The sequence below is a fragment of the Micromonospora jinlongensis genome, assembly GCF_013410645.1.
GTDB classification, from domain to species: Bacteria; Actinomycetota; Actinomycetes; order Mycobacteriales; family Micromonosporaceae; genus Micromonospora; species Micromonospora zamorensis.
In genome coordinates this window covers 1,654,304-1,711,776 of sequence record NZ_JACCHK010000001.1, presented here as the reverse complement: position 1 = coordinate 1,711,776, position 57,473 = coordinate 1,654,304, and the positions used below count along the sequence as shown (strand labels likewise).

At 71.6% G+C, this 57,473-nt stretch carries 50 protein-coding genes (2 of these 50 running past the window's edge); 25 read left to right on the top strand and 25 right to left on the bottom strand.

What is annotated here, in order from left to right:
* Positions 1–424, top strand: partial view of an ABC transporter ATP-binding protein gene (locus HNR22_RS07265; protein WP_179779680.1) — the end only. Its footprint begins 1,427 nt before the window's first position; only the last 424 of its 1,851 coding nucleotides appear in the window; the start codon falls outside the window, past its left edge; it ends in the stop codon at positions 422–424.
* A gap of 193 nt (positions 425–617) precedes the next feature.
* Positions 618–1,196, top strand: a complete 579-nt coding sequence (locus tag HNR22_RS07260; protein ID WP_343059717.1) for a sigma-70 family RNA polymerase sigma factor — start codon at positions 618–620, stop codon at positions 1,194–1,196.
* A gap of 83 nt (positions 1,197–1,279) precedes the next feature.
* Here HNR22_RS07260 and HNR22_RS07255 read toward each other — a convergent pair whose 3' ends face one another.
* Entirely contained in the window at positions 1,280–6,742 is a 5,463-nt protein-coding gene (locus HNR22_RS07255; protein ID WP_179779678.1) for an ATP-binding protein, read from the bottom strand.
* Positions 6,743–7,061: 319 nt separating this feature from the next.
* Between HNR22_RS07255 and HNR22_RS07250 the strand changes: the two genes are divergently transcribed.
* Complete coding sequence (locus HNR22_RS07250; protein ID WP_179779677.1) at positions 7,062–8,159, top strand: DNA glycosylase AlkZ-like family protein; 1,098 nt, start codon at positions 7,062–7,064, stop codon at positions 8,157–8,159.
* Between the two features lie 217 nt (positions 8,160–8,376).
* Positions 8,377–9,105: a cellulose binding domain-containing protein gene (locus HNR22_RS07245; RefSeq protein ID WP_179779676.1), complete on the top strand. Its 729-nt coding sequence runs from the start codon at positions 8,377–8,379 to the stop codon at positions 9,103–9,105.
* A 55-nt stretch (positions 9,106–9,160) separates the two neighbouring features.
* Here the strand turns inward: HNR22_RS07245 and HNR22_RS07240 are convergent, their stop codons facing one another.
* A complete protein-coding gene (locus HNR22_RS07240) occupies positions 9,161–9,958 on the bottom strand; it encodes an SAM-dependent methyltransferase (RefSeq protein ID WP_179779675.1) in 798 nt (265 codons plus the stop codon).
* Between the two features lie 202 nt (positions 9,959–10,160).
* Between HNR22_RS07240 and HNR22_RS07235 the strand changes: the two genes are divergently transcribed.
* Positions 10,161–10,865 carry a hypothetical protein gene (locus HNR22_RS07235; protein WP_179779674.1) on the top strand — a complete coding sequence of 235 codons (705 nt, stop codon included), beginning with the start codon at positions 10,161–10,163 and terminating at the stop codon, positions 10,863–10,865.
* Here the strand turns inward: HNR22_RS07235 and HNR22_RS07230 are convergent.
* The gene (locus HNR22_RS07230; protein ID WP_179779673.1) at positions 10,862–12,217 is read right to left on the bottom strand and encodes a protein kinase domain-containing protein; all 1,356 of its coding nucleotides are present in this window, start codon (positions 12,215–12,217) and stop codon (positions 10,862–10,864) included. The genes HNR22_RS07235 and HNR22_RS07230 overlap by 4 nt on opposite strands.
* A gap of 59 nt (positions 12,218–12,276) precedes the next feature.
* Between HNR22_RS07230 and HNR22_RS07225 the strand changes: the two genes are divergently transcribed.
* Positions 12,277–12,822, top strand: coding sequence for an RNA polymerase sigma factor (locus tag HNR22_RS07225; protein ID WP_343059716.1), 546 nt, complete (start codon positions 12,277–12,279; stop codon positions 12,820–12,822).
* Positions 12,823–12,979: 157 nt separating this feature from the next.
* A complete protein-coding gene (locus tag HNR22_RS07220; protein WP_179779671.1) occupies positions 12,980–15,052 on the top strand; it encodes a PQQ-dependent sugar dehydrogenase in 2,073 nt (690 codons plus the stop codon).
* Between the two features lie 75 nt (positions 15,053–15,127).
* Here HNR22_RS07220 and helR read toward each other — a convergent pair whose 3' ends face one another.
* The 4 genes from helR to HNR22_RS07200 form a co-directional block, all read right to left on the bottom strand.
* A complete protein-coding gene (gene helR / locus HNR22_RS07215; protein ID WP_343059715.1) occupies positions 15,128–17,257 on the bottom strand; it encodes an RNA polymerase recycling motor ATPase HelR in 2,130 nt (709 codons plus the stop codon).
* A 153-nt stretch (positions 17,258–17,410) separates the two neighbouring features.
* The gene (locus tag HNR22_RS07210) at positions 17,411–17,791 is read right to left on the bottom strand and encodes a YccF domain-containing protein (RefSeq protein ID WP_179783446.1); all 381 of its coding nucleotides are present in this window, start codon (positions 17,789–17,791) and stop codon (positions 17,411–17,413) included.
* A gap of 73 nt (positions 17,792–17,864) precedes the next feature.
* Complete coding sequence (locus tag HNR22_RS07205) at positions 17,865–18,461, bottom strand: STAS domain-containing protein (RefSeq protein WP_179779669.1); 597 nt, start codon at positions 18,459–18,461, stop codon at positions 17,865–17,867.
* Complete coding sequence (locus HNR22_RS07200; protein WP_179779668.1) at positions 18,458–18,826, bottom strand: STAS domain-containing protein; 369 nt, start codon at positions 18,824–18,826, stop codon at positions 18,458–18,460. Before HNR22_RS07200 ends, HNR22_RS07205 begins: the two co-directional genes overlap by 4 nt.
* A 151-nt stretch (positions 18,827–18,977) precedes the next feature.
* Here HNR22_RS07200 and HNR22_RS07195 point away from each other — a divergent pair, with 151 nt between their 5' ends.
* The 4 genes from HNR22_RS07195 to HNR22_RS07180 all read left to right on the top strand — a co-directional run bounded on the left by HNR22_RS07195 (position 18,978) and on the right by HNR22_RS07180 (position 22,299).
* Complete coding sequence (locus HNR22_RS07195) at positions 18,978–19,667, top strand: response regulator transcription factor (RefSeq protein WP_179779667.1); 690 nt, start codon at positions 18,978–18,980, stop codon at positions 19,665–19,667.
* A complete protein-coding gene (locus HNR22_RS07190) occupies positions 19,664–21,019 on the top strand; it encodes a sensor histidine kinase (protein WP_179779666.1) in 1,356 nt (451 codons plus the stop codon). Before HNR22_RS07195 ends, HNR22_RS07190 begins: the two co-directional genes overlap by 4 nt.
* On the top strand, positions 21,016–21,579 hold the full coding sequence (locus HNR22_RS07185) for a GerMN domain-containing protein (RefSeq protein WP_179779665.1): 564 nt from the start codon (positions 21,016–21,018) through the stop codon (positions 21,577–21,579). The genes HNR22_RS07190 and HNR22_RS07185 overlap by 4 nt, the downstream gene beginning before the upstream one ends.
* A gap of 123 nt (positions 21,580–21,702) precedes the next feature.
* Positions 21,703–22,299 carry a hypothetical protein gene (locus tag HNR22_RS07180; protein ID WP_179779664.1) on the top strand — a complete coding sequence of 199 codons (597 nt, stop codon included), beginning with the start codon at positions 21,703–21,705 and terminating at the stop codon, positions 22,297–22,299.
* A gap of 57 nt (positions 22,300–22,356) precedes the next feature.
* On the opposite strand, the gene HNR22_RS07175 is transcribed toward HNR22_RS07180, so the two are convergent.
* The 7 genes from HNR22_RS07175 to HNR22_RS07145 all read right to left on the bottom strand — a co-directional run bounded on the left by HNR22_RS07175 (position 22,357) and on the right by HNR22_RS07145 (position 31,794).
* The gene (locus tag HNR22_RS07175) at positions 22,357–24,273 is read right to left on the bottom strand and encodes a glycerophosphodiester phosphodiesterase (protein ID WP_179779663.1); all 1,917 of its coding nucleotides are present in this window, start codon (positions 24,271–24,273) and stop codon (positions 22,357–22,359) included.
* A gap of 100 nt (positions 24,274–24,373) precedes the next feature.
* Positions 24,374–25,114 (bottom strand): cellulose binding domain-containing protein, encoded by a 741-nt coding sequence (locus tag HNR22_RS07170; protein WP_179779662.1) that lies wholly within the window; start codon positions 25,112–25,114, stop codon positions 24,374–24,376.
* Between the two features lie 74 nt (positions 25,115–25,188).
* Positions 25,189–25,569 (bottom strand): DUF742 domain-containing protein, encoded by a 381-nt coding sequence (locus HNR22_RS07165; protein WP_179779661.1) that lies wholly within the window; start codon positions 25,567–25,569, stop codon positions 25,189–25,191.
* Positions 25,547–25,996, bottom strand: a complete 450-nt coding sequence (locus HNR22_RS07160; RefSeq protein ID WP_179779660.1) for a roadblock/LC7 domain-containing protein — start codon at positions 25,994–25,996, stop codon at positions 25,547–25,549. The genes HNR22_RS07165 and HNR22_RS07160 overlap by 23 nt, the downstream gene beginning before the upstream one ends.
* The gene (locus HNR22_RS07155; RefSeq protein WP_179779659.1) at positions 25,993–27,915 is read right to left on the bottom strand and encodes a nitrate- and nitrite sensing domain-containing protein; all 1,923 of its coding nucleotides are present in this window, start codon (positions 27,913–27,915) and stop codon (positions 25,993–25,995) included. Before HNR22_RS07155 ends, HNR22_RS07160 begins: the two co-directional genes overlap by 4 nt.
* A gap of 43 nt (positions 27,916–27,958) precedes the next feature.
* Complete coding sequence (locus tag HNR22_RS07150; RefSeq protein ID WP_218906223.1) at positions 27,959–30,523, bottom strand: helix-turn-helix transcriptional regulator; 2,565 nt, start codon at positions 30,521–30,523, stop codon at positions 27,959–27,961.
* 5 nt (positions 30,524–30,528) lie between these two features.
* Positions 30,529–31,794, bottom strand: a complete 1,266-nt coding sequence (locus HNR22_RS07145; protein WP_179779658.1) for an Hsp70 family protein — start codon at positions 31,792–31,794, stop codon at positions 30,529–30,531.
* Between the two features lie 298 nt (positions 31,795–32,092).
* Here HNR22_RS07145 and HNR22_RS07140 point away from each other — a divergent pair, with 298 nt between their 5' ends.
* The 3 genes from HNR22_RS07140 (at position 32,093) to HNR22_RS07130 (ending at position 36,406) form a co-directional block, all read left to right on the top strand.
* Positions 32,093–32,977 carry an IniB N-terminal domain-containing protein gene (locus HNR22_RS07140; RefSeq protein WP_179779657.1) on the top strand — a complete coding sequence of 295 codons (885 nt, stop codon included), beginning with the start codon at positions 32,093–32,095 and terminating at the stop codon, positions 32,975–32,977.
* Positions 32,978–33,092: 115 nt separating this feature from the next.
* Positions 33,093–34,949 carry a dynamin family protein gene (locus HNR22_RS07135; RefSeq protein WP_179783444.1) on the top strand — a complete coding sequence of 619 codons (1,857 nt, stop codon included), beginning with the start codon at positions 33,093–33,095 and terminating at the stop codon, positions 34,947–34,949.
* Positions 34,946–36,406, top strand: coding sequence for a P-loop NTPase family protein (locus HNR22_RS07130; RefSeq protein ID WP_179779656.1), 1,461 nt, complete (start codon positions 34,946–34,948; stop codon positions 36,404–36,406). Before HNR22_RS07135 ends, HNR22_RS07130 begins: the two co-directional genes overlap by 4 nt.
* A gap of 49 nt (positions 36,407–36,455) precedes the next feature.
* Here HNR22_RS07130 and HNR22_RS07125 read toward each other — a convergent pair whose 3' ends face one another.
* A complete protein-coding gene (locus HNR22_RS07125) occupies positions 36,456–36,746 on the bottom strand; it encodes a DUF1540 domain-containing protein (protein ID WP_088991595.1) in 291 nt (96 codons plus the stop codon).
* A 346-nt stretch (positions 36,747–37,092) separates the two neighbouring features.
* On the opposite strand from HNR22_RS07125, the gene HNR22_RS07120 reads away from it, so the two are divergent.
* From HNR22_RS07120 to HNR22_RS07110, 3 genes are all read left to right on the top strand, one after another.
* The gene (locus tag HNR22_RS07120) at positions 37,093–41,025 is read left to right on the top strand and encodes a ThuA domain-containing protein (protein ID WP_179779655.1); all 3,933 of its coding nucleotides are present in this window, start codon (positions 37,093–37,095) and stop codon (positions 41,023–41,025) included.
* 106 nt (positions 41,026–41,131) lie between these two features.
* Positions 41,132–41,479 (top strand): PadR family transcriptional regulator, encoded by a 348-nt coding sequence (locus tag HNR22_RS07115; protein ID WP_091399577.1) that lies wholly within the window; start codon positions 41,132–41,134, stop codon positions 41,477–41,479.
* A complete protein-coding gene (locus HNR22_RS07110; RefSeq protein ID WP_179779654.1) occupies positions 41,476–42,552 on the top strand; it encodes a hypothetical protein in 1,077 nt (358 codons plus the stop codon). The genes HNR22_RS07115 and HNR22_RS07110 overlap by 4 nt, the downstream gene beginning before the upstream one ends.
* A 13-nt stretch (positions 42,553–42,565) precedes the next feature.
* Here the strand turns inward: HNR22_RS07110 and HNR22_RS07105 are convergent, their stop codons facing one another.
* Positions 42,566–42,922 carry an antibiotic biosynthesis monooxygenase gene (locus tag HNR22_RS07105; protein ID WP_179779653.1) on the bottom strand — a complete coding sequence of 119 codons (357 nt, stop codon included), beginning with the start codon at positions 42,920–42,922 and terminating at the stop codon, positions 42,566–42,568.
* A gap of 55 nt (positions 42,923–42,977) precedes the next feature.
* Here HNR22_RS07105 and HNR22_RS07100 point away from each other — a divergent pair, with 55 nt between their 5' ends.
* Positions 42,978–43,430: a MarR family winged helix-turn-helix transcriptional regulator gene (locus tag HNR22_RS07100; protein WP_179779652.1), complete on the top strand. Its 453-nt coding sequence runs from the start codon at positions 42,978–42,980 to the stop codon at positions 43,428–43,430.
* A gap of 37 nt (positions 43,431–43,467) precedes the next feature.
* On the opposite strand, the gene HNR22_RS07095 is transcribed toward HNR22_RS07100, so the two are convergent.
* On the bottom strand, positions 43,468–43,956 hold the full coding sequence (locus HNR22_RS07095) for a septum formation initiator (RefSeq protein WP_179779651.1): 489 nt from the start codon (positions 43,954–43,956) through the stop codon (positions 43,468–43,470).
* Positions 43,957–44,058: 102 nt separating this feature from the next.
* Here HNR22_RS07095 and HNR22_RS07090 point away from each other — a divergent pair, with 102 nt between their 5' ends.
* From HNR22_RS07090 to HNR22_RS07075, 4 genes are all read left to right on the top strand, one after another.
* Complete coding sequence (locus tag HNR22_RS07090; RefSeq protein WP_179779650.1) at positions 44,059–44,754, top strand: winged helix-turn-helix domain-containing protein; 696 nt, start codon at positions 44,059–44,061, stop codon at positions 44,752–44,754.
* Positions 44,751–46,040: an ATP-binding protein gene (locus HNR22_RS07085; protein ID WP_179779649.1), complete on the top strand. Its 1,290-nt coding sequence runs from the start codon at positions 44,751–44,753 to the stop codon at positions 46,038–46,040. The genes HNR22_RS07090 and HNR22_RS07085 overlap by 4 nt, the downstream gene beginning before the upstream one ends.
* Positions 46,041–46,068: 28 nt before the next feature.
* The gene (locus tag HNR22_RS07080; protein WP_088948790.1) at positions 46,069–46,623 is read left to right on the top strand and encodes a DUF5872 domain-containing protein; all 555 of its coding nucleotides are present in this window, start codon (positions 46,069–46,071) and stop codon (positions 46,621–46,623) included.
* Between the two features lie 106 nt (positions 46,624–46,729).
* Positions 46,730–47,245: a PepSY domain-containing protein gene (locus tag HNR22_RS07075; RefSeq protein WP_179779648.1), complete on the top strand. Its 516-nt coding sequence runs from the start codon at positions 46,730–46,732 to the stop codon at positions 47,243–47,245.
* An 86-nt stretch (positions 47,246–47,331) separates the two neighbouring features.
* Here the strand turns inward: HNR22_RS07075 and HNR22_RS07070 are convergent, their stop codons facing one another.
* Together HNR22_RS07070 and HNR22_RS07065 are read right to left on the bottom strand one after the other, a co-directional pair.
* The gene (locus HNR22_RS07070; RefSeq protein WP_179779647.1) at positions 47,332–49,224 is read right to left on the bottom strand and encodes an ABC transporter ATP-binding protein; all 1,893 of its coding nucleotides are present in this window, start codon (positions 49,222–49,224) and stop codon (positions 47,332–47,334) included.
* A gap of 51 nt (positions 49,225–49,275) precedes the next feature.
* The gene (locus HNR22_RS07065; RefSeq protein ID WP_179779646.1) at positions 49,276–49,887 is read right to left on the bottom strand and encodes a hypothetical protein; all 612 of its coding nucleotides are present in this window, start codon (positions 49,885–49,887) and stop codon (positions 49,276–49,278) included.
* Positions 49,888–50,244: 357 nt separating this feature from the next.
* Here HNR22_RS07065 and HNR22_RS07060 point away from each other — a divergent pair, with 357 nt between their 5' ends.
* Positions 50,245–50,397 (top strand): hypothetical protein, encoded by a 153-nt coding sequence (locus tag HNR22_RS07060; RefSeq protein ID WP_246380715.1) that lies wholly within the window; start codon positions 50,245–50,247, stop codon positions 50,395–50,397.
* A 62-nt stretch (positions 50,398–50,459) separates the two neighbouring features.
* Complete coding sequence (locus HNR22_RS07055; RefSeq protein ID WP_343059712.1) at positions 50,460–51,728, top strand: MFS transporter; 1,269 nt, start codon at positions 50,460–50,462, stop codon at positions 51,726–51,728.
* Between the two features lie 150 nt (positions 51,729–51,878).
* Here the strand turns inward: HNR22_RS07055 and HNR22_RS07050 are convergent, their stop codons facing one another.
* The 5 genes from HNR22_RS07050 to HNR22_RS07030 all read right to left on the bottom strand — a co-directional run bounded on the left by HNR22_RS07050 (position 51,879) and on the right by HNR22_RS07030 (position 55,874).
* Entirely contained in the window at positions 51,879–53,129 is a 1,251-nt protein-coding gene (locus HNR22_RS07050; protein WP_179779645.1) for an HNH endonuclease signature motif containing protein, read from the bottom strand.
* A 39-nt stretch (positions 53,130–53,168) separates the two neighbouring features.
* Entirely contained in the window at positions 53,169–53,684 is a 516-nt protein-coding gene (locus HNR22_RS07045; RefSeq protein ID WP_179779644.1) for an HAD domain-containing protein, read from the bottom strand.
* 145 nt (positions 53,685–53,829) lie between these two features.
* Positions 53,830–54,177: a thioredoxin gene (gene trxA, locus HNR22_RS07040; protein ID WP_281374128.1), complete on the bottom strand. Its 348-nt coding sequence runs from the start codon at positions 54,175–54,177 to the stop codon at positions 53,830–53,832.
* Positions 54,147–54,539 carry a MerR family transcriptional regulator gene (locus tag HNR22_RS07035; protein ID WP_179779643.1) on the bottom strand — a complete coding sequence of 131 codons (393 nt, stop codon included), beginning with the start codon at positions 54,537–54,539 and terminating at the stop codon, positions 54,147–54,149. The genes trxA and HNR22_RS07035 overlap by 31 nt, the downstream gene beginning before the upstream one ends.
* 123 nt (positions 54,540–54,662) lie before the next feature.
* Entirely contained in the window at positions 54,663–55,874 is a 1,212-nt protein-coding gene (locus HNR22_RS07030; RefSeq protein WP_179779642.1) for a chitosanase, read from the bottom strand.
* 281 nt (positions 55,875–56,155) lie between these two features.
* Here HNR22_RS07030 and HNR22_RS07025 point away from each other — a divergent pair, with 281 nt between their 5' ends.
* Complete coding sequence (locus HNR22_RS07025) at positions 56,156–56,770, top strand: hypothetical protein (protein ID WP_179779641.1); 615 nt, start codon at positions 56,156–56,158, stop codon at positions 56,768–56,770.
* Between the two features lie 45 nt (positions 56,771–56,815).
* Here the strand turns inward: HNR22_RS07025 and HNR22_RS07020 are convergent, their stop codons facing one another.
* A protein-coding gene (locus tag HNR22_RS07020; protein ID WP_179779640.1) for a family 43 glycosylhydrolase crosses the window boundary here: on the bottom strand, positions 56,816–57,473 show its final stretch. It continues 968 nt past the right edge of the window; the window shows 658 of its 1,626 coding nt (coding positions 969–1,626); its start codon lies beyond the right edge, outside the window; it ends in the stop codon at positions 56,816–56,818.

Below are 57,473 nucleotides of genomic sequence, written 5' to 3'. Positions count from 1 at the left end.
CCGTACCCTGCCGGACGGCCTCGCCACCGAGGTGGGGGAGGGTGGACGGCACCTCACCGCGGCCCAGGCCCAGCAGCTCGCGCTGGCCCGCCTCGTCCTCGCCGATCCCGCCGTCGCGGTCCTCGACGAGGCCACCGCGGAGGCGGGCAGCGCCGGTGCGCGTGACCTCGACCGCGCCGCCGTGGCGGCCACCGAGGGACGTACCACCCTGGTCGTCGCCCACCGACTGAGCCAGGCGGCCACCGCCGACCGCGTCATCGTGATGGAGCATGGGCGGGTCGCCGAGCACGGCACGCACGCCGAGCTTCTGGCGGCCGGGGGTGGCTACAGCCAGCTGTGGCGGTCCTGGCGCATGCCCGGCCCCGTGCCGCCGCAGGGGCGCGGGAGCACCGAGCAGATCGAGGAGCAGCCCGTCCTGGGTTGAGCGCCGACGAGGCGCGTGCCGTCCCGCCGGGGCCCATGCCTGCCGGTACGCAACCGGGAAGTCGACCGAAGGTGGGATGCCGGGAACTTTTCCGGACCGGTCAGCGACAACCAGGATGCGCGGCTGACCGGCGGCGTCCCGACGACGGCACCTCGCCATGAAGGAGCGCCCGTGGCACACAGGACGGTGGTCCGTGCGAGACGGCGTCGCTGACGACGACCAGGTGACCCGCTGGGCGAAGGAGGCGGGCCGGGGTGACCGGCAGGCCGCCACGGCGTTCGTCCGGGCCCTCCAGGACCAGGTCTGGCGGTTCCTGTCGCACCTCGCCGGGCCGGGTGAGGCCGACGACCTGACCCAGGAGACGTTCCTGCGGGCGTTCCGCAACCTGCCCGGCTTCGCCGGCCGCTCGTCGGCCCGGACCTGGGTGTTCACGATCGCCCGGCGCGTCGCCGTCGACCACGTCCGGACGGCGGTGGCCCGGCCCAGGTTGGCGTCCGTGCCGGACTGGCAGGCCGCGGCCGAGGCGGCCGGGGCGATCACCGCGGGCGCCGACGAGAGCGTGACCCTGCGCCAGCTGATCGCCGGCCTGGCCCCGGAGCGCCGCGAGGCGTTCGTCGCGACCCAGGTGCTCGGCCTGTCGTACGCGGAGGCGGCGGAAATCTGCCAGTGCCCCATCGGCACGATCCGTTCCCGGGTCGCCCGGGCACGCGAGGATCTCGCCACGGCCTGGCAGCTCGACAGTGCTCCGGGCCGCGACCGGCGGACAAGCTGAGGGTGGCAAAGGCCCTTGTTCCACACCACTACGACGTCAGCGCCACCGGTCGACAACCGGTGGCGCTGACGTCGTAACAGGCGCTAGCCCAGGCGGGCCTCGATGGCCTCGATGATGCGCGGACGCAGCTCTGCGGCGCGGATGACGGCGTCCACCGAGCCGACCTGCACGGCGCGCTGGATGTTGTGCACCCGGTCGAACTCGGTCGCCACCTCGCCGAGCTTCTCCGCGCGCACCGACGAGCGCAGCTCGTCGAGTTCCGCGGTCAGCGCGGCGCGTTCGGTGCCGGCAGCGGCACCGACGCGGGCTTCCAGGTCCCGCACGCGGGGGTCGGCCGCCGTCCGGGCGTTGACGTCGGCGGCGAACACCACCGCGGCGGCGGGTGCGCCACCGAGCACCGAGGCGAACGAGCCCTCCAGCGCGAGCACTGTCATGTTCGGGTTCAGTGCCTTCGAGAACACCACGAACGCCCCGCCGTGGTAGCGCGAGATCACGCAGAAGACGATGGGCCCCCGGAAGTTCACGATCGCCCGGCCGATCTCGGCCCCGTACTCCAGTTGCAGCTTGCGCATCGACTCCGGTGAGCCGTCGAAGCCCGACAGGTTCGCCAGCACGACGAGGGGCCGGTTGCCGCTGGCCGCGTTGATGGCCCGCGCGGCCTTCTTCGACGAGCGGGGGAACAGCGTGCCCGCCGTGTAGGTGTCCGGACCGTCGGTGGGCGGGAAGCCGTGCCGCGGCACCGACCGGGACTCGATGCCGAGCAGACAGACCGGGATGCCACCGAGGTGGATGTCCTGCACGACCGCGGTGTCCGCGTCGGCCATGCCCGCCCAGCGCTCCAGCACCGGGTGGTCCTGGTCGGAGAGAGCCCGCATTACGGTACGGATGTCGAACGGCTTCTTGCGGTCCGGGTTGGCCTCGACGGAGAAGATCTCCCCGACGGTGGCGAAGGCGCTGCCCGCCACGTCGTGCGGGAAGTCGGAGATGTCGCGGTCGGCCGGGTCGGTGGTGACCGCCCGTCGGGGCGCGTCCTCGCCGGGCGCGACGTACGTGTGGTCGTAGTGCGCCATCACCACGTCCCGGGCGGCCGTCAGGTTCGGCGCCCAGTACTGTGCCTGCCCGTTGGGCCCCATGACCCGGTCGTAGCCACCGATGCCGAAGTTGTCCTCGGCCGACACGCCACCGGAGAAGTCGAGCGACTGCTTGCCGGTGAGCACCATCGCCGAGTCCGGGGTCATCACCAGGATGCCCTTGGTGTGCATGAGCATCGTCGCCTCGGCGTTCCAGTACGGCTGCGCGCCGACGTTGATGCCCGCGACCACGATGTTGATCTCACCGCCGGCCTGGGTGAACTCGACGATCCGCTTGAGCGCCGCGGCCACCCAGTCCATGTTCTCCGTGCCCGACGTCATCGAGATCCGAGCGCCGGCGGACAGCGCCCACCACTCCAGCGGCACGTGCATCCGCTCCGCCAGGTCGAGGGCGGCGATCACGCGCCGGCACTCCGGCTCCGACAGGGCGCCCAGCGACTTCGTCGGGTCGCCGAGCAGCACCACCCGGGTGACGCCCTGCGGGTAGCGCTCGGTCGGCGTCGTGACCACCCCGGCGACGATCGCGGCGCTGTTGCGGCCCCGTGGCCGGTCCACCGGCACCAGCGCGTGGTCGTCGTCGAGGTCGTGCTCGACGAAGTCACCCAGCCGGCCGGTCAGCTCGTACGGGTACACCGTGTTGCGGCTGCTCGCGCGCAACACCTTGAGCCGGTACTCGTCTAGTGGCTCGATCGCCTCGACCGGCGGCTCGCCGACGGCCAGCTCCGCGCCGCCCGCGGCGTCGAACGAGATCCGTACGGCGATCTTGGTCAGCTCGCCGGTCCGGCGGTCGCGCTGGCGGGCGATGAACAGGATCTCCTCCAGCCCGGCTCCCGCAGTCGTCGGGCGCACGCGCCCGGCGATCATCTCCATCTCCTCGCGGGTGAGTTCGCTCGGCGGCCAGACGTAGACCACGATCCGGTTGGTGTTGAAGCGCGTCTTCGACGGCCGCAGCGACTGGGCGCGGCGGATCGAGTCGAGGCAGGCGGCGATGGCGTCCTCGGTCGTCGGCAGCGCGACCAGGCGGCCGTCCTGCTCGCGAAGCTCGGTCAGGTCACGCACCTGCGCGAACGCCACGAGGCGTTCGTCGGCCCGGTTCTCGCGCGCCACGCACTGGAAGAGGTAGACCTCCTCGTCCGACGACGGGAGCCGGGTCAGGTCGAACTTGTGCAGACGCTCCAACTGCATCCGCTGCGCGATGTACGGGTGCAGGCCGCGGATCAGCCGGTCCTCGGTCAGCTGGGCGCCCGACGGCCGGAAGGTGAAGTGGTGGTGCATCACCGCTCCACCGCGACCCGCGACGGTGGTGGTGACCCGGCGGACCTGAGGCGGCAGCGGATGCGCGGCGATGATCTCGGCCAGCGCCGCCGCCATCGCGTCGAAGTCCTCCGGCTGGTTCTCCCAGCCGAGGTAGATGTCGGCGTCGACGGAGTCCTCGTCGCCGGCCAGCTCGGCCAGCCCGCGCAGCGCGCCGCCCAACGCGTCGAAGCTCACCGCGGCGGAGACCACGCTCGAATCGGCGCGCTCGGCGACCACGAACGTGCAGCCCGCGGCCTCCTGGGTACGCACGCTGGTGAGCGCCCTGTTGCCGTAGTACCGGCGGGTCAACACCTCCAGCATGACCGCGTTGTCGAGGTGGTCGCGGACGAGCCGCTGGCCGAGCAGCCGGACCAGTGGCTCGGTGCTGCGTACCATCTCGGCGATGCGCTCGGCGCGGTCCGCCGCGTCCGGGTGCGCGTCCAGGTGCCGCAGGTGCCCACGGACCTCGGCGTATACCCGGGCGCGGTTGCGGCGCAGCAGCGGCTGGGCGAACCAGGCGAACACCACGCCGCGGGCGAGGTCGGCGACCACGGGGAAGCGGACCTGCGTCGCGGCGATCAGCCGCTCCAGCGCCAGGCCGGCGGGCTCGCGCAAACTCTCGTCCGGCGGGGTCTCCCGCAGCCAGGCCCGCAGCAGGGTCGCGATGACCGTGGCGTCGGCGGACGCGCGCTGCTGGGCGAGGAAGATCCGGAAGACGGCGGCTTCGAGGGCGGGGGAGCGCTCCAGGTCGGTGACGCCGTACCGGCCGAGTGCCTTGGCTAGCCTGGCCTGGAAGGCGTCCGGCAGCCCGGCCCGCTCCACGTCGAGGCTCTGCAGGTAGGTGTGGAAGTACTCCCGCGCACTGTGCACGTGGGCGGCGCCGCCGTCCTCACCCGTCGGCCGGTTGCGGCTCAGTTCGGCGAGGTCGGCGAACACCTCGATGAGGTCGAGTTCCGCGGCCAGTGGCCGGTGACCGGCCTCGGCGGCCTCCCGCCGCGCGGCGAGGTAGCCGTCGAGCACCCGGCGGTCGTCGTGTGGGTCGACGTCGAAGCCGAGCAGCAGACCCCGCAGGTCCTCCTGGCCGCGCCTGCCGCGCTCGTCGGCCGGAACCTTCTCGGAGGCGGTCGGCAGGTCGAGTTCGACGGTCTCGGCGGTCGGGTCGTCCGCGGTTTCCTCGGCGTCGTCCGCGAGCGGCTCCAGACGCAGCAGCGGTGCGCCCGCCTCGACCTGGCTGCCCACCGAGACGGCGCACTCCTTGAGCCGCGCCCTGAACGGTGCACGCAGCACCGTCTCCATCTTCATCGCTTCGAGCACCAGCACCGGAGCGCCCGGCTCGACCTCGGCGCCGACCTCCAGTGGCGTGGCGACGACGAGTGCCGGCATCGGGGAGCGCAGGACGCCGCCCTCGTCGCGGCTGACCCGGTGCGTCACACCGTCCACCTCGACCAGGTGGGTCGGCCCGTACGTGCCGGTGAGCAGGCGGTACCGGATGTCGTTGACGACGATCTGGCCGGTGTGCCGGTCGAACCGGTCGAGTTCGACGTCGGCGGTGCGGACGACGGTGCCCGCCTCGATGCCGACCCGGAACCGGTGTGGGCCGACCCGTGCCACGCGGGTGCGGTAGCCGACACCGCGCAGCTTGAGGTCCAGCGGCCGACCGCTGGCGTGCTGCACCTGCGGGCGCCCACCGGACGCCGTCGACAGCAGTCGCTGCCGCTCGACGCGCTCCTCCTCCTCGTACGACTCGATGGCGGCGGCCGCCAGGGCGACCGCGGAGTGGCGGTGCGTGACGAGTCGGCCCTCACCGCGGACGCGGTCGATCCAGCCGGTGTCGGCGCTGGCGTCGATCACCTCGGGTTGGTCGAGCAGGTCGAGCACGAAGCTCTTGTTCGTCGCGCCACCCTCGATCATCACCGTGGTGTTCGCCATCGCCCGACGCAGCTTGCCGAGCGCCTCGTCGCGGTCGCGGCCGTACGCGATGATCTTTGCGATCATCGAGTCGAAGTCGGCCGGGATGGTGTCGCCCTCGCTGACGCCGGTGTCCACCCGGATGCCGGGGCCACTGGGCAGGTCCAGCCGCGCGATCCGCCCCGGCGACGGCGCGAAGTCGCGGTCGGGATCCTCGGCGTTGAGCCGGGCCTCGATGGCGTGCCCGCGCTCCATCGGCGGCTCGCCGTCGAGCCGCCCACCGGAGGCGACGTGCAGCTGCGCCTTGACCAGGTCGAACCCGGTGGTCAGCTCGGTGATCGGGTGCTCGACCTGGAGGCGGGTGTTGACCTCCAGGAACGCGAACAGCCGGTCGCCGGGGTGGTACAGGAACTCGACGGTCGCCGCGCCGCGGTAGCCGACCGCGATGGCCAGCCGCTCGGCCGACGTCTTGAGTTCGGCGGCCTGCGCCGGGTCGAGCACCGGCGACGCCGACTCCTCGATGACCTTCTGGTTGCGTCGCTGCACAGAGCAGTCGCGTACGCCGAGCGCCCACGCGGTGCCCTGCCCGTCGGCGATCACCTGGACCTCGACGTGCCGGGCCCCGGTGACCAGGCGTTCCAGGAACACGATGCCGCTGCCGAACGCCCGCGCGGCCTCCTGGCTGGTCCGCTCGTACGCGTCGACCAGCTCGGCCTCGGTGCGGACCACGCGGATGCCGCGCCCGCCGCCGCCCGCGGTCGCCTTCAGCATCAGCGGGTAGCCGATCTCGGCCGCGGAGGCACGGGCGGCGTCCAGGGTCTGGACGGCGCCGCGGCTCCACGGCGCGACCGGCACGCCGACCTCTTCGGCGATCAGCTTGGAGCCGATCTTGTCGCCGAGCTGGCGCATGGCGTCCGGGCTCGGCCCGACGAACGTGACGCCGATCTTCTCGCACAGCTCCGCGAACGCCGGATCCTCGGCGACGAAACCCCAGCCGACCCAGGCGGCGTCGGCCCCGGTCTCCGTCAGGGCGCGCTCCAGCACCGCCAGATTGAGGTACGGGCGGGCAGACGCGGGACCGAGATCGTAGGCGATGTCCGCTTCGCGGACGAAGGTGGCGGTGCGGTCGACGTCGGTGTAGAGAGCGACGGTTTCGATCTGGTTGCCGGTCTCCGCGGCCAACTCGCGGACCGCGTGGATGAGCCGCATGGCGGCTTCACCACGGTTGACGATGGCGACACGGTTGAACACCCGACTGACCCCTTAGCTAGACCTTGAACTGCGTGCCGCGAGACGACGGCTCCCAGCAGTGATCACCTTTCCGGCTGGCGGCTGCCAGCGCTATGGCGCAACCACCGAACCAACCGTCTCTCAGTTGTAGGAAGTGAACAAAAGTTTTTGGCGTCCCCGCAGCCCGCGACCGCCACGGTAGCCCAGGCGGGCACCCCGATCACCTTCACCTCAGCCGGAGGGCCCGCACCGGGCGTCACGTACGGCTCGTTCCAGGTGACCCGCCCTGTCGCCCGGCCGCGTCGTCAAGGACTGTCACCCCGGGCCGGACAATGGGGAGGTGACCGTTCTCGACCCGCGGGCGCTCAACCGCGCGACGCTCGCCCGGCAGTTGCTGCTCGATCGCGCCGACGTGCCGGTCCTCGACGCCGTCGCGCACCTCGGCGGCCTGCAGGCGCAGGAGCCGCAGGAACCATTCGTCGGGCTCTGGTCGCGGCTGCGCGCCTTCGACCCCGCGGCGCTCTCGACCCTGCTGACCCAGCGCCAGGTGGTGCGTACCCATCTCATGCGCCGCACCGTGCACCTGCTCGTCGCCGACGACGCGCTGGCCTGGCGATCCCGGCACCAGGCCATGCTGTGTCAGCGGGTGCTCGGGGTCTACCGCGGCGAACTGGACGGGGTGGACCTCGACGAGCTCGCCGCGGCGGCGCGGGCGCTGCTGGCCGACGGTGAGCCGCGTTCGATGCCCGAGATCGGGCGGGCGCTCGGCGAGCGCTGGCCGACGCCGGGGCCGCAGGCCCTGGGCGAGATGGCGATGGCCCTCGTCCCGCTGACCCAAGTTCCGCCGCGCGGGGTGTGGCGGATGAAGGGCGGTGCCCGACACGCCCTGCTCTCCGCGTGGCTGGGCCGCGAGGTCCACCCGCCGACGCCGGACGGCGCCGATCCCGTCGGCCAAATTCTCGTACGACGCTATCTGGCCGCGTTCGGGCCGGCCGCCACGGCCGACGTGCGCGCCTGGTCCGGCCTCGCCGGGCTGCCGGCCGCGGTGACCGCCATACGCGACGAGCTGGTCACCTTCCGCGACGAACGCGGCCGAAAGCTGATCGACCTCGCCGACGCGCCGCGCCCCGACCCCGAGACACCCGCTCCGGTGCGCTTCCTGCCGGCGTTCGACAACGCGATCCTCGGCTACGACGACCGCAGCCGGATCATCGACGACGCCCACCGAGGCCTGTCCGTGGCCGGTGAGCGCGTGGTGCTGGTCGACGGCCGGGTCGCCGCGACCTGGAGCGTCGAGGCGGGCACGGTGACCGTCAACCCGTTGACCGGCTTCTCCCGGGCCGACCGCGCCGCCGTCGCCGAGCAGGGGCAGGCGCTGGCGCTGTTCCTCTCCGACAAGGAGAGCGACCGGGTGCGGGTCGCCGCGTCTCCCCGGTGAGGCCAGCCCCAACGGCCTTGTATCGATGCTCGTCGACTGCCATGCTGTGGTTCGGTCGTGCTCGGGAGCCAGCGCGCACCGCATCCTCTCCGGTCCACGGGACGCACGAGGTGGCCAGGCCACCGGTGCCGGGCAGTCCTCGTCGGCGGCCGGAAACCCGAGCGCGGCACCGGCTACCACCTCGGTCATCGGTGCCCGGTAACCACCGGAGGTACCGATGCTTCGCATGTTCCTCGCCGTCACGACCACGGCGCTGGCCCTCTGGGGCGGGACGAGCGGCCCCACCGAGGCGACGCCAACGCCCTCGGCCACCCCGACACCGTCGCCGACGCCCGTCTGTCCGCCGGCCCTGCCGATCACCGCCAACGTGACCGGGGTGACCACCACGAGCGTGACCATCTCGTACTCGATCTTCTTCCGACCGCCCTGCGGCTACGACCCGCCGATGACCGTCAGCCTCTTCGCCAGCCGCGAAGACGCCCAGCAGTGGCGGGCCCCGGTTGCCGTGGCTGTCTCCGGGCCGGAGCGCAACGGCTCGGTGACCATCGACCGGCTGACGCCCGACACCGAGTACTGGTACCGGTTCAGCGACGTGGAGGGCCGGCGGGACCCGTATGCGTTCTCATCGGCGCGGACCTCGCCGCTGGCCTCCTGCCGCGCGACGGCCACGATCGACGCCCGTTGGGGCAACGGCTTCGTCGCCACGGTCACGGTTCGCAACACCGGGACGGAGCCACTGGACGGGTGGCGCGTCTCCTGGCGGTGGACCGGTGACGAGCGCGTCCAGACCGTCTGGGGTGGCGTGGCCGAGGCCGTCGGTGTCGACGTCACGGTCCGCAACGCCTCGTACAACGGGACGCTGGCGTTGGCCGGCGTGACGACCTTCGGGCTGCTCGTGACGACCAGCGCCGTGCCCGACGGGTTGACGACGACCTGCGCCCGGTGAACGACGTCCGCCCCGCTCCCGCCGTGCTGGCGCGAGCGGGGCGGCGAGCTGTCGATCAGGGTTTACGGGCCACCGCGCCGTAGGCGTCGATCGCCGTGACGTCGGGCTCGTCCGGTCGCCACAGGGGGATCGGCACCAGGCCCGGCTCCACCTTCGTCAGCCCGGAGAAGCAACTGTCGAGGTCCGCCGGGCTGCGCAGGATGTACGGGACGCCGCCGCTCTGTGCCAGTCGCTCGGCACCGGAGACGACAGCCGGGCTGGTGTTGGTGCCGTCCCAGAGCACGAGGTAGCTGCCGGAGGGCATCGCGTCCATGGTCCGCTCCACGATCGAGCGCACCACGGAGAGGTCGGGCTCGTAGCCCATCACGCCCATGAACATCACCGCGACGGGCTGGTCGAAGTCGAGCGTCTGCGCCGCCTCGGCGAGGATCTTCTCCGGGTCGTGGTAGTCGGCGGGCACGTAGGTGGTGACACCCTCGGACGTCGTGCTGGCCAGCAGCGCCCGCGCGTGCACCAGCACCATCGGGTCGTTGTCCACGTAGACGATCCGCGAGTCGGGCGCGACCCCCTGGGCGACCGCGTGCGTGTTCTGCATGGTGGGCAGGCCGGTGCCGATGTCCAGGAACTGCCGGATGCCCGCCTCGGCGGCCAGGTAACGCACGGCCCGCACCAGGAACAGGCGCGACTGCTGCGCCATGAGGACGATCTCCGGGTAGACCTCCGCGACCGCGTCGCCGGCCGCCCGGTCGGACTGGAAGTTGTCCTTGCCGCCCATCCAGTAGTTCCAGATCCGGGCCGCGTGCGGCACGTCGGGCTGAAGCTTCGCGGTGAGTTCGGCGTCCGGGCCGGCCATGCCAGGCTCCTATCGAGGGGTCGTCGGCGGGAGATCACCTCTGCGGTGTGACCGGGATCGTACTCCGGCCGGGTCCACTGTCGACGCCGTGGCTGGCGCAGGACGGCAGTGTGCCTACGACCCTGGTAGGAGTTTCGCGTGAACCAATGCCCATGGCGGGGCATCCAACCCTGTGACAGACCTGCGGAGAAAGGGACCAGCCATGCGCGGCAAGCTGCTTTCCGGTGTGGTGCTCACCCTCACCTTCGTCAGCGGGTGCACGTCATCCGTCGACCGTGTCGGCGGCGAGGCAGTCCCCGCCGGCTCTCCGGCCGGCAGCGCGAGCCCGTCGACACCGGGTGCTCTGGCGCCGACCAGCTCCGGGCCGAGTGCTCCGGCCACCCGTAGCCCCACCCGGGAAGCCCCGGTCACCCGCACCTCCGGGCCGGCCACTCAGGAGAGCGAGATCCGGCGGACCAACTGGCCCAACGCGGTGATCCGCGGTCTGAAATTCTGCGGTGAGTCCGACGACTCCGTGTCGTTCCGCAACGGGTCGAACGGCCTCGACGTGCCGTGCAGGATCCTGCCGGGCGGTGCCCGGCCGGTGTACGCCGAGTTCATCGTCGAGGAACCGGCGAACGCCCCGTCGACCGAGGACGCACTGGTCCTCGTCGAACTGGGCAACCCCGACGCCGCACGGCGGCAGGCCCTCGTGCCCGTCCAGCTCGCGGACAACGGCCGGAACCGGCAGGCGTGGCCGGTCATCCTGGGAGACGACTCCAGCCCGACCGGCGACCGGGTCATGACCTTCGTCTCGTACCGGGTGGTGGGCGAGAACGTGGAGGCCACCGTCCGCAAACTCGACGGCAACACCGAGACGCGGCGGTGGCGCAAGGCCGACGGCAGCGGAAACTGGGAACGGTACTAGCGTTGCGCGACCATCGACGTGTCCACCCGCAGCGTGCCGAGGACCTCGTCGGTGCGGTCGACGCCGTCGGTCTGCTTGACCTGCACGTACACGCCGAACGAACCATCGGCCGCGACAAGGGTGACCTCGCTGAACGACGTGTCCGTGCCCCCGCATCGCGCCCAGTGCGCGACACTCCCGCCGAGGGTGCCGACGGTGACCGTCCGGTCGGCGGCATCCGTGCAGCCACTGTGATCGGGCAGCGTCGGCTCCACCGCGCGCAGGGTGCGGCTCACCCCGACGAAGACCCCCGGTGTGGGGCTGTCCACGTCGGACCACTCGCCGAGGTCCCTCCCGATGAGCAGGCCGGGGCCACGCTCCTCGGCGAGACCGATCACGGCCGGATCCCAACCGCGGTCGCGCAGTTGTCCCGCCCAGCCGTCCGGCACGGCCAGCGAGACGGCACCGGACGCGTCGCCCACCCGCGTCCAGCCGTGCGGTGCGGTGGCGGCGGTGGCCGACCCGGCCATGACCAGCGTCGAGCCCACGGTGGCGACGGCGGCGAGGGACCGGCTAATGCGCCGCGACGGCGGCCGGGCCGCGACCCGACGCGTGGCGAGCAGACCCTCCAACGCCGAGGCGTACGCGGCCGCGGTTGGCCAGCGGCGGCCCGGCTCACGATGCAGAGCTCGGCGTACGGTGCGCTCCACGGCGGCGGAGGCGCGGGGTGTCGCCTCGACCGGCTGCCCCGGCGGCATCCCGGTCAACATGTGGCGTGTCAGGGCGCCGATCGCGTACACGTCGGCGCGCACGTCGATGCCACCGCCGGGGACGAGCTGCTCGGGGGCCATGTAGGCGGGCGTGCCGGCGACCACCGTGAAGCCGGACGCGTGCGCGAGCGTCTTGGCCAGCCCCAGGTCGGCGACCAGCACACGCCCCCCGGCGGTGTCGAACAGGACGTTGGAGGGCTTGAGGTCGCGGTGCAGCACACCGTTGTCGTGCAGGACGGCCACCGCCCGGGCGATGTCGGCGGCGATGCGGAGCGCCTCGCGTACCGGCAGCGGCCCGTCGTTGAGCCGGTCGGCGAGCGTGCCGCCCGCCGCGTACGTCATCACCAGGTATGGCCGACCGTCGGGCAGCTCACCGATGTCCAGCACCCGGACCAGGTGGTCGGAGTCCACCTGCCGCATGAACCGGGCCTCCTGGCGGAAACGACCCCGGATGTCGGCCCGCTGCGACCAGTTGTCGGCGAGCACCTTCACGGCCACCGGCGAGCCCAGCTCGTCGTCGTACGCCAGCCACACGGTGGCGAACGCGCCGGCGCCGACGGGGTGCGCGATGCGGTAACGGCCGACCTGTGCGGGGATGGACACGACCGTATTATCCGGCGACCGGGACTCCGGTGACGCCCACGAGCGGGGGAGCGCGGGTGGTGAACGAATCTGACACCGAGGAACTGGCGAGGCGGGCGGCGGCCGGCGACAGCGCCGCACTCGACGCGCTGCTGGCCGCGATCGGCCCGCGGGTGCTGGAGCAGTGTTGGCGGTTCCTGCCCTGCCGGCAGGACGCGGAGGAGGCGGCGCAGGACGCGTTGGTGCAGGTGGCCCGGCACATCGAGCGGTTCGAGGGGCGGTCACTGTTCTCGACCTGGTTGCACACCGTCGTCGCCAACTGCGCCCGGCAGACGTACCGGTCGCTGCGGCGGCGGGCAGCCGAGCAACCGAGCGCGTTGCTGCCCGTCGAGGTGGCCGACCCCCGTACGACGAGCGTCATCGCCGGATCCCGCCTCGACCTTCTGGACGCGCTGGACCGGCTGGAGGCTCACCGGCCGGAGCTGGTCACGGCACTCGTGCTCCGCGATCTGTGTCAGCTCGACTACCAGGAGATCGCGGGGCAACTGGGCATTCCGGTCGGCACGCTGAAGTCCCGGATTCATCACGCCCGTCGGCACGTGCGGGAGTCGTTGCAGGGCGGCTGAGCGAAGCGTACGCCGATCTGCGGGTTTGCCCTCGATCGAGTGACATCGTTTGACTTGTGCGGCGAATGCATCTTTGATGGTCGATGTCTATCGTTCGGTGCGGTCGGGCGCTCGGTCGTCCGGGTGGCCCGGTCGAGGCCCTGACCCTGGAGGACGGATGCGAGTCATCGCGCGAACCAAACCACGACGGCGGCTGTTGCCGGCGGTGATGGCGGCGGTGACACTGCTGACCGTGGCCGTCGGCGTGCCGGCCGCCGCAGCGGCACCGTCGACAGTGGTCGGCGTGGCCAGCGGCCGGTGCCTGGACGTGGTCGGCAACGTGCGGACCGCCGGCACCGGCATCAACATCTACGACTGCAACGGTCAGGCCAACCAGGCGTGGAGCCTCACCTCGGCCGGTGAGCTGCGGGTCTACGACGAGACGATGTGTCTCGACGTGGTCGGCCAGGACACCACCGCGCCGGCCGCACTGCAGATCAACGGCTGCAACGGCGGTGCCAACCAGCGTTGGCGGATCAACACCAACGGGACCATCGTCGGCGTCCAGTCCGGTCTGTGCCTGGACGTGACCGGCGCGGGCACCGCCAACAGCACCACTGTCGGCCTCTGGACCTGCAACGGGCAGACCAACCAACGGTGGACGACTGCCCTGGGCAGCAGCGACAGCCAGCCGCCCACGGCACCGGGCAGCCCGCGGGTGAGTGGCCTGACCTGCAACTCGGTGACCTTCGCGTGGAACGCCTCGACGGACAACGTCGCTGTCGCCTTCTACGACGTCTACCACGACGGCCAGCTGATGACGTCGGTGAGCGGCACGACGCTGTCCACCACCCTCACGGTGGTCGCCGGCGCGACCTGGGGCCTGTACGTCAACGCCCGCGACGCCGCCGGCAACGTGTCCCAGGCGAGCACCACGGTCTCGATCACACCGCCGCCCTGCCAGGCGGACACCCAGCCGCCGACCGCGCCACAACAGCTCACCGGCACCGCGTCGGGCACCACCGTGACACTGCGCTGGACCGCGTCGACCGACAACATCGGGGTCCGGGCGTACGACATCCACCGCGCCGGAGTGAAGGTCGGCACGGTCACCGGCGCGCCGCCGGCGACCACGTTCACCGACAGTGGGCTGGCCGCGAACACCGCGTACCAGTACTACGTGGTGGCGCGTGACGCTCAGAACAACGCCTCCTCGCGCAGCGCCACGACGACCGTGACGACCGGCGCGGCGTGCGGCAACCCGGTCTGCGGGGTGCGCCAGGTCACCACCGACACCGACATCCCGTGGGGCCTGGTGACGCTGCCGGACGGCAACGTGCTCTACAACCGCCGCGACGCGCACGACATCATCCAGCTCAACCCCACCACCGGCGCCAAGACCAACCTGGGCACGGTGCCGAACGTGCAGAGCACCGACGGTGAGGGCGGCCTGCTCGGGCTCGCCATCTCGGCCAGCTACAGCAGCGACCGCTGGTTGTACATCATGCACACCTCGCCCAGCGACAACCGGATCGTGCGGATCAGGTTGGAGGACGGGCGACTCAACACGGCCAGCGAGCAGGTGCTGGTCAGCGGCATCCGGCGCAACAAGTACCACGACGGTGGCCGCCTGCGGTTCGGCCCGGACGGCAAGTTGTACGCCAGCACGGGCGACGCGCAGAACGGCAATTACGCGCAGGACCGGGCGGCCCTCGAAGGCAAGATCCTGCGGCTCAACCCGGACGGCACCGTTCCCTCCGACAACCCGTTCGGCAACTACGTGTGGAGCTACGGCCACCGCAACCCGCAGGGGTTGGCGTTCGACTCGCAGGGCCGGCTGTGGGAGCAGGAGTTCGGCAACTCGGTCATGGATGAGACCAACCTGATCACCCGGGGTGGCAACTACGGCTGGCCGGCGTGCGAGGGCACCAGCGGCACGTGCGGCACCGCCGGGTTCATCGCGCCGGCGCGCACCTATCCCACAGCCGAAGGGTCGTGCTCGGGCATCACGATCGTGCGGGACGCGCTCTACGTGGCCTGCGCGCGTGGTGCCCGAATGTACCGCGCGGTGATCAGCGGCAGCAGTCTGACGAACGTGCAGACGTACTTCAGCGGCACCTACGGTCGGTTGCGGACGGTGGAGCCGGCTCCCGACGGAGGGCTCTGGCTGACCACCACCAACACCGGTGACAAGGACAGCACCCCGAACAACAGCAACGAGCGGATCCTGCACGTCACGCTCGGCAACTAGCAGGACCGCAGCGGAACAGCGAACGGCGTCTCCGCGGGGCCACCCACGTGGTGGCCCCACGGAGACAGCTCGCCGTCAGGGACTCGTCAGGATCACGAGTTGCTGGGTCGCCCGGGTCATCGCGACGTAGCGGTCGACCGCCCCCTCGATACCCGTGCCGAACGCCTCCGGGTCGACCAGGACGACCAGGTCGAACTCGAGACCCTTGGCCTGCTCCGGGCTCAGCGACCGGACGCGGGACGTCGGTGGGAACGTCGGATCGCCGATCACGCAGGCGGTCCCGTCGGCGTGCTGGGCGAGCCAGGCGTCGAGGATCGCGCCCAGCTCGGCGGCCGATCCGTGGACGACGGGCAGCCCGTTGCTGCGGATGGAGGTCGGCACGTTGGCGTCCGGGAGCACGGCCCGGATGACCGGCTCGGCCTCCGCCATGACCTCCTCCGGGGTCCGGTAGTTGATGCTCAGGGTGGCCAGCGTGATCCGGTCGAGCCCGATCCGCTCCAGGCGTTCCTGCCACGACTCGGTGAACCCGTGTCGGGCCTGGGCGCGGTCCCCCACGATGGTGAAACTGTGCGACGGGCAGCGGGCCAGCAGCATCTGCCACTCGGCGTCGGTCAGCTCCTGGGCCTCGTCCACGACGATGTGGGCGAACGGGCCCGCCAGCAGATCCGGGTCGGCGGCGGGCAGCGCGGACTCGTCGGCCAGTGCGTCGCGCAGGTCCGGCTGGTGCAGCATCGTCAGCAGGCCTTCACCGTCGTCGTAGGCGTCGGCCGCGAGCAGTTCGTCGACGACCCGGGCCCGGTGCTCGCGTTCGGCGGCGGCGGCGGGGTCGTGCCGATGCGGACGCTCCGACGCGTCACCGAGGCGCCGCCGTGCCGCGTCCAGGAGCGGCAGATCGGACACGGTCCAGGCCCGGGCGTCGTCGCGCTGCAGCTTCCGGACGTCCGCCGGGCTGAGCCAGGGCGCACACGTACGCAGGTACGCGGGCACCGACCACAGGTCTCCCACGATGTCGGCGGCGTCGAGCAGGGGCCAGGCGCGGTTGACTGTCGCGCGCAGCTCCCTGTTGCGCAGCAGCGACCTGCGGACCACGTCGTCCGGCTCGTCGCCGTCGTACCTGTCCACGAGGATCGTGAGCAACTCCTCCCAGATCTCGTCTCGCGCCTCGTTGTGCGGGGTGCCCGGCCCGGGAGCCTGGAACGCGTCGGCCCAGTCGTCGGCACTCAGCCAGATGTCGGCCTCGTCGGTCGTGACCGTCATCGGTTTGACCGGTGGGTCCTCGTAGAACCTGACCGCCGCGTCGATCGCACCGACCAGCTCCGCGGAGGACTTCAACCGGGCCACGTCCGGGTCGGGTTCGACGGTCGCGGTGGCGCCCTCGCCGACGAGGTCCCGCAGGGTGCAGGTCTGCACGTCCTCCTCGCCGAGGCTGGGCAGGACGTCGGCGACGTAGGCCAGGTAGGGCTGGTGCGGCCCGACGAAGAGCACGCCACCCCGGCGCTGACCCAGGCGAGGGTCGGAGTAGAGCAGGTAGGCGGTGCGGTGCAGCGCGACGACGGTCTTCCCGGTGCCCGGACCGCCGTCCACGACGAGCGCCCCGGCCGATCCCGCGCGGATGATGGCGTCCTGGTCGGCCTGGATGGTGCTGAGCACGTCCCGCATCCGGGTCGATCGGGCGCTGCCAAGGCTGGCGATGAACGCGGACTGGTCGTCGAGCGCGACGGCGTGCCCCACGAACCCGTCCGGGGTGAAGACCTCGTCCCAGTAGTCGCTGATCCGGCCGCGCGTCCACCGGTACCGGCGACGGCTCGACAGACCCATCGGGTTGGCGTGGGTCGCGCCGAAGAACGGCTCGGCGGCGGGCGAGCGCCAGTCGAGCAGCAGCCGTCGACCCTCGCTGTCGGTGAGGCCGCGACGTCCGACGTACACGGGCTCGGGGTTGTCCGCGCCGACCACGTGGCCGAGACACAGGTCCAGGCCGTAGCGACTCAGCGCACGCAGGCGGCCGGTCAGCCGACGGATCTCCTCGTCCCGGTCCATCGCCTGGCGGCCCTTGCCGCCGGGCGCCCTGCGCTCGGCGGCAAGGCGCTCGGACAGCTCGGCGTTCAGCTGATCAAGGCTCTCCGCCATCGTTGCGAAGTGCTGTTCGTCGCGGCCGATCAGCGCCGGGTCGGTCTTGGGGGAGAGGTGATCGGGGAGATCGAACACGGAGGTGGGTAAGGAATTCAAATGGGGACTTCCAATTCGGCAGATTCTGGCCTCGGCCGACGATTTTGCGGCACGAACCGGGTCTTGCCGCAAGCCCCCCAGTGCGCTATATGTTAGAAGTGGCAGGGGGCCAGGTGTCCCCATTTTCCAAGCTCAGGGCGTGTCCACGATTTCGCGGCCGAGAGGCCAGAACGCCGCCGGCACGAGCTTGAAGTTGGCAATGCCGAACGGAATCCCGATGATCGTCACGCAGAGGGCGATCCCGGCGACGATGTGGGACAGCGCGAGCCACCAGCCCGCCAGCACCAGCCACAGGATGTTCGCCAGACCGGAGGCGACGCCCGCGCCGGGCTTGGGCACCAGGGTGCGGCCGAAGGGCCACAGCGAATAGACGGCGAGGCGGAGCGACGCGACCCCGAACGGGATCGTCACGACCAGGACGAAGCAGATCAGTGCGGCGACGCCGTACCCGACCGCAAGCACGATGCCACCGCCGAAGATGAGCCACAGCACGTTCAGTACGAAACGAATCACCACTCCAGCATGAGCGATGCTCGCCACCGGGCCACCCGGCTCCTCCGCTCTCCTCGCCGGAGCATCTGCGCGGTCAGCCGGCCACATGCTGGCGTCGCGTGGCGTCGTCGGACAACTGGCCGACGGCGTCGTCGAGGCTCTCGAAGGTCGGGAACGCTCCGTCCAGGCGCATGGTGTGCAGGACGGTGCGGATGAATCGCGACGGCGCGGCGAGGCAGAGCGTCACCCCGCGTTCCCGCGCGTCGCGGTGGGCGCGGACGAGAAGACCGAGCCCGGTCGAGTCGATGATGTGCACACGGCTCAGGTCGACGACCACGTGCCCACCCACCTCGGCCACGTGCCGCAGCGCCGTGCGCAGCGTGTCGCCGGTGTCGAGGTCGATGTCGCCCGTGGCGGCGATGACGGTGACGTCGTCGAGGTGGTCGATGCCGAGGATGCCTCCGGGACCGTGGTCGTCGCACGAGCCGGGCCCGCTGCGCGGGGGTGGCAGCAGGCTGCAGTGCGGGCAGCGGTGCGGCCCGGTGGCGAACGGAGAGCCACTCCAGCCGTGCTCGGCCACCAGGGTCCAGACGACCTCGGCGTCGGGTAGCACGCACGCGGTGCCGCGGATCGTCTCGCCACAGGTGTCACAGATCAGGGTCATCAGGTACTCGTCCGGGACGACGGTCATGCTGGGGTCCTTCCTACGCCCTGGCCTGGCGCGGTCCGCGTCGCCCGGCCCGGATCGGTGACGATCGACAGGACCTGGTCGAGGCGGGCGATGCGCAGGATGCGGCGGACCCGAGGGTTCGGGTTGCGCACGGTGAGGACCGCGTCGGCGCGCGCCAGCCTCCGGTGCAGGTCGAGGAGCAGGCCGATCGCGGCGGCGTCGAGGTGTCGGCAGTCGGCGAGGTCGAGCACGACCTGCGCGGGGCGCAGGGTCAGCAGCCGATCGAACATCGCACCGACCTCCGGTAGGCAGGCCAGGTCGAGTTCGGTGACGCGCACCTCGACCAGCGGCAGTGTGTACCGCGTCGGCATCACCGGCGTTGTCATGGCCGTGCCCCTCTCCGTCAGCCCTCGCTCCACCACCACCGTTACGGGCTGGGTTGGCGATAGCTGCAAGGCTCTGTGACAGTTGTGTGACAAAACCGCAAGCTGGGCAGCACGGTTGGCCGCTCGCCGGGCTGCCGAGGATGATTCCGGCATGACGGCCGTACTGGTGATCGAGGACGACGACCGCATCCGGCTCGCGCTGCTGCTCGCACTGGAGGACGAGGGCTACGACGCCCTCGGCGCCGCTACCGCGGAGGAGGGCCTGCGCGCCCAGCGTCACCACCCGGCCGACTACGTGCTCGTCGACCTGATGCTTCCCGGCCTCGACGGCTTCGAGTGCATCCGACAACTGCGCCGCGACGACGACACACCGATCGTGGTCGTCAGCGCCCGGGACGGGACCGACGACATCGTGGCCGCTCTCGAAGCCGGCGCCGACGACTACGTCGTCAAACCCGTGGCGATCAGGGAGCTGACCGCCCGACTGCGAGCCCTGCGTCGGCGCGCCCGACCGCTGGCGGCGGCGTCGACACCGGATCCGGTGCCGGCGGTGGCCTTCGGGGAGTTGGAGATCAGTCCGGAGGCGGGGGAGGTGCGCCGCGCCGGCCAGCAGGTCACCGTCACCCGCACCGAGTTCCGCCTGCTCTGCGAGCTGGCCGAGCACGCCGGCCGGGTGCTGTCCCGTCAGCAGCTGCTGCAACGGGTCTGGGGGTACGACAGCGGCGACGAACGGCTGGTCGACGTGCACGTCGGCCGCCTGCGGCAGAAGATCGAGCCGGACCCGGCGAACCCCCGGCACCTGGTGACCCTTCGGGGTCTGGGCTACAAGCTGCAACGATGAGACGCCTCGGACTGCGTACCCGGGTGGCCGCCGCGTTCGCCGTCGGCGCGCTCCTGCTCTCCGCGTCGATGGCCCTGGTCTCCTACGAACTGACCCGTCGATCCCTGCTCGACGACCGGGAACGCATCGCGCTGCGCGCCGCCTACTTCGACGCCGCGGTGGTGCACGCCGGGCTCGACACGGACAGTCCGGACGTGGTGGGGGTGCTCCGGTCGCTGGACACCGGCGGGAGCCGGCGGCCGGTGCTGCACCTCAACGGCGAGTGGTACGCGCGCACCGCGGATCCGGGCACCACCGCCGCCATCCCCGCCGAGTTGCGTCGGATCGTCGCCGCCGGGGAGCCGGCGGTGCAGCGCGTACGCGTCGCCGGGCAACCCGCCCTGGTGGTGGGGGTGCCGCTGTCCGCGTCGGCGGCATATTTCGAGGTCAACTCGATGCGCGAGTTGGAGCAGACGTTCCAGGTCCTGGCGCTGGCGTTGACCACCGTCGCGGTGCTGGTCGCAGGGTCCGGTGCCGCGCTCGGGTGGTACGCCACCCGACACGGACTACGGCCGCTGACGGCGGTCGCCGACGCCGCCCAGAAGATCGCCGCCGGTGACTTCACCGCCCGGCTGGACCCGGCCACCGACCCCGACCTGACCCGCCTCTCCTCCTCGTTCAACCAGATGGTCGACCAGCTCGCCCGCCGCATCGAACGGGACCGGCGCTTCGCCGCCGACGTCAGCCACGAACTGCGCTCACCGTTGCAGACCCTCGCCGCGGCGGCCAGCGTCCTGGCCCGTCGCCGGGAACACCAGGACGACCGAACGGCGACTGCCGCCGGGCTCGTCGCCGACGAGATCGACCGTTTTCAGCGACTGGTCAACGACCTGATCGACCTGGCCCGCAGCGACCAGCCCGCACACCGTGCCCCGGTGGACGTGGTGGAATTGGCCGAAGAGGCCTGCCACGCGTACGACCTGCCGGTCAGCCTCGTCCACCTGGCACCGGGCGTCCCCCCGACCTGGCACGTCGAGCGGCGGCGGATCGCCCAGGTCCTGGCGAACCTGCTCGACAACGCCGTGACCTACGGCGCCGGCCCCGCAGCCGTCCGCCTCCGCCGCGACGGTGACACCGGCGTCATCGAGGTCGACGACGATGGCCCGGGTGTGCCCGTGGAGGATCGTGAGGCGATCTTCGACCGTTTCGTCCGGGGCCGAGCGGCCCACACCCGTGGCGCAGGTGACGGCACCGGGCTCGGGCTCGCGCTGGTGGCCCAGCACGCCGCAGCGCACGAGGGGCACGCCACCGTCGTCGACCGCCCCGGGGGCGGCGCACGCTTCCGGGTCGCGCTTCCGGGCAGCCTGCCGTGAACCGACGCCGTCTCGCCCCGTTGGCGCTCGTCCTGCTGTTGACCGGTTGCGGCATCCCCACCGACGACGGCCCCCGAACGGTGCAACCACCGCGCGGGCCGTTCCACAGCTCCGTTCCCGCCGACGCCACAGCACCGGCCGGCCACGTCGTCGAGACCCTCTGCCTCGTACGCGACAACTGGATCATCCCCGTGGTCCGGCGCGTCGACAGTGTGCCGAGCATGGCCGACCAACTGCGGCATCTGCTCGCCGGACCCACCGGGGAGGAACGTGACAGCGACCTGACCAGCGCGCTGCCGGGAGCGGTCAACGCCGCTGGTGTGACGGTGACCGGCACGCAGGCTCTCGTCGCGGTGGACGCGCCCGCCGTCGATGCCGGCCGCAGCGACGAGGTCCTCGCCTTCGGGCAGATCGTCTGCACCCTGACCAGCCGCGACGACGTCACCACTGTGGCCTTCCTGCGCGACGGCAGACCCCTCGGTGTGCCCCGGGCCGACGGTTCGCTGTCCGCCGACCCGCTCACCCGCGTCGCCTACGCCCCACTGATCAAGGAGCAGTGAGCCCGTTCAGACCGCTGGTGGCACCGAGGGTCTGCTCAGTGGAAGACCTGAGACGAAGTCCAGGGCCGGGCAGGGGAGCTTCCCGGAGGTGAGGTGGGTGTCGGCGGCCAGATGATGGCTGGCATGAAACGCGCTGCGCTCTTCGTGATCGCCGGACCGGTCGGTATCGCGGCCTACGGCCTCGTACGCCTGTGGGGTAGATCCGACGAGGTGTACGGCCCCGGGCTCGACTGGCAGGCCGCGCATCTCGTCGGCCTCGCGGGCATGGTGTGCTTCGTCCCGGCCGTGCTCGCCCTGGCCGGCCTGCTACCCCGCAGCCCATGGCGTACCGGGGTGGTGGCCCTGACCATGGTCGGGCTGGCCGCCACCATGGTGCAGTTCGGCGCCGACATCGTCGAAGGACTCCTGGCCGCGGACCGGGCGGAGATGTCGGCCCTCGGCGCGGACTTCAAGGACATCCCCGGTGTCGAGGTGGCCTTCTACGACGTCGTACCCCAGTTCTTCTTCCTCGGCCTGGTCGTGCTCGCCGGCATGCTGGTGGCCAGACGGCGGCTGCCGTGGTGGAGCGTTCCGCTGCTGGTCGTCGGCATCGTCGCGCCGGCGGTCACGCTCAACCTGCTCCCCGTCGGCGGCCTGTGCATGCTGGCGGCGTTAGTGCCGGCGCTGCCGGCCCTGAGGCAGCAGGGTGAGCGGGCCGAGCCGCCGGTGGCCGTGCGCTGAGACACGGTGGTCCCCGCCGTCGCAGTTCGACGGCGGGGACCGGTCGTGCGGCGTGGGCTATTTCAGGGCGAGGGTGCGGGCGTCGGCGGCGATCACGCTGGCGACCTCGGCCGGCACCAGCTTGCCGGCTTGCCGGTCGGCGTAGCTGGCCAGTTGGGCGTACTGCGCGTGGATCAGCTTGGTGGTCATCGCCGTGACGGCGTTCGGGTCGGCCCCGGAGGTGAGGAGCAGGTAGCCGAGGCCGGCCTGGCTCACCGTCACGGTGAAGGTGCTGGTCGCCGTGGCGGTGCCCTCGGGCCCGGTCACCTCGGTCGAGATGGTGTGGCGGCCCGCGGTCAGCGTGGTCAGGTCGAGCTTGCGCCCGGCGGCCGACTTCTTGCCGTCCAGCGTGACGGTGACGGTGTCCGCGTTGGTCGCGGCGACCGCGATCACCGGGGACTGCGCCCGGTCGAGTCGAGCCCCGTCGGTCGGCGAGGTGATGTCCACGGTCGGGTCGGCGGAGGCGCGCTGGAGAAACGCCGAGTTCCAGCCGACCAGCTCGGACGCGCGGTTGGTGATGATCGCGTCGGTGCCGATCCGTTCCAACCGTTGCCACAGGCCGGCCGAGTCCATCGTCCAGGCCATCACGGCGACCCCGGCGGCGTGCAGCGAGGCGACGACCTCCGGCTTGGCCAGCAGCGCGTTGCCGTCCGGGTTGTACGCGGTCAGGTGCAGCTCCCTGGCCAGCGCCACCGGGTCGGCGTCGAGGGTGCTGCGGAGCAGGCCGAGCGGCAGCTCGGGGGCGAGTTCGTGCGTGTAGCGCAGGGCGTCGACCTCGAAGCTCTGAATGAAGACCCGGCCCATCATCTGCTCGTTCCGGATCACCTGGATGATCGTGGCGACCTCGTCGCGGGTGTGCTTGCCCTTGATCTCCACGAGCAGGTTGCCGCCCCGGGTCCGCAGGTCGGCGAGCTGCTCGGCGAGGGTGGGAACCCGCTCACCGACGTAGTGCGGGCCGAACCAGGAGCCGGCGTCGAGCGCCTTGATCTGCGCCGCGGTCAGGTCCCGGATGTTGCCGGTGCCGTCGGTGGTCCGGTCGACGGTGCCGTCGTGCAGGATGAACGGGATGCCGTCCTTGCTCGGCTGGACGTCGTTCTCGATCCAGTCGGCACCACCCCGACGCGCGATCTCCTGAGCGACGAGGGTGTTCTCCGGTGCGGCGGCGGACGCGCCCCGGTGGGCGATCACGGTGAACGGGCTTCCCTTGGGCCGGAGGTAGCCGTTCGGTGCCAGCTCGGTCACGGTCACGTCGTCGTACGACACTGTCGCGCCGTTGACGAAGAGCCCCTGCACGCCGTTGGCGGAGCGCTGGAGGCTGTTCGTCCGCATCGCCTCCCGCCCGTCGAAGATCCAGCGGGCCTGGTTGCCGTGCACCTCGACGGCGACCCGCACGTCCCGGCCGGTGCCGGCCGCGTACGGGGCGGAGGCGGTGTTCGTCACGACCCAGGCGTTGGCCGGGGTGCGCTGGGCGAACTCGAGACCGTTGGCGGCGGTGGTGCCGCTGCGCATGGTGGCGATCCACCACGGGGTGGCGCCGTCGGCGGGAACGTCGATGCCGAGTGAGGCCCAGCGGGTGGCGGCGGAGACTGTCTCGAAGCGCATGGTCGCCTCAAGGCGGAAGTCGTTCAGGTGCCGACCGAAAGTGATCTTGTTGTTGTCGCTGGAGCTGGCTGAGGTTCCGTACAGTCGGCCGTTCTCGACCTTCCAGGTGCCGTCGACCGCGTTCCAACCGGCGGGCAGCGACGCGGACGAGAAGCTCTCCGAGACGACGACGCTGCCCGGGCCGGCGGCGGCGGGCGTCGAGGTCGCGACGGTGACCGCGACGGCGGCGCCGGTGACGGCGATGGCGGCGACGGTGGCGGTGGCCCGGGTACGCAGGGCGCCGAGCCTCGACCCGGTGCGGTCGAGTGACGGTGATGCGGGGTGGACAGTCATGCCCGGAACGGTACGAAGCGCCACCGAATTCATGATCAATCAAGCATGGCTGGCGCCGGAACGCTGGGTGTACCGCACTCGACCCGCTGACTCGACCTGGTCAGTGCTGCACTCCGGTGCAGGCGGCCCCGTCGATGGCGCAGGCCTCGGGGGCGGCCCCCGCCGGTGAACCGTTGACCCGGAACGTCACCCGGACCGAGGCGCTGCCGGGCACCTGACCGGCGCTTCCGTCCGGCACGAACGTCCACACCGCACCGTCCCGGCTGACCCGCGCGCCCTCGACCGCGCTGACCCGCAGCGACTCGCGGGGCAGGGTGACGGTCAGCGTCCACTGCGGCACCGGCACCGACCCGGGATTGCTGATCGTCACGGCCGCACCGTAACTGAGCAGGGCGTTGTCCGCGATGGCGAAGTCGGCGTTCAGGGCGGCCGGTGCGGGCGAGGCCGTCGTACCGGTCGGTGTGGGCCGGGTCGACGCGCCGGCGGTCGGTGGGACGGCGGTGGCCGATGCGGTCGGTGGTGGCGCGGGCGCCGCAGGGCTGCTGACCGCCGGCCGTGCCTGCGCCCGGGGAGTGCCGGTCGGTGGAGTGTCCACCTGCTCGGCGGACGGTGGCGCGTCGAGGGTCACCGGCGTCAGCTTCTCCGGCGTACGCAGCAACCCGATGACGGAGACGACCGTCGCGACCAGCACCCCGAATGCCGCGATCACGGCCACCCAGGTGGCCCGCGAGACGTCGTCCCGTCCGGTGAGCACCCGCCGCGCGGTCGTGCCGAAGGCCACGATCCGGTCCAGCAGGATGATCGCCACGGTACGGCGTGGCTGGGGTGGTGTTGCCGGCACTGCCTGTCTCCCCTTCAGTTCGTCGCCGGATGCGCGCCCGCGATCCGTGTGGGTCGCGGATGGCATCTGCCCTGTCACAGGGCGCGGAGCCCGACGAGTATCGCCTTGAGCAGATCCTCGGTCGGCACCTCCGACAGCATCGGCGGGTCATGCGTCTCGATCAGCCCGGCCGTGAGCAGGTCACCGAGCAGCACCCGGACCGTCCCCAGTGGAAGGTCCAGCTCGGCACCGACCTCGGCCACCGACACTGGATCGTGGCACAGCTCGACGATCCGCGCCTGTTCGGGAAAGAGCGGTGTGGGCGGCGTGACCCCCCGGCGAGCGACGACCAGTGAGATCAGGTCGAACTGGTCGCCCGTGGGCGCGGTGCGCCCCCCGGTCATCGTGTACGGCCGGGCCACCGGGCCCGCGTCGTCGTCGTACCACGCCTCGTCAGCGCTGCCGGTGCTGCGCACCAGGATCCCCGATCGTCGCCGAGGAGGCGGGTCCCAGACGGATCGGCAGGTGCCGCTCGGCCTGCCCGACGAAGAGCGCCACCTCGTACGCCATGTCGCCGACCTTGACGTCGTCACCGGCGATCCGCACGGTGAGGATGGTGCCGTTCGGGATCGTGGCGACGAACAGGAACGCTCGCGCCATCTGCACCACGACCTGACGCAGACCGCCCCCTTCGCAGATCCGGGTGGCTGCCAGCCCCAACGCGATCAGACCGGCGACCACGCCGGAGAGCTGCTCGGCCAGCTCGCCCTTGACCTGTTGGGAGCCGCCGAGGGGCAGCCCGTCGGGGGAGAGCACCACGGCGAACTCCGCGCCGTGCACTCGGTCGACCAGGCGGTCCAGGGCGCCGGTCAGGTCGTCGTCGGTGACCACTGCGGACGTCATGGGTGTCTCCTTGTTGCTCTAGCGACCGGAAACTCGACGGTGTCGAGGCTGGTCCTGCCGGGTTCCGGGCCGGTCGGCCCGGTGTGGCGTGTCCGCGTCGGCAGCTCGCCGTCGCCGTTCGGGGCGGAGGGGTCGGCGGTGTCGCGGGCCGGCGGGTAGGGGGTGCCGGGCGGCGCGGTGGTCGACCCACGGCCGGTGTCGTTCGACGTGACCAGCCCGGCCGGGAGGAGCACTGTGGCGGCCGTCCCACCGCGCCGGCTGGGGCGCAACGAGACCTGTGCGCCGCATCGGCCGGCCAGCACGGCCGCCGCGTACAGACCTGCGGAACCCGGGGGTGGGCCGTCCGGTGGCGGGTTGCCGAGCAGGTGGTTCGCCTCGGCCAGCGCGGACGCGTCCAGACCCGGCCCGTCGTCGACGACCAGGACCGCGCAACCCTGCGGTCGGTGCTCGCCGCTGACCCGTACGGTGGTGTCCGCCGCGGAGAAGGCGAGGGCGTTCTCGATCAGCTCCGACAGGAGGTGGACGACGTCCGTGACGGCGTTGCCCGCGAGCGACCAGGGCCAGTGCGGCGCGATCAGGACCCGGTGGTAGTCCGGCACCTCGGCCACGGCACCGCGCGCCACGTCGAGCAGTGGCACGGGCCGCCGCCAGCGGCGGGCGGGCCTCGCGCCGGCGAGGGTGATCAGCTTCTCCACGTTGCGTCGGATCCGGGTGGTGAGGTGGTCGAGCTGGAACAGCTCGCTGGTCTCCTCGGCGGACCGCTCCCGGCGTTGCATCCCGTCCAACAGGCCGAGCTGATCGCGCAGCAGGACCTGGTTGCGTCGGGTGAGCCGCAGGAACAATTCCTGGTTGGCGCCGTCGGGTGTCGCCGTGGCATCACCGGCCGGAGCCGGGGCGTCGTCGTCCGAACTGGTCCGGTCCTCGGTCAGGCGTCGGACGGTGCTCACCCAACCCAGCAGGAGCACGAGCACGACGATGAGGCCGAGCCCCACCACGGCGCCGGTACGCGCGACGACCACCGCGGCACCTGGCGCGGCCCGCTCGGCACTGCTGCGGGCGGTGGTCGTCACCAGCGTCTGCAGTGCGCCCAGGGCGGTGTCCGCCGCGGCCCGCCAGGCCTGGACGGTGATCCCGGTCAGCGCCGTGTCGGCCGCGAGCAGCCGGGCCTCCAGGGCGAGCAGGCCCGCGAAGTCGGGGCCGGTCAGGAGGCGCTGGTGCGCACTCCGGCCGTCCACGGGCAGCCCGGCCTCCGCCTCGGTACGCGCGTACCGCTGGCCGCCGACGAGTTCGGTCAGCCGGCTCCGCTCGTCGGCACCGAGCCGCTCGCCGGTCAGGGCCGCGCTGACCAGGGTGTCCTCCCGGGCGAGCAGCTCCCGGGCGCGGGCCAGCGCGATCACCGCCCGGGTGTCGGCGGCCAGAGCGCTCTCGTACGCGCCCCACTCCGGGCCGTACACCCGGAAGGCGACATCGACGACCTGGTCGTACGCGTCGACGGCCTCGGCCAGGTCGAGACTCCCGGCGTCCACCCGGGACCGGATCGTGCCCAGGCCGTCGAGCCGGCGGACCAGCTCGCCGGCCCGGTCGCGGACGTCACCGGCGCTGAGCAGCCGAAGGTCACGGCCCTCGGTGAACGCGCGGACCTCGGCGGCGGCCCGGTCGGTGCCCGCGCGTGCCGCGACCAGCGGGGGCGCCGTCGGCGCGGCTGCGGCGACCCGCTCGGCCGTGAGCCGACGCTCGGCCTGCAGGCCCAGGATCAGCCGGTCGACGGGCTGGCCCAGGGTGTCCGCCAGGGCCCGCACGCGCAGCAGGTCGGCCGCGTCCTGGCTGGCCACGTAGGCCGCGTAGGACCAGAGCGAGACGAGGACGGCGCACAGCACGACCAGCCTGACCCGGATCAGTCGTACCTCGTCGCGCGTCACGGTCGGCCCCGCCCGGTGCGGACGCTTCCGCGGCGTGGGTGCCTCATCGGGTCGCCCGCTGTGGCCACGGCTGTCCGGCCGTGTCGCTGGCCCGGTCGGCGACGATGGTGCGCAGCAGGGCCAGCAGCTCGGTGCGGTTGGCGCAGTTGAGCCGGTTGCGCATCCGCGCCACGTGGTGTTCCACCGTCTTCGCCGAGATGAAGAGCCGGTCGCCGATCTCCCGGTAGGTCAGCCCGGCCAGCACCAGCTCGGCGACCTCGTACTCGCGGTCGCTGAGCCCCTGCTGGGTGGGGCCGGCCGCGCGCGCCGTGCTCGCGCCGGTCGTCGGTGTCTGCCCGCCGTGGCCGCCGGGTGGCCGTCCCTGGAGTGCGCGGGCGCACTCCAGCAGGGTGGTCATCGCCCGCCGGTCCGCGGTACGGATCGCGGCCTGACCGGCGAGGCGAGCACCGTCCCAGCACAGCCCGGTGTCGTGCAGCCCCCGGGCGGCGGCCTCCACCCGGGTCGGGTCGACGACGCCTCGCAGCACCTCGACCCAGCTCTCCGCGGCGGCGGCGACCACGGCGGCGTACCGGCTGTGGCCGGCGGCGGCGAGCAGCGCGGCGACATGCTCGTCGGCGACCGCCGGCTCGGCGGTCAGGATGGCGGCGTGCAGCCCGCTCCAGTGCAGTGGGACGCTCCACAGTGGTGGGTCGCCGAGTCGGCCCAGCAGGGCGCGTCCCTGGAGCAGGTACGGCTCCAGGCGGGCCAGGTCACCGAGCCGTGCGCCCGCGATGGCCAGCTCACCCAGGGGCAACAACGTGAACAGGTCGACGGGGTGCCGGACCACCGCCTCCAGCGCCTGCCCCCACCCGCGCTTGAGCGCGCCGAGGTCGCTGTTGCGCCGGCTGACGCCCATCCGGATCGCGGCGGCGAACAGCAGGTCGCGCGACTCCAACGGCCGCCCGTCGAGGGTCACCGTGGCGAGGCGTTCGGTCGCGGCGTGCGTCTCGCCCCGGACCATCAGGATCCAGGCCTGCAACAGCCGGTGGCGACGAGCCATCAGGGGGCCGCCGACACCGGCGGTCAGGGCCCGGTGCAGCACCTGTTCGGCGATCTCCAGCTCGCCGCAGTGCACAGCCGTCAGCGCGGCGAGCGCCGCCGGGCTGTCCGGTAGGAGTGCCGCGCGTCCGTCCGGCTCCAGCAGCGCGGCGGCCTGCACGAGCGCGGAGAGCGCGGCGGTGGGTGAGCCGGTCACGCTGTCGCGGACGCCGGCGGCCATCAGCCGGGCGGCGCTGGCGTGCAGGGTCGGGGGTTCGCCGCCGGGATCACCGGCCGGCGGCTCGGCGGCGGCGCTCAGGTCGCCGGTGGCGAGCCCGCCGACGGTGGCGAACGCCAGCGCCGATGCGGTGCCCGACCACCGGTACAGCTCCACGCTGCGGCCGACGTGCCCACGGTGCGCCAGGGCGGTCGCGGCCACGACGGCCGCCTCGCGGCGATCGGGGGGAGTGGCCGTGGACAGCAGTCGGTCCGCCAGCCGCAGGGCGTCGTCGAGGTGGCCGGCCAGTGCGGCGGCGAGCGCCTGCTCGGCGCTGGCTGGCCGTCCGGCCGCCGTGGCGGCCGCGAACAGGTCGGCGGCGAACGCGGGCTCGTCGGCCAGAGCCTCGTTCGCCGCCGCTGCCAGGGTCGGGACCGGGCAGTCGCCGAGCGCGCCGACCGCGAGCAGGGACCGGACCAACGGCAGCACCGCGCCACCCCTGGCCAGCTGCAACTCGGTGAGCCGACGCCAGACCGCCGTCCGCTCGGTGGTGGGGCTCAGCGTCGTGACGGCCCGCCGGACGATCGGTGCGAGCCGGCCGTCGGCGCCGAGCAGCCCGGCCGCCCTGGTCGTGGCGATCAGGTCGTCCACCGCCGCCGGCTCCCGGCCCAGGAGGGCGCCGAGCATGCTCACCGGCAGCGCCGCGCCCGCCGCGACGGCGAGCAGCAGCCGTCGTACCGCGTCGGGTTGGACGTCCAGGTCCGGCCCGAACTCGCCGACGACGGACCGGGGTGGGTCGACCACCGCGCCGGTCGGGGTCTCCGCGGCGGCCAGGCCGCGGGCCAGCCGTTCGACATCCCGGGGTACGCCGCAGGTCTGCGTGTGGACGAAGTCGACCAGGTCGTCGCGGCGGCCCAGCTCGGATGTGGAGGCGAGGTAGGCGGCGGTCTGCTCCCGGGTGAACGGCGTGAGGAGCAGGGCCTGCCCGTCGCGTCGGAGCGCGTCGACCAGCTCGCTGAGCGCCGCCGACCGGGGCCACGGGCGGTGGGCGACCACCAGTCGGTGCCGACGGGTGGCGACCAGACCCAGCAGCACCTCGATCCGTGCGTCGTCGAGCAGGTGCGCGTCGTCGACCAGCACCAGCGTGTCGGCGTCGACCGGTTCGCCCGGCTCCGGGGCGGTCGTGCGCACGGTGATCCCGGCCCGTTGATGGATCCGCGCCAGCTCCGCGAGCAGCGTGGTCTTCCCGTGACCGCCCGGGCCGGCGATGCCGACGCTGAGCGGGCCGGTCGGGTCCTGTCCGACAGTGTCCAGCAGGACCTGCGGTCCCCGGTCCAGCGTCAGCCCGGTCTCGGCGATGTCATTCATGATCATTGGGGTCATCCTTCGCGTCCCCGGCTGCGGGCCAAGGCCAGGCGGGACGGTTTCGGCAGGTCCAGTGGGAGGACCCGGACCGGGGGCCGCGGTGGCGGGTCCCCCGGGACGGTGGTGTCGTGGTGGGGCCGGCGTGTGGCCGGGACGGAGGCCCGACCGGCACCGCCGACCGGGGATGGATCGCGGGCCGGTGGCTGTCGGCGGGAGCGCGGCGACACCACCTGGCAGGCGGCCATCGCCGCACCGGTGGCGGCGGTCAACTGGGAGTCCGGTTCCACCTCGACGGGGACCGGGAGGGCCGCGCTGATCAGTTCGGTGACGAGTGGCACGCGGGTCGAGCCGCCCGCCAGCAGGACACCGTCGAGCTGCTCCGGCGTCAGGTTGGCGCTGCGCACGGCCCGCAGCAGCAGGTCGATGGTGACCTGCACCGTCGGGCGGATCATGTCCTCGAACTGGACCCGGGTCACCGGTATCCGCGCGGGGCCTCCCGGCAGGGCCAGCACCACGTCGGCCGTCAGGTCGACGGTCAGCACCCGCTTGACCCGGTCACACTCCGCGCGCAGCCCGCGCAGCGCGGCCTGGGTGCCGCGGCGTGCGCTGGTGGCCAGCTCCCGGGCCAGCGTGGTACGGGTGTGCTCGGCCAGTGCCTCGTCGAAGTCGGCCCCGCCGATCGGGTCCAGACCCTGGGGGGTGCCGAACGTCTCGTAGGTGCCGCGCGGGGTGCGGCGCACGAGAGCCGCCTCGAAGCTGTTGCCCCCCAGGGCGTAGACGACCGCGGTGCTGCCCGCGAACCCGCGGGCCGCGTGGCTCTCGGCGACCGTGACCGTGCGCGGAAGCAACGTCACGTTGCGCAGGCCGAAGCCGGACAGGGCCCGGTGCAGCACCTCGCGTCGGTAGGGGCGCCACCCCGCCGGGTGGCTGAGCACGATCGCCTCTGCCGGGCCGCCCTCCAGGGCGTGGACCCTCTCCACCACCCACGCCGCCAGTTCGGCGGTGAGCGTCTGCGGCGCGCACGTTTCGCCGCCGAGCAGCAGGGGTACGTCGTCGCCGATCCGGTGCACGAAGTCGCGTGTGGTGCGGCTGCCGTCGTCGGTGGCGGGCTCGCCGACGTGCAGCGAGCCGTCCTCCGACAGGCACAGCACCGACGGCACGAGAGTGGAGCCGACCTGCAACGGGACCGGCTCGGGGCGGGTCCAGGTCGTGCCGTGCGACCGTGCGACCGCGGCGGCGGTGTTGGTGCTTCCGATGTCGATCCCCAGGACGTACGGCATCGTCTCTTCTCCCCCCGTGAGTTGGCCGGCCGGTGGCGATGGCGTCGGTGCTGCCGACGACCCACCCCCGGCGAACCCCGCGGGCTCCTACGTTCGTACCAGAGATCAAGCCCTGGTCGGGACCCTAATCTCGCCGGGTCGGTTTCCCCCTGTCCCCCTAACGTACGAGCCGGCGGAGCCCCTAGTTCAACCGGCCCGGATCCGGGCTGAGCCCCGATGCCCGGGGGTGCGCCCGGCAATAGCGTCGTCACTGTCGATACGACACCCGCCGACGGCCAGATCCGAGGAGAACCAGCACATGGACTCGCACCAGACCCTTCACGACTTCGTGCTCGACCTGCTGACGAACCCCGACGCGCGGTCGGCCTTCGACCTCGACCCCGAGGGTGCGCTGCGGGCCGCGGGGCTCACCGACATCACCGCGACGGACGTGCAGGACGTGGTGCCGCTGGTGGTCGACTACGCGCCGGGGCAGGGCCTCACGTCGCTGGTGCCGGCCGTCGAGCAGCTCGGGTTCGACCCGCTGCTCACCGACACCACCGACGTGGTGGGTCAGTTGCAGAGCGTGGCACAGCAGATCAGCGTCACGAGTTCTCCCACCGGCGTGGACGTCAAGGCCGGCGTGCTCGGCGCCATCGCGGTCGACCCGTCGGCCGCCGCCGCCGGGATCACCGTGCTGCCGGGGATCGGCCTGGGCGTCGGTCCGAGCGGGCTGGACAGCGACCTGGCCGGTGTCTCCGACGTGGCGCACACCCTCGACGCCGACGTGGTGCAGCCGGTGGACGCCATCGCGGACCCGGTTCTGGGGAACGTCACCGGCGTGGCCGGCGACCCGGGCGGTCTGCTCGGTGCCACCGACCCGGGTCTGCTCGGCGGTGACCTGACCGGAGGTGTCCTCTCCGGCACCCACGGTCAGCTCAACGGTGTCGTGGGTTCCCTCGGTGTCGACGACACCCTGGGTGGGCTGGGCCTCGGTCACGCCGGTGGCGCCGTCGGCGGCGTCGTCCCGCCGCTGGACGTGCCGTCCACTGTGGGCGGTGTGACGCACCAGGTGGACAGCCTCCTGCCCGGCGTCACCGGCACGGTCGGCGATGTGACCGGCGGCGCCACCGATGGTGTGCTGGGCGACTCGCACGCCTCGCCGGACCACGGCCTGCTGGGTATCACCGGCGGCCTGCTCTGACAGGGATCTCCGGTAGGAGCGGGAGGCCGGGTCGCTTCGGGCGATCCGGCCCTCTCCGGTTCCCCATCCGGTTCCTCTTGATAATTGAGCCGAAATCCGCACACTTGGTGCGGTGATGGCCGGGATCTGGTTGGACGTGCTGGACGAGATCGCCCGTACGTGCAGTGCTCATGGTCGTGGTGACCTGCTCCAGACGGTGCGGCAGAAACGTGCCCAACTGCTGGACCCGACGCTTCGCGTCCTGGTCATCGGTGAGCCGAACCAGGGCAAGAGTCAACTGATCAACGCGATCATCAACGCCCCCGCCTGCCCGGTGGGCGACGGCCGCACGACCGTCCTGCCGACCGTGGTGCAGCACGCCGAAGCCCCGTCCGCCGCGGTGGCTCAGGCGCCGCCACCAGCCACGGGTCGTCCCGCCGGCGGCGCCGCCACGGTGACCGTGGAGCGGACCCCGGTGGCGCTCGACCAGGTCGCCGCGGGCGTGGCCGGCGTGATCGGGCGTCGGGCGGGCGGCGGTCCGGCGTACGTCGAGATCGGGGTGCCGCGCGCCCTGCTCGGTGCCGGGCTGGTGCTGGTGGACACTCCGGGCACCGACGAGGTCGCCGGTGTCGGCGGTGCCGCCCCGGTCGCGGCTCCCGCCCGCGCGGACACCGTGCTGCTGGTCTCCGACTCCACTCGGGAGTTGTCGGTCGCCGAGCTGAACATGTTGCTGCACGTGATGCGTGCACACCCGAACGTGGTCGTGGTGCAGAGCAAGACCGATCTGGTGGCGGACTGGCGTGCGGTCGCCGAGCGCAACCGGCAGCATCTCGTCGAGGCCGGCGTCCCGGTGGCGTTGATCCCGGTCTCGGCGACGCTGCGGCTGCGCGCTGCCGCGTCCGGCGACCGTGACCTCAACGCCGAGTCCGGTTTTCCCGCGCTGATCGCCCGACTACAGCGGGACCTGGCCGGTAAGTCCGACCATCTGGCCCGGGCGTCGGTGCAGGCGGTGGCCCGGACGGTGGTGGAGCAGCTGGCCGCACCGCTGCGCGCCGAGCTGGCGACCCAGGAGGCCGAGGAGCAGTCCGGGCCGATCTCCCGCCTGCACGCGGCGCAGCGCGAGGTCGACGAGCTGCGCCGCTGCTCCACCCGCTGGCAGAACACGCTCAACGACGAGATCGCCGACCTGCTCTCCGACATCGAGTACGACCTTCGGGACCGGACCCGGCAGATCCTGCGCACGGTGGACGAGGCGTTCGACACCGCCGATCCGCTGGACGCGTGGGACACCTTTCAGGACTGGTTGGAGCGGAGCCTGGTCGAGGCGGCGGAGGCCAACCACGAGTGGCTGATCCAGCGCTGCGACTGGATCGCCCGTCGGGTGGCCGCCAACTTCAACCGGTACGGCTACGACGTCCTGCCACCATGGTCCATGTCCATGCCGGACGACATCGCCGGGCGACTGCCGGAGTTGCAACGGCCGACGATCGACAGGTTCACCACCGGCCAGAAGCTGTTCACCGGCATGAAGGGCTCGTACGGCGGCATGTTGATGTTCGGCCTGGCGACCACCCTGGCCGGAATGCCGATGATCAACCCGGTTTCGGTCGGCATCGGAGCGCTCTTCGGCGGCAAGAGCATCCGCGACGAGAGCAAGCAGTTGCTCCGACGCCGCCAGGCGACCGTCAAGACCGCCATCCAGCGCCACGTCGACGACTTCTTCGTCCGGATCACCCGGGACTGCCGGGACGCCGTCCGGCAGGTGCAGCGGATGCTGCGCGACCACTTCACGGGGCTGACCGAGGAGCTTCAGGAGGCCATCGTGCAGTCGTTCCGCAGCGCGAAGCAGGAGGCCGACACCGACGCCTCCCTGCGCGAGCAGCGGCAGCGCGAGATCCGGCTGAAGATGACCCGGTTGGCAGCGCTCTACGAGCAGGCCCAGCAGTTGACCGCCACGCGTTCCGCCCCGCTGCTGTTGGAGCCGCAGACATGACCGTGGGCCTGCGCCTGGACGAGGCGGCCTGGGGGTTGCTGCACCAGGCCATCGACCTCTATCAGGGCAACCCACGGGCCGTGGGGCAGTTGCGCAATCAGGTGGCCCGGTTGGAGCAACCGCTGCGCATCGCGGTCGCCGGGCCGTGGCGGTCGGGCAAGTCGACGGTGCTCAACGCGCTGATGGGCGAGGAGGTCGCGCCGGTCGAGCGGGCCGACGGTGTGTTCACCTGGTACGAGGACGGCCCTGCCCCGCGTGCCACCGCCTACCCGGCCGGTCAGCCCCCGCAGGAGCTGACGGTGGTCAAGTCGGCGACCGGGTTGCGGGTGGATCTCGGCTGGGACACCGGGGACGTACGCGACATCGTGGTGCAGTGGCCGACGCGCGCGCTTCGGCAGGTCACGCTGATCGACACCCCGGCGCTCCCGGGCGATGTGGAGCAGGGCCGGATGCCGTTGGTGGAGCGGGTGCTGCGGGACTCGGACGCGGTGTTGTACCTGACCCGTGACGGGCGCGACAGTGATCTGCGGATGCTGGAGGCGGGCCGGGACGGCGCCGTCGGGCAGGCCGCCCCGATCAACGTGATCATGGTGCTGTCCCGGGCGGACGAGACCGGGGGAGGCCGGATCGACGGTCTGCTCAGCGCGCGTCAGCTCGCTCGGCGGCACTACCGCGATCCGCGGGTGAGCGCGGTCAGCGTGAACGTGGTGGCGTGCAGCGGGATGCTCGGCCTGGCAGGCCGGATGCTCGGCGAATCGGACTTCGCGGCGCTCGCGACGCTGGCCTCGGTGCCCCGGGCGGAGTTGGACGCCCACCTGATCTCCGCGGAGCGCTTCCTCCGTGGCGAGCTGCCGGTACGGCTGGAGACCGAGGTCCGCGGCGCGCTGCTGGACCGGTTCGGGATCTTCGGTGTCCGGCTGGCGGCCACCCTGGTCCGCAGTGGCTTCGACAGTCGGGTGAAGCTCTCCGCCGAGCTCATCCGGCGCAGTGGCCTCACCGAGCTGCGGGAGTCGGTGACCCGCTGTTTCATCGATCGCCGCGACACGCTCAAGGCCCGGTCCGCGCTGGCTGCGGTGGAGACGCTGCTGCGGGCCGAGCCCACCCGGGGTTCCGACGAGCTGGTCGGCGCGGTCGAGCAGATCCTCGCCGGTGCGCACGAGTTCCGGGAGCTGCGCCTGCTGGTGGCGCTGCGCAACACCCGGCTCGGGTTCGACGTGGAGCTGGCCGACGAGGCGCAGCGACTGATCGGGGGCAACGGGGTGGGCCTCGCCGCCCGGCTCGGTGTGGAGCACGAGGCGACCACACAGCGGCTCTGGGAGGTCGCCGCCGACGCGCAGTGGCGGTGGCGGGACCGGGCCGAGGACCCACTGCTGCCGCTGGCGCAGCGGCGCGCAGCGCAGGTCGTCGCCCGCAGTTGCGAGGGAATGATCGCCGAGCTGGTGGCGGGCGGTCGCTGATCTCAGATGCGACCGGGGACGGCCGTCACGGCCGCCCCCGAAGGCTCGCTCAGCGCGGCTGGTACGTCTGGCAGTCGGCGATGTCCTGCCCCGGGCCAACCCGGATGGACGGTGCGTGGCACTCCAACTCGGCGTTGTGTTGGCAGTCGCTGCGCTTGCAGGCTCCGACCTGGGCGATGACCCGGTCCAGCCCGCCCTTGGCCGAGGTGTCGATGAACGTGGCGCAGTTGGCGTTCTGCTGCCCGATGGTGATGGCGAACGCGTGGCAGCCATCGTGGTTGTAGCCGCAGTCGGTGACGGTGCACTCGTGTACCCGCGGCATCTCCAGCATGTCAGTCATCAGCGATCTCGCTTCCGTCGGTGGTGCCGGGCAACCCCAGTACCCGGCTCCGACGGGACAAATCCCCATCAGCCGTCTCTTTTGGGGATATTTTGCAAAGGCCAGGCTTACCTAATGGCTGTGATGCGCTCGGGGCCTTCCGCCCACGGATCGCAGCCGGAAAACCGTTATTCGATCTAGCTCTCGACGGTCGTCCCTGACCTGCGGAGATAACGCTCTCACGGATGGTGGGAGAGTGCTTGACGCGCCCGTGATCCGGACGCAACGATGCATTCACATATCTCGTCCCACCACCGCCAGGCGTGATCGGCGCACGCCGTCCCTCGCACCGCGAAAGGACCCCACCGTGCGCAGATCCCTGAGATCGTGGCTCGGCCTCGCGCTGAGCACGATCCTCGTGGCCGGCGGCGTGGTCGCCGCGCCACCCACGGCCAGCGCCGCGCCCTTCACCGTGCTGGTCTTCAGCAAGACCGCCGGATTCCGGCACGGATCCATCACCCCGGGCATCACCGCCATCCAGCAACTCGGCGCCGCCAACGGCTTCACCGTCGAGGCGACCGAGGACGCCGCCCAGTTCACCGACGCCAACCTCGACCGGTTCGCCGCGGTGATCTGGCTGTCCACCACCGGCGACGTGCTCAACGCCGCCCAGCAGGCCGCGTTCGAGCGCTACATCACCGGCGGCGGCGGCTATGTCGGCGTGCACTCCGCCTCCGACACCGAGTACGACTGGCCCTGGTACGGCGGGCTGGTCGGGGCGTACTTCGCCTCGCACCCCGCCGAGCAGAACGTCACCGTCAAGGTCGCCGACCAGGTGCACCCGTCCACCGCGACGCTGCCGCAGCGGTGGAACCGGTTCGACGAGCTGTACAACTACCGCACCAACCCCCGGGGCAACGTGCACGTGCTGGCCACGCTGGACGAGAGCACCTACACCGGCGGGAGCATGGGCGCCGACCATCCGATCTCCTGGTGTCAGAACTACTCCGGCGGCCGGGCCTGGTACACCGGCCTGGGGCACACCGACGTGTCGTACACCGAGGCGAGCTTCCGTCAGCACCTGCTCGGCGGCATCAGGACCGCGGCCGGGGAGGTCGACGCCGACTGCGGCCCCACCGTCACCAGCAGCTTCCAGCAGGTGGAGCTGGCCAAGGGCGCGGCCGAGACCGGTGAGCCGATGAGCCTGACCGTCCTGCCGGACCGGGGCGTGCTGCACACCTCCCGCAACGGCGTGATCCGGCATACCGACGCCGCCGGCAACACCAAGATCGCCGCCACCCTGCCGGTCTACACCGGAGACGAGGAGGGTCTGCAGGGCATCAAGGCCGACCCGAACTTCGCCGCCAACCGCTGGGTGTACGCCTACTTCGCCCCGCCACTGAGCACCCCCGGTGGCGGCGCCCCGGCCACCGGCACCCCGGCCGAGTTCGCCGTCTGGGAAGGCGTCAACCGGCTGGCCCGGTTCACCGTCAACGCGGACAACACCATCAACCTGGCCAGCGAGACGCTGATCCTCAACGTGCCGACCAGCCGGGGCATGTGCTGCCACGTCGGTGGTGACATGGACTTCGACGCGGCGGGCAACCTCTACCTGTCCACCGGTGACGACACCAACCCGTTCGACTCTGCCGGCTTCACCCCGATCGACGAGCGGGCCGGGCGCAACCCGGCGTTCGACGCGCAGCGCACCTCCGCGAACAGCAACGACCTGCGGGGCAAGGTGCTCCGGATCAAGCCGAGCGCGGCCGGCGGTTACACCATCCCGGCCGGCAACATGTTCGCCCCGGGCACCGCGCGGACCCGCCCGGAGGTCTACGCGATGGGCTTCCGCAACCCGTTCCGGATGAGCGTGGACAAGGCCACCGGCGTCGTCTACCTCGGTGACTACGGTCCGGACGCGGGCACTGCCGACCCGAACCGGGGGCCGGCGGGCAACGTGGAGTTCGCCCGGATCGACCGGCCCGGCTTCTACGGCTGGCCGTACTGCACCGCCCGCAACGACGCCTACAACGACTACACCTTCCCGTCCGGCCCGTCCGGGCCGAAGTTCAACTGCGCCGGCGGGCCGGTCAACAACTCGCCCAACAACACCGGCATCACCCAGCTGCCACCGGCCGTCCCGGCGTGGCTGCCGTATGGCGGCTCCGGCTCGCCGCCGGAGTTCACCGGCGGTGGCCTGTCGCCGATGGGCGGCCCGGTCTACCGGTACGACCCGAACAACACCTCGCCCGTGGCGTTCCCCGAGTACTACGACGGGACCTACTTCGCCGGTGAGTTCGGCCGCCGCTGGATCAAGAACATCAAGCTCGACGCGTCCGGCCAACCGCTGAAGATCAACCCGTTCCCGTGGACCGGCACGCAGGTCATGGACATGGAGTTCGGGCCGGACGGCGCGCTCTACGTGCTCGACTACGGCACCGGCTGGTTCAACGGCGACGCCAACTCGGCGCTCTACCGCATCGAGTACGCCCGCGAGGGCCGAGCGCCCGTCGCCAAGGTCTCGGCCACCCCGACGAGCGGCACCGCGCCGCTGACCGTGGCCTTCTCCTCGGCCGGCACGCTCGACCCGGACGGCGACCCGTTCACCTACGCCTGGGACTTCGACAACAACGGCACCACCGACTCGACAGCGGCCAACCCGAGCTTCACGTACACCACCAACGGGACCCGCAGCCCGACGTTGACGGTCCGGGACACCACCGGCAAGACGGCCACCGCGAGCGTGGTGGTCACGGTCGGCAACAGCGCCCCGGTGGTCACCGTGAACACCCCGTTGAACGGGCAGACCTTCACCTTCGGGGACGCCGTGCCGTTCTCGGTCACCGTCACCGACGCCCAGGACGGTGCGATCAACTGCGCCCGGGTGAAGGTGAACTACGTCCTCGGCCACGACTCGCACGGCCACCAGCTCGGCAGCGTGCAGGGCTGCTCCGGTGTCATCCAGACCTCGGCGGACGGCGAGCACGACACCGCGGCGAACATCTTCGGCATCATCGACGCCGAGTACACCGACCTGGGCGGTGGTGGCCAGCCGCCGCTGACCACGCACACCCAGGCCGTCCTGCAACCACGGGTACGCCAGGCCGAGCACTTCGGTGACTCGTCCGGCATCCAGATCGTCGCCGGGGCAGCCGGGCACGGGGGCGCGGCCGTCGGCTACGTCGACAACAACGACTGGATCTCGTTCCGTCCCTACAACCTGACCGGCGTCCAGTCGTTCAGCGCGCGGGTCGGCGCCCCGGCCGGTGGCGGTGGCACCCTGGAGCTGCGGGTCGACTCGCCGACCGGGCCGCTGGTCGGTTCGGCCACCGTGGTCCCCACCGGCGGGTACGCCAACTTCGCCACGGTCACCGGCGGGGTCACCGCCCCGACCGGCACCCGGACGCTGTTCCTGGTCTTCAAGGGCACCGGTCCGTACTTCGACATCGACGAGTTCACGCTCTCCACCAGCCCCGGCGGCCCGGGCCCCGACCCGGACCCGGACCCGCCCACAGGGAATCTTGCACAGGGCAAGCCCGCCCGCGCTTCCAGTCTCGAAGGCGCGTACGGCGCGGTCAACGCGTTCGACGGCGTGGCCGGCACCCGGTGGAGCAGCGCGTTCAGCGACCCGCAGTGGATCGACGTGGACCTCGGCGCCACGTACGCCATCAACCGGGTCAAGCTGACCTGGGAGGCGGCGTACGGCAGTGGGTACCAGATCCAGACCTCCCCGGACGGGGTCACCTTCACCACGATCCGTACGGTGACCGGCGGCGACGGCGGGGTGGACGACCTGACCGGGCTCACCGGCTCCGGCCGCTACGTCCGGCTTCTGGGCACCACCCGGGGGACCGCCTGGGGTTACTCACTGTTCGAGTTCGAGGTGTACGGCGGCACCGGGAGCCCGACCGGCGGCAACCTGCTGCTCAACAAACCCACGTCGACCTCCAGCAACGAGGGGGCCGACGTGTCCGGCGCCCAAGCGGTGGACGGCAGCCTCACCACCCGCTGGTCGAGCACCTTCTCCGACCCACAGTGGATCCGCGTCGACCTCGGCAGCCCCACCGCGATCGGTCGGGTCAAGCTGAGCTGGGAGGCGGCGTACAGCAGCGCGTACCAGATCCAGACCTCGAACGACGGCACCACCTGGACCACAGTGAAGACGGTGACCGGCGCCGACGGCGGTGTGGACGAGCACACCGCGCTCGGTGCCAACGGTCGCTACCTGCGGATCAACGGCACCGCCCGGGGCACCGGGTACGGCCACTCGCTGTGGGAGGTGGAGGCGTACACCAGCTGAACCACCACCGCTGACGTGGCCGGCACGGATCTCCGTGCCGGCCACGTCCGTCACTCCACCCCTCGCCTTCCTTGCATATACCGGCTATCGGTATATGCTCCCTGGCATGGCTGAAGCTCCACTGCGGGAACCAACGTTCCTGGTGCTCACCGCGCTGGCGGAGGCGCCCATGCACGGGTACGCCGTCATCGAGGACGTGCTGCGCATCTCCGACGGCCGGGTGCGCCTGCGCGCCGGCACCCTCTACGCCGTCCTCGATCGGCTTCGCGCCGACGGTCTCATCGAGGTCGAGCGCGAAGAGGTGGTGCAGTCCCGACTACGCCGCTATTACCGCCTCACCGCCCTGGGCGCGCGGCGGCTCACCGAAGAGGCGTCCCGCCTGCGACACAACGCGGACGCCGCTCGGGTGCGGCTGCGCCGCAGCGGCCTACTGACCGACGGAGGTGCGGCGTGAGCAGCGACGACCTGGAGCGCCGCTACCGGCGGCTGCTGGCCGTCTATCCGTGGCAACACCGTCGGGTGTACGAGGACGAGATGCTGGCCGTGCTCCTCGCCGGTGCGCGGCCGGGCCAGCGTCGACCCGCCGGGGCCGAGGTACGGAACCTGGTCGGCGCCGGGTTGCGGGCGCGGCTGCGAGTGGGCGCACGGGGGTTCACCGAGCCGAGCTGGGCGGACGCGGCGACGGTGACCGGCCTACTGGTCGGGGTCGTCCTGCTGGCCCTCGCCGGGAAAGCGCTGCTCGACCAGCTCATCCTCGCGCCGAACCTGCCGCCCGGGTTCGGGGCGAGCAGCCCGGGTCTGGTCGACTGGCTGCACGTCGCCGGCTGGGCGGGCGTCTGCGCCGCGGTGCTGGTCGGGTGGCGTTGGGTCGCCGCCGGTCTGGCCTGGGCCGGCGTGCTCGGTTGGGGCGTGCTCGTCGCCCCGCAGGCCGGTGACAACCCGACGTACGTGGTGGACACGTTGCCGCAGCTCGCCCTCGCCGTGGTGGCTGCCGCCGCGCTCACCGTGCCGGCGCCGCGCCGCCGGGCGATCGCGCTGCTGGGCGTACGCCGACTGCTGGCCCTGCTGCTCGCGCCGGCCGCGATGGTCGCGCTGTTGGTGACGAACCGGGTCACCAGCCCCGCGTTCGCCTTCGTCGGTGGGGTGTCGTACCAGGTCTTCTACGGCATCGAGGCAAGCAGTGAGCTGGTCCTCTGGCTCTACGTCGCGGGCCTGGCGGCCGCCGCGTTCGCCATGGTGATCGCGGTGGCCACGCTCACTCCGGAGGTACGCCGACGGATCGTCGTCATGCTGCTGCCCGTGGCAGCCCTCGCCCTGGTGATCGACAGCGCCCTGGCCGGTTGGGTCACCTCGACCATGCACATGGGACACACCGTCCCCCTGGTGCCGGCTCAGTGGGCGATGCTGGTGCTCGTCGCACCGGTGACCTTCCTGGCCGGGGCGCTGCTCGTGCGACGTCGAGAGGACACCCTGCGGATGGTCGCCCTCGGCCGGAACGCCGATCGCGAGCAGCCTCTGGGTCAGTGATGCGGCGGACTGCTCATCCGGCCGTGGCTCTCCCGTCACCGTCGCGGAACACCGCACGACTGAGATAGTGCCGGGACTGCCGATCGAAGCATCTGAGCAGATCACGGGCGGCAGGCGGGACGACGGACGTTGCCGGATCGCCGCCGGTGAAGGCCGACACCGCGGCGAAGTCCGCAAATGTCATGGCGGTGAGGAACTCGCTGCCCTCGGTGGGGTCCAACTCCTGCGGGGAGCGGCGCAGAACCCGCAGCTCACGAAGCCCGTCCACGCCCCGGGCAAGGATAGAGGGCGCGATGTCCTGCGTCAGCAATCGCTCGTAGGCGTCGGTGTGAGCGGGTTTGGTCCATCCGCTCCACAGTCGAAGAATCATGACAGCATGCTGTCATTTAGGTAGTAGACTGTCAATGTTTGGTATCGTGCTGTCGATGACGGAACGGAAGCGGGACCGGGTCGACGCGTACCGGCTGCTGATGGCGGACGTGTACGAACTGGCGGGCGAGTCTCGGCGCTCGAGCGAGGAACTCGCCCGAGAAGAGGGGCAAACCGCCGCGCGATGGCACGTGATGAGCGTGCTCACCGACGGCTCCCGCACCGTTGCGAGCGCGGCGCGCAGGCTTGGCCTGGCTCGACAGAGCGTGCAGCGAGTGGTCGATGACCTGGCCCGTGCCGCAATGGTGGAGTTGCACGACAACCCGGATCACCGCCGCGCGCCGCTCGTGGCACTCACGGAAGCGGGCCGGAACACGCTCACCGGCCTACTGGAACGCTCGGACGCTGACCGCCGGGAGGCCGTAGACCGTGCCGGCCTCAGCCTCAGCGATCTCGAGGACGCGCGCGAGACCCTCCGAAGGTTGGTGGACGCCCTGCAACGCCGGTGAGCCCGCCGTGCCCCTCACCTTGATTGCTCGCTGGTCGTCAGTCGTCGGCGACGGCCACCGGCTCGGAGCCGATGCAGCGCACCTTCAACTCGTACTCACGGGTCGGCCCCTGGAACGTGACCTCGACGTCGTCGTCCGGGCCCCGGTCAACGTCCCTGACCCGGTAGCCCTGCGCGGGCGCCCAGGAGACGAGGCGTACGCCACCGGCACCGCACTCGGCCACGGCCGTGCCGCCGTCGGTGGCGAACCCCCGGCGGACCCCGGAGCTTGCGCTCGGCTTGGGGCTGGTCGTGCCCGGCGCGGCGGTGCTTGTCGGGTCCGGCGCGGCCGAAGCGCTGCCCGTCGTGCCCGTCGGCACCGGCTCCGGCGAGGCGAGCGCCCGTTCGATCTCGGCCTCGCTGCGCACCCCACCCGGTGTGCCGGTGAGGCTCTCGCCCACCAACCGGATCGCGCCCAACCCGATCAGGGTCGCCACGGCGACGGTGGCCACCCACCCGGCGGCGACGAGAAGCGAACGACGGCCCATGCTCTGACTATCCCCGATCCGTCCTTGTCGTTGGCACATCCGGACGCTAAGGCATGGTTAACGTGCGCCTCGCTGACAGCGGTAGCGGTTAGCCTGCCAGCTGTGGCCCGCCTGCTGCTCATCGAGGACGACCTGACCATCCGTACCCCGCTGATCCGTGCCCTGCGGGAACGCGGCCATGCGGTGGCCGCGGCCTCGACCGCGATGGCCGGGCTCCGCGACGCACTGGAGGACCGTCCCGATCTCGTCGTGCTCGACCTGGGCCTGCCCGACCTGGACGGACGCGAGTTGCTGCGGATGCTGCGCGCGGTCAGCTCGGTGCCGGTCATCGTGGCCACCGCGCGCGACGACGAGGCCGAGATCGTACGGGTGCTCGACGCCGGTGCCGACGACTACGTGGTCAAGCCGTTCACGGCGGCGCAGCTCGACGCCCGCGCCCGGGCGGTGCTGCGGCGAGGGCCCTCCGGTGCCGACGCGCAGGACCCTGCGCTCGTCGTCGGCGGGTTGCGCGTCGATCCCCGGTCCCGGCAGGTCACCCTGGACGGGGTGGTGGTCGAGCTGACGCCGCGCGAGTTCGACCTGCTGCACCACCTCGCCGGCCGGCCCGGCCAGGTGGTCACGAAACGTGAACTGCTCACCGAGGTCTGGCAGATCCCGTACGGGGGTGCCGACAAGACCGTCGACGTGCACCTGTCCTGGTTGCGTCGCAAGTTGGGGGAGAACGCCCAGCAGCCTCGTTACCTGCACACCGTGCGCGGTGTCGGGGTGCGTCTCGAAGCGCCGGCGGAGCAGCCGTGAGGGCACGACTCGCGTTGCTGGTCGCCGCGGTCAGTGTGCTGACCCTCATCGCCTTCCTGGTGCCGCTGGCGCTGCTGGTCCGCACTGTCGCCGAGGACCGGGCGACCGTTCGGGCCACCGCCGACGCGCAGAGTCTCGTGCCGGTGGTCGGCACCGCCGATGCGGCGACCATCCGGCTCACCGTCGAGCAGCTCGCCGCGGAGTCCGGACGACCGGTGAGCGTGTTCCTGCCGGACGGCACGGTGCTCGGCGCCCAGACCCCCCGTACGCCGGCGGTGGCCCTGGCCGCGCGTGGGCAGAGCCTCACCGGGGAGTCGGCGGCCGGCCGGGAGGTGGTCATCGCCGTGCAGGGCCGGGCGGACGGCACCGGCGTGATCCGGATCGTGGTGCCGCAGCACGAACTGACCGCCGGGGTCACCCGGGCCTGGCTGGTGCTCGCGCTGCTCGGCGTGATCCTCGTGCTGATCGGGCTGCTGGTCGCCGACCGGCTGGCACGCACCCTGGTCCGGCCGATCAGCGACCTCTCCGCCGTCTCGCACCGGCTCGCCAACGCCGAGCTGGACGCCCGGGTCACCCCGGCCGGCCCGCCCGAGCTGCGCGAGGTGGCTGGTGCGCTCAACCACCTCGCCACCCGGATCCAGGTGCTCCTCGTCCAGGAACGCGAGCAGGTCGCCGACCTGTCCCACCAGCTGCGGACCCCGCTGACGGCGTTGCGCCTGGAGGCGGAGTCGCTGCGCGACCCGGAGGACGCGGCCCGGATCACCGCCGCCGCCGACGGTCTCGAACGTGCGGTCACCGGGCTCATCCGGCAGGCCCGGTGGCGGCACTCACCGGCGGCCGGTCCGGCTGCCTCGGACGCGGCGGCGATCGTCGCCGACCGGGTCGCGTTCTGGTCGGTGCTGGCCGAGGACACCGGCCGGGCCGTCACCCTCGACCTGGCGCCGGGGCCTCTCCCGGTTGGTGTGGCGGCGGACAACCTGGCGGCGGCCGTCGACGCTCTGCTCGGCAACGTCTTCGCACACACCCCCGATGGAACGTCGTTCGCCGTCCGGCTCGCCCCGGACGCGGGGGAGGTGTTCCTCAGCGTCGCCGACGAGGGTCCGGGCATGCCGGCCGGCGCCGTCCGCCGGGGCGCGAGCGCGGCCGGCTCGACCGGCCTCGGCCTGGACATCGCCCGCCGCGCCGCGCAGGCCGCCGGCGGTCGCCTGGAGTTGCGGACCGGCCCGCTGGGCGGGGCACAGGTGCTGCTTCGGCTCGGACCACCCACGTCGCCACGGCAGGCATAGCCGCTGCGGTCCCGGGTAGCTGCGAGTCATGGCGCGGTACACGAAACCCGAGCTCAGAGAGCAGATCAAGGAAGAGATCAAGTCCTCCGACAAGGGCGGCCGGCCGGGACAGTGGTCGGCGCGCAAGTCGCAGCTGGTCACCCAGGAGTACAAGAAGCGCGGCGGGGGATTCCTCGGCGAAAAGGACGAGCGGCAGAAGTCGCTCCAGCGCTGGGGCAACGAAAAGTGGCAGACGAAAGAGGGCGACACGCGTGCGCGCAAGGGCGACACGACGAGTCGTTACCTGCCCAAGAAGGCCTGGGACGAGATGTCGGAGAGCCAGAAGCGCGCGACCGACACCAAGAAGCGCGAAGCCTCCCGCACCGGCAGGCAGTACGTCGCGAACACCGGCCCGGCCAAGCGAGCGCGTCGAGACGCCACCACGGCCGGCCGGATGACCGAGATGTCGGTCGCCGAGGCGGCAAAGCTGGTCCGGGGCCTCGACACGCGACAGCTCAAGACCGCACTGCGCAACGAGCGTGCCAGCAAGGACCGCAAGACGCTCGTCCAGCGGCTCGAAGCGGAACTCAACCGGCGCGGCTGACCTGCCCCTCGACCGCCTTAACCTGGCCTTAGCGTCCCGACAGCGCGCTGCTATCCCGATTTGACCGATCCTCGGAGTCGACAACCGAGGAAAGGTGGACACCACCATGAAGCGCACCAATCTGCTTCTGGCGACAGTCGGCGGTTCGGCGGTGCTGGCGGTGGCCGGGGTCGCGCTGGGCGTCAACGCCGCGAACGACTCGCGGACCGGCGGCACGACACTCGCCGCGGCGACCGTCGCGCCGACGGCCACGGACGCGCCCGGGGCCAGCGGTTCGCCGTCGGCCAGCGGCACGCCGTCGGCCGAGACCCCATCGGGTACGCCGTCCAGCGGCACGCCGTCGGCTGGCACCTCGCCGGCGGGCAGCGCGGTCGACGAGAAGCGTGCCGGTGAGATCGCGCTCGCCAAGTCCGGTGGCGGTCAGATCGTCGAGGTCGAGTCCGAGCAGGAGAACGGTCGACCGGTGTGGAGCGTCGAGATCGTCGCTGGCGACATCGAGCACGAGGTGGACGTCGACCGGGACAACGGCTCGGTGGTCAAGGCCGAGCAGGAACCGGTCGACGACGACGATGACGCCGATGACAAGGACGACAACGACGACGACAACGACGACGACGACTGACCGTCCGGTGCCGCCGCCCGTCCCGGGGATCCCCCGAGGCGGGCGGCGGCTCTGGTCGTGAAGCAGGCGCGCCCGGTGACGCGGCCTCAGATGGCGACGCGTTGCTCCTTCACCGTCGGCTGGTCCTGGTCGAACTGGGTGCGGTACAACTCCTGATACCGGCCGCCGGCGGCGAGCAGGTCGCCGTGTCGCCCACGCTCGACGATGCGTCCGTCTTCGACGACGAGGATCTGGTCGGCCGCCCGGATGGTGGAGAGCCGGTGCGCGATGACGACGCTCGTGCGGCCGGTCAGGGCTTCGGCGAGAGCCTCCTGAACCGCGGCCTCGGAGGTGGAGTCGAGATGCGCGGTGGCCTCGTCGAGGATGACCACACGCGGACGGGCCAGCAGCAGCCGCGCGATGGTGAGCCGTTGGCGTTCCCCGCCCGACAACCGGTACCCGCGTTCACCGACGACGGTGTCCAGCCCATCGGGAAGTGTGCGGATCAGGTTGTCGAGGCGGGCCCGCCGGAGGACCTCCCACATCTCGTCCTCCGTGGCGTCCGGCTGAGCGAACGCCAGGTTGGCGCGGATGCTCTCGTGGAAGAGATGCCCGTCCTGGGTGACGACGCCCAGCGCCGTACGGATCGACTCGGCTGACAGGTCGCGTACGTCGACGTCGGCGAGCCGCACCGCGCCGTCCTCGACGTCGTAGAGGCGGGGGACCAGCTGCGCGATCGTCGACTTGCCCGCCCCGGAGGAACCGACGAGGGCGACCATCTGCCCGGCCTCGGCGCGGAACGACACCCCGTGCAGCACTTCCTCGCCGCCGCGGGCATCGAGCTTCACCACATCTTCGAGAGACGCGAGCGACACCTTGTCCGCTGACGGGTAGCCGAACCGTACGTCGTCGAACTCCACCGCGACCGGCCCGTCGGGAAGCGGGCGGGCGTCGGGCCGGTCGAGGATCAGCGGCTTGATGTCGAGGATCTCGAACACCCTCTCGAAGCTCACCAGCGCGCTCATCACCTCCACCCGGGCGCTGGCCAGCGAGGTCAACGGCGCGTAGAGGCGCGACAGCAGCAACGCGAGGGCGACCACGGTCCCGGCGTCCAGGCTGCCCCGGAGGGCGTAGAGACCGCCCAGCCCGTAGACCAGGGCCAGCGCCAACGAGCCGACGACGGTGAGCGCGGTGATGAAGACCCACTGGAGCATGGCGGTGCGGATGCCGATGTCCCGCACCCGACGGGCCCGCGCCGCGAACTCGGCCGACTCCTCGGCCGGCCGCCCGTACAGCTTGACCAGGGTTGCGCCGGGCGCGGAGAAGCGTTCCGTCATCCGCGTGCTCATGGCCGCGTTGTGCTCGGCCGCCTCACGCTGCAACTGGGCGAGCTTCGAACCCATCCGGCGCGCCGGGAGAACGAAGATGGGCAGCAGCACGAGCGCCAGCACCGTGATCTGCCACGAGAAGCTGAGCATCACCGCCAGCGTCAGTGCCAGGGTGACCGCATTGCCGACGACCCCGGACAGGGTGTCGCTGAAGGCCCGCTGCGCGCCGATCACGTCGTTGTTCAGGCGGCTGACCAGCGCACCGGTGCGTGTCCGGGTGAAGAACGCCACCGGCATGCGCTGCACGTGGTCGAAGACGGCCGTCCGCAGCTGGACGATGAGCCCCTCACCGATGCTGGCGGACAGGAACCGCGTCACCAGACCCAGGCCGGCTTCGGCCAGGGCGATCACGGCGATCAGCGCCGCCAACCGGATCACGACGCCGCTATCGGCGCCGTCGACGATGGCCTCCACCACCCGTCCGGCGAGGACGGGTGCCGCCACCGTGAGGACCGCCGTCACCACGCTCAGCAGCAGGAACCTGACGATCAGGGCCCGGTGCGGCCGCGCGAAGTCCACGATGCGCTTCAGGGTGACACGGGACAGTGGTCGTTCTTCCTGCGCGTTCATCGCGTGGTGCAGAGACGTCCACGCGGCAAATTCCATGCTCATGCCTTACCTCCGATACCGGAGGTTAGGACCTCACCCGAGCTTGAGGTCAAGTCACCGCGCGGGGCGTTCCAGCTCGGCGCGGATCTGACCGAACACACCTCGCGAGTCATCGGTCTTCGTGAAGTTCATGAAAGTCACCATGCCGATGGTGTGCTGATCACTCCACGCGCAGACGTCGACCGGGATGCCCGTCCCGGCCTGACCGGTGCCGCAGCCGGCCACCCCGCCCAGCGGGCCCGGCGCGACCGACCCCACGTCGGTGACCTTCGGCAGCCCGGCGAAGATCTTGTCCAGTGTCGCGGTCGGGTCGGTGATCGTGCCGGACACCGCGCTGATCAGGATGACCCGCTGGTCATCGCTGGGAATGTGCAGCCCGCGCTCTCGGGAGTACACCTCTTCGGCCCGGACGTAGGCGGTGCCCGTCGCGCTGGTGGGCCCAGTGGCGAGCAGCTTCTTAAAGTTGCCCATGTTCTGCTCAGCTTGGCCGCGGATGACCCGATCCACGGACTCGGTCCAGGTGCCCAGGAGCTTGGCTGGCTTGTCGATGCGCGTCGCCGCGGCGGGGGCCGACAACTGGGTGGCCGCTGCCGGCGCGGGAGTGGCGGACTGCCCCGAACACCCGGTCGCGAACAACAGGATCGTCGACGTCAGCGCGCCGACCATCGTTGGGCCAACCGGCCTCGTGCGCGTCATGAGTCCCGTCGCCGTCTCGAGTTTCGCGCGAAAGATATCGCACGCCCCGCTGTCAGAAGACCCGGCCCGCGCGCTGAACGACAGTGGGCAGAAGGCGAGGCCGCGACCGTGCTGATCGGGACAGCATTACGGAACGGCGACCGTGCCGTCGGAGGCGGATCCCGTCAGACGTGGACGGTAGGGCACCAGGACCGAGAGGAAATCCGGCTGTCACGGCGCTGCCGGCGGAGCGCTTCCCACGATAGATAACCTAACAACGATTTTGCGCGATCGGTATCGGGCAGACGACCGACTGCGCAGGTCAGCGGCGGTGGCTAAGTTCGCCCAATGCCCACGAACATAATCAGTGCGAGTTCCGCTGGCACCTGGGCACTCGGCGACCTGACCGTCAACCGGATCGGATTCGGCGCGATGCGCCCGACGGGCAACGGCAGCGCGGCGAGCGACCGCGCGCCGGACGATGTGGCCAGCCTCGAGTAGCGGCCCCCGGCAGGATGCGCCCCGTCCCGAGCCCACGACCCTCCGACGGAAGGTCCGTCCCTGTGCAGGCAGCGACAACGCCCATTCCCACCCCGCCGCCCGACAGCTCATGGCTCGTCGCCCGAGGACTCATCCCCGATCACGGTCCTCGGCGTGTCCTGGCCTTCGCGACCTTCGTCAACATGCTCGGAAGCGGCATCTTCATGGCCAGCGCCGTGCTCTTCTTCACCCGATCCGTCGGGCTTCCCCTTGCGCAGGTCGCTCTGGGCATGGGCATCGCGGCGTTCGTCGGGATGCTCGCCGGGATCCCGGTGGGGCATCTCGCCGATCGGCGGGGGCCGCGCGAGATCTATCTGCTGACTCTGATCATCCGAGCCGCCACGATGGCCGCCCTGGCCTTCGTGCACACGTTCTGGCTGTTCGTCGTCCTGGTCTGCCTGACCCAGCTCGCCCACTCAGCCGGCGGGGCGTCTCGCGGTCCGCTGGTGCGTGGCTTCGGCGGCACGCACCTGGCCCAGTACCGGGCCTATCTGCGTTCGGTCGCCAACCTCGCCGGATGTTGTGGCGCTCTCGCCGCCGGCGCCGCGGTGCAACTGGACACCCGCGCGGCCTACCTGGCCCTGGTCGTCGGCAACGCCATCAGTTTCGTGGTATGCGCCGCCATCATCACTCGGCTGCCCTCGTTGCCGCCCATTCCAGTGCCCCAGATGACCAGGCGCTGGATCGCACTGAAGGACAAGCCCTATCTGGCAGTCACCGCGCTCGACGCCATCCTGGGAATTCAGGGCCAGGTACTGGTCTTCGCGCTGCCGGTGTGGATCGTCTCGCAGACCCACGCGCCGCGCTGGTTCGTCGGGGTGGCCGTGCTGGTCAACACCGCCCTCGTGGCGTCGCTCCAGGTCAGAGCGAGCCGGGGGATCGACACCAGTCCGGCGGCCGGTCGGGCCATGCGCCGCTCCGGGTTGGCGTTCCTGATCGGGATGGCCCTGATCGCCGCCACGTCGGCGATGCCCGGATGGCTCGCCGTGACGGTGATGACGCTGGGGGTCGCCGCGCACACCGTCGGCGAGCTCTGGCACGCGGCGGGCTCACTCGAGTTGCAGTTCCGGCTCGCCCCTGCGCACGCGCAGGGGCAGTACACGGGAATCTCCGGGCTGGGCACGGGCCTGGCCAACGTCGCCGCACCTTCCTTACTGGGCCTGCTCTGCATCGCCTGGGGCGCCCCCGGGTGGCTGCTGATGGGCGGCATCTTCGTCGCGGTCGGGCTCGCCGCCCCGGCGGTCGTCCGGTGGGGCGAGCGAACGCGTCCGGCCTCAGCGGAGGCCGCTTAGCGCCAGCGGTCGTGGGCAGCAGGCAATGCGCGTCGACGGCGGCGCAGAAGGGCCCGATGTCCGGCATCAGCGCGACCGACTACTCGTGGAGTCGTCCCGAGAACATGCCTCGTCACGACGACAGGAGTGATTGCTCTCCGCTGGTCGTGTCTATGTCCGTCGGTGGTAGTGGTTGCGGCGGGGGAGTTGGTGGGGGTCGAGCCAGGCTGGCGGTATGAACTCGGGGTGACTGTCGTCGCTGAGTCGCACTGTCCAGTCGCTGTGGTGGAGGTGGCGGTGGTGGTGGCCGCAGAGTAGGACGGCGTTGTTGAGGTTGGTGGGGCCGCCGTCGGCCCAGTGGTGGATGTGGTGGGCGTCGCACCAGCGGGGTGGGCGGTCGCAGCCGGGGAAGGCGCAGCCGCCGTCCCGTAGCACGAGGGCTCGGCGCAGCGGGCCGGTGATGAGGCGGCGTTGTCGGCCCACGTCGAGGACCTGACCGGTGCCGCCGAGCACGGCGGGCAGGATCGCGGCGTCGCAGGCGAGTCGGCGCACCGTGTCGGGGGTGAGGTGCAGGCCGATGTCGAGGACGCCGGTGGACAGCTGCCGGGTCAGGCCGTCGTAGTTGGTGGTGACGACGATCTGGGCGGGGTCGCCGCCGCTGTCGGGCAGCTCACCGGTGCGCAGGGCGAGTCGGCACACGTCGGCGAGGGCGTCGTGGCGGCGCTGGCCGGCGCAGCGGTTGTCGTCGGGGCCGGCGGGTGCGCTGAGGGGGTCGATGGCGGCGCGCAGCAGCGCGGCGGCTTCCGCGTCGAGGGTGCCGCTGAGCCGTAGGCGACCATCGGTTTGTTCGGAGAGGGTGAGGTGCCGGTCGCGGGTCGCCCGGGCGGCCTCGGCGTCCAGCGCGGCACGGGCGGCGGCGTCGGCGATGTCGGGGGCGACGTGGTCGAGGATGCGGGTGCCGAGCTTGCGCAGCAGGGTGGGATCGAACTGCCCGGCCCAGTCGGTGAGCACACCGACGGCCTTGTCGGCGACCTGGGCGCCGGCCGACGTGTGCACGGTGGTGACGGTGTCGGCGATGACCCGGGCCTGGTCGAGGGTGACGCGCCCATCGGCCAACGCTTGTCGTATCCCGGGGTTGCCGGTGTCCAGTGCGGCGGCCAGGTCGACGAGCCGGCGGGCAGCGGGAACGGTGAGGCGCAGTCGCTCACGCAGCCAGACCGCGGTGCTGGACGCGCCCTGCGCCCGGGCGGTGCCTCGACCGTCGATCTCACGCACCAGGGCGAGCGTGACGGCGGCGAGGCGTTGCTCCAGGCGGTGCGCGGCGTCGAGCGCCGCGACCAGCTCATCGTCGGAGAGAGGCCAGGCCGCGGTGTCGGTGCAGGCGCCGACCGCGTCGTCTGCCTGCGCCAACTCCTCAACCATGCCAAGACACTAGAACAGGTGTAAGACAACTTTCAGTGATCAAGATCGATTGCTGTCAGGCGGGGCGGAGAGGTTCCCGGGGTTACTGAAGGGCGTGGCCCAGGCGATGACGCGGTCGATGGAATCGCGGGTGAGGCCGATCGTCGGGTCGGCGGTGATCAAAAGAGTGGGGCTGGTGCGCCTCGCGGCCCAGACGTGGGCTTGAGGCGTGTGGAGGTCGTCAATCCATGCTGCGGGCCGTTGCTGGGCGTAGGCGGCAATGAGTGGGATTTTCTCGCTGGGGTGGAACGGTGTGCGCGGCATGGTGACCACCGGCAGGGGAGTGATGTGCAGAAGCGGAGCGAGGAGCTGGTTTGCTTCATCGTTCCAGCTTGTGGCCCAGGCGATGTCCAGGACGGCACTCGCTTCGGTGATCCAGGTGCCATGTGCGGGGTTGACACGGACGGGTTCCTCGCCGGGGAACAGGCGGTGCTCGGTGTATCCGACCGGCGGTTGAGGACTGCCGTACGGGTTGAGGACACCGTCGATGTCGAGCAGCAGCAGGGGTCGGTTCATTCGCAAGTCACGACGCCGCTGTCAGACGGAGGGAGACGATCGCCTCCAGCGCCCGCCGGCGAGGACCGGTGCCACCACCGTGATGACCACCGTCTCCACGCTCAACAGCAGGAGGCGGGAGGCGGCCCTCGACCAGCGGTGACGGTCAGAGGCCGGCGTGCATCGTCAGGCTCTGCCGCAGGTGGAGTTTCGGCCTGGACCCGACGATCGAGCCGACGACCTCGCCCCCACGGAACACCAGCAGTGTCGGCAGGGACATGACTGCGTAGCGCCGCGTGGCCTGCGGGTTGTCGTCGGAGTTGAGCTTGGCGATGATCATCCGGTCGCCGAACTCCTGTGCCAGCTCGACGAGGCTCTTCTCGATCATCTTGCACGGGGGGCACCACTCCGCCCAGAAGTCGACCACGACGGGCCGGTCGCTGGCCAGCACCAGCTCGGCGAAGGTGTCGTCGGTGACGGTGATCAGGGAGCTGACGCTCGTTTCCTGGGGCATGTTTCCTCCCGGTGCTTGATGGCGTGAGTGAGCTGGGTGTGCAACTGCTGACGGACCGCTCCGAGCCGATCGAGGTAGTCGTCGACCTCGGCGAGCTTGCGTCGCAGCACCAGGACGGAATCCGGACAGACGTCACCGGACACGTTGCCCGCTCGCAGACAGGCGACGAACGGACGGACGTCGTCGAGGCCGAAGCCGACGTCGAGCAGTGCCCGGATCTCCCGGACGACCCGCAGCTCCGCCTCGTCGTAGACGCGGTAGCCGTTCGCCGAGCGCTGCGGGTGTACCAGCCCGTGGGCTTCGTAGTAGCGCAACGTCCGGGTGCTCGTGCCGGCTCGTTCCGCCAGCTCGCCGATCAGCATCAGACCTCCTCGACCAGCCTGTCGCGACCAGGCTAAACCTTGTCGTCAGCGTCAAGGCAAGGCTGCTCACGGGCACGAGCACGGCTCAGGGCGCCGCGATGCGGCGCCCTGAGTGTCTGTGCGCTAGCCGATGCGGAACTGGTCGCCGTAGACGGCGAACACCAACGGCGTGTTCAGGTTGAAGTTGCCGTTGTTGAGGAACACCCGCTGGGCCGTGTCGACCCGGGACGTGTCCGAGTGGGCCGTTTCCTTCTTCATCTCGATGACCCGTTCGTCGAGGAAGGCGTTGAGCCAGGTCCGCTCGTCGCCGCCCTGCGCCGGGGGCTTCGCCCGAGCGAGGGCGCGGTTGCGGATCTGGCGCATCCCCTCGTACCCGTGCATGACCGCCGCGTCGTAGTAGGCGAACTGACCGAGCGCCCGGACCTGGTCGTTCTTGCCGTCGCGTACCGATGGGGTGAAGTAGACCCGGTCCCGCTCGGCCTCCTGGGCGGCCCGGAACACCGAGTCGTTGGCCGCGGTCCGCCAGTCGCGGGGGAAGTTGGGGTCGAGCCCGGCGTGCGAGGCGGTGCCGTTGACGGCGCGCAACGCCGGCAGGTACGCGGCCAGCACGTTGCCCGGCTTGGTGCGCGTGTACGCCTCGACCAGTTCGAGCATGTCGCCGGTGCCGGAGCAGAAGCCGATGATGCCGGCGGTGTATCCGCGTCCGTCGCCGATGTCCTCGATGTAGGAGAACTGCGCGCGCCAGTCGAGCGAGGAGTTTTCCGCAGCCGAGACGAGCTGCATGGCGACGTCCTTCTTCGCCGGGTCGTCGAGGTTGGTCCCGGCCGGGGTGGTGGGCGTGGGGGTCGGGTTGCTGCCACCGCCGGGCAGGGTCCACTGCTGGTTGGTGGTGCCGCCGCAGGTCCAGATCTGCAACCGGGCGCCGTTCGCGGTGCTCCGGTCGGTGACGTCGAGGCACTTGCCGGAGCCGGTGTTGACGAGCGCGCCGTTGCTGGCGGTCCACTGCTGCGCGCCGGTGCCGTTGCAGTCGTACAACTGGATCTTGGCGCCGTTGGCGGTCGACGCGGCGGTCACGTCGAGACACTTGCCGAGTGCCCGGATCGAGTTGTCGGTGTTGCCGACGGTCCACGTCTGGGCCGCGCTGCCGTTGCAGTCGTAGAGCTGGACCGCCGTGCCGTTGGCCGAGTTGGCGGCGGCCACGTCGACGCACTTCCCGCCGAGGCCGGTGATCGGGCCGGCGGTCGCGGCGCTGGCCGACGGCAGCCCGTAACCGATCGCGGCGACGCCGATCAGCAGGGCGCCCACGACGTAGGCGGCTGTTCTCTTGTGAACCATGGTGTTCCTCGGGGAAGGGGCGGCGTGCCGCCGGCCGGGTCGGTGGCCCGGCGCGGCGGTTCGGCCCCGGCGGGCACCGCGAGCATCAGGAAACTGTATTAACAGATATCAGTACGTCGGAGCGTCGTCAATCGACGACCGCAGGCCGTGACGACGCATGTTCATCTCGTTGACAGGCGCCCGAGAGCTCGATGCCCGGCCCGCCCGGTTGGATGTCGTCAGCAGCGCCGCGGTCCCGGGCGAGACGACCCGGGACGGCACCGACACGCAAGGAGCGTTCCATGGCAGTCCCCCTCCGCCGTACCCGGTCTCTGTGGGCCACGGCCGCCGTCGTGCTCGCCGTGGCGGGGTTGTCCGCCTGCGGCAGCGCCGACGCCGCCGACCCGCTCGGCGCGCCCAGCGCCGCCGCGCCGACCGAGGCCACGCCGACCGGCGCCGCGCTACCGGCGGTCAAGGGCAAGCTGCGCGGGTACGGCACGGTGCGGCAGCTCAGTGAGGCCGCAGACCTGGTGGTACGGGGTGAGGTCGAGGCGGCCGGGCTCCGGGTGGACGAGGTGCTGCGCGCGGCGAACGGGTCGTCAGTCGGGGCCGGGACGCGGATCACGCTCGCCAGCCTGGATCGCGGCGTGGCGGACATGGCCCAGATGTCCACGCTCACGGCGGGTCAGGTGGTGGTGCTCTACCTCGTCAAGGACCCGGCGGCCCCGACGTTCCGCACGCTCAGCGGCGACTTCGGGGTGTTCGACGTGACCGGGACCGGTGACGACGCCGTCGCGGTGTCCCGCTCGCAGGCGATGGCCGTCAGCGGCCTGGTCGACGAGGACCCGGCCGCGTCCGGCCACGGTTTCCGCACCACCCTCGGCCAGCTCCGCGCCGTGGCCGCCCAGGTGAAGTAGGACGACTGGAACGCGGACGGCACCCACCAGGTGCCGTCCGCGTGCTCACTGCTCGCGGTAGGTGGCCAGATCGAAGTCGGCGTACGCGCCGTCGCCGCCGAGATCCTGCACCCACAGGCCCAGGAACGCCCCGGTGAAACCCCACGCCGCCGGCTCACCGTCGATGATCAGCGCGGCGTGCTCGTCGGACAGGATCGTCGCGTCCAGGTCGACCGGTAGCCGCTGCCAACCGGCGCCGAGGTCATAGTCGAAACGCACCACCGGCCCGTCGAACACGGCCCGCAGACCGACCCGGTCCACGCCGCTGGCGTCGACGCTCAGCTCGGGGTACGGGGTGCGCCGCCCGTTGTCGGAACTGAGCAGCTCCAGCACCGTCCGCCCGTCGTCGGCACGGGTCAGGTAGAGGTGGTGCCAGTTGAGGGTGTTGTAGTAGGCGGTGATCCCGGCGAGCTGACGGTGGTCGACCGGGTCGAACTCCAGCACGGTCTCCAGGGAGCAGTGCATCGCGCCGACACGTCGTCCGACCAGGCTGGGGGCCTGTCGACCGACCGGCGACTGCCCGCCGTGGATGCGAAGGTGCGACGGGCGGCTGTGCAGGTCGACCCAGTCCGCGGTGGCCGGCCGGCGCAGCGTCGACCAGCACAGGCTCAGCTCGGGGGCGTCGAAGTGGTCGGTGTCGGGCTCCGCCGGCCACGGGTGCGCG

Coding starts and splice junctions, on each gene's coding strand:
- HNR22_RS07035 (WP_179779643.1), bottom strand. CDS start 54,539: ATGCTGATCGGCGAGCTGGCGGAACGAGCCGGCACGAGCACCCGGACG.
- HNR22_RS07190 (WP_179779666.1), top strand. CDS start 19,664: ATGAGACGCCTCGGACTGCGTACCCGGGTGGCCGCCGCGTTCGCCGTC.
- HNR22_RS07200 (WP_179779668.1), bottom strand. CDS start 18,826: ATGACAACGCCGGTGATGCCGACGCGGTACACACTGCCGCTGGTCGAG.
- HNR22_RS07245 (WP_179779676.1), top strand. CDS start 8,377: ATGCTTCGCATGTTCCTCGCCGTCACGACCACGGCGCTGGCCCTCTGG.
- HNR22_RS07130 (WP_179779656.1), top strand. CDS start 34,946: ATGACCGTGGGCCTGCGCCTGGACGAGGCGGCCTGGGGGTTGCTGCAC.
- HNR22_RS07095 (WP_179779651.1), bottom strand. CDS start 43,956: ATGGGCCGTCGTTCGCTTCTCGTCGCCGCCGGGTGGGTGGCCACCGTC.
- trxA (WP_281374128.1), bottom strand. CDS start 54,177: ATGCCCCAGGAAACGAGCGTCAGCTCCCTGATCACCGTCACCGACGAC.
- HNR22_RS07080 (WP_088948790.1), top strand. CDS start 46,069: ATGGCGCGGTACACGAAACCCGAGCTCAGAGAGCAGATCAAGGAAGAG.
- HNR22_RS07100 (WP_179779652.1), top strand. CDS start 42,978: ATGACGGAACGGAAGCGGGACCGGGTCGACGCGTACCGGCTGCTGATG.
- HNR22_RS07140 (WP_179779657.1), top strand. CDS start 32,093: ATGGACTCGCACCAGACCCTTCACGACTTCGTGCTCGACCTGCTGACG.
- HNR22_RS07030 (WP_179779642.1), bottom strand. CDS start 55,874: ATGGTTCACAAGAGAACAGCCGCCTACGTCGTGGGCGCCCTGCTGATC.
- HNR22_RS07160 (WP_179779660.1), bottom strand. CDS start 25,996: ATGACGTCCGCAGTGGTCACCGACGACGACCTGACCGGCGCCCTGGAC.
- HNR22_RS07135 (WP_179783444.1), top strand. CDS start 33,093: ATGGCCGGGATCTGGTTGGACGTGCTGGACGAGATCGCCCGTACGTGC.
- HNR22_RS07180 (WP_179779664.1), top strand. CDS start 21,703: ATGAAACGCGCTGCGCTCTTCGTGATCGCCGGACCGGTCGGTATCGCG.
- HNR22_RS07105 (WP_179779653.1), bottom strand. CDS start 42,922: ATGATTCTTCGACTGTGGAGCGGATGGACCAAACCCGCTCACACCGAC.
- HNR22_RS07235 (WP_179779674.1), top strand. CDS start 10,161: ATGCGCGGCAAGCTGCTTTCCGGTGTGGTGCTCACCCTCACCTTCGTC.
- HNR22_RS07050 (WP_179779645.1), bottom strand. CDS start 53,129: ATGGTTGAGGAGTTGGCGCAGGCAGACGACGCGGTCGGCGCCTGCACC.
- HNR22_RS07065 (WP_179779646.1), bottom strand. CDS start 49,887: ATGGTCGGCGCGCTGACGTCGACGATCCTGTTGTTCGCGACCGGGTGT.
- HNR22_RS07150 (WP_218906223.1), bottom strand. CDS start 30,523: ATGATCATGAATGACATCGCCGAGACCGGGCTGACGCTGGACCGGGGA.
- HNR22_RS07070 (WP_179779647.1), bottom strand. CDS start 49,224: ATGAGCATGGAATTTGCCGCGTGGACGTCTCTGCACCACGCGATGAAC.
- HNR22_RS07025 (WP_179779641.1), top strand. CDS start 56,156: ATGGCAGTCCCCCTCCGCCGTACCCGGTCTCTGTGGGCCACGGCCGCC.
- HNR22_RS07195 (WP_179779667.1), top strand. CDS start 18,978: ATGACGGCCGTACTGGTGATCGAGGACGACGACCGCATCCGGCTCGCG.
- HNR22_RS07075 (WP_179779648.1), top strand. CDS start 46,730: ATGAAGCGCACCAATCTGCTTCTGGCGACAGTCGGCGGTTCGGCGGTG.
- HNR22_RS07240 (WP_179779675.1), bottom strand. CDS start 9,958: ATGGCCGGCCCGGACGCCGAACTCACCGCGAAGCTTCAGCCCGACGTG.
- HNR22_RS07205 (WP_179779669.1), bottom strand. CDS start 18,461: ATGACCGTCGTCCCGGACGAGTACCTGATGACCCTGATCTGTGACACC.
- HNR22_RS07220 (WP_179779671.1), top strand. CDS start 12,980: ATGCGAGTCATCGCGCGAACCAAACCACGACGGCGGCTGTTGCCGGCG.
- HNR22_RS07125 (WP_088991595.1), bottom strand. CDS start 36,746: ATGACTGACATGCTGGAGATGCCGCGGGTACACGAGTGCACCGTCACC.
- HNR22_RS07115 (WP_091399577.1), top strand. CDS start 41,132: ATGGCTGAAGCTCCACTGCGGGAACCAACGTTCCTGGTGCTCACCGCG.
- HNR22_RS07060 (WP_246380715.1), top strand. CDS start 50,245: ATGCCCACGAACATAATCAGTGCGAGTTCCGCTGGCACCTGGGCACTC.
- HNR22_RS07175 (WP_179779663.1), bottom strand. CDS start 24,273: ATGACTGTCCACCCCGCATCACCGTCACTCGACCGCACCGGGTCGAGG.
- HNR22_RS07045 (WP_179779644.1), bottom strand. CDS start 53,684: ATGAACCGACCCCTGCTGCTGCTCGACATCGACGGTGTCCTCAACCCG.
- HNR22_RS07145 (WP_179779658.1), bottom strand. CDS start 31,794: ATGCCGTACGTCCTGGGGATCGACATCGGAAGCACCAACACCGCCGCC.